41 protein-coding genes and 2 pseudogenes (2 of these 43 cut by a window edge) are annotated in these 57,671 nt (G+C 43.2%); 26 read left to right on the top strand and 17 right to left on the bottom strand.

Annotation, left to right across the window (positions count from 1 at the left end; all coding sequences use genetic code 11):
• The 16 genes and pseudogenes from NW213_RS08745 to NW213_RS08670 all read left to right on the top strand — a co-directional run.
• Positions 1–834, top strand: partial view of an aldo/keto reductase gene (locus NW213_RS08745; protein ID WP_258322510.1) — the 3' portion only. 15 nt of this gene lie to the left of the window's left edge; the window shows 834 of its 849 coding nt (coding positions 16–849); its start codon lies off the left edge, out of view; it ends in the stop codon at positions 832–834.
• Positions 835–995: 161 nt separating this feature from the next.
• The gene (locus NW213_RS08740) at positions 996–1,256 is read left to right on the top strand and encodes an alpha/beta hydrolase (protein ID WP_258322509.1); all 261 of its coding nucleotides are present in this window, start codon (positions 996–998) and stop codon (positions 1,254–1,256) included.
• 2 nt (positions 1,257–1,258) lie between these two features.
• Positions 1,259–2,203, top strand: coding sequence for an EFR1 family ferrodoxin (locus NW213_RS08735; protein ID WP_258322508.1), 945 nt, complete (start codon positions 1,259–1,261; stop codon positions 2,201–2,203).
• 21 nt (positions 2,204–2,224) lie between these two features.
• Positions 2,225–3,172 carry an aldo/keto reductase gene (locus NW213_RS08730; RefSeq protein WP_258322507.1) on the top strand — a complete coding sequence of 316 codons (948 nt, stop codon included), beginning with the start codon at positions 2,225–2,227 and terminating at the stop codon, positions 3,170–3,172.
• A gap of 105 nt (positions 3,173–3,277) precedes the next feature.
• The gene (locus NW213_RS08725) at positions 3,278–4,342 is read left to right on the top strand and encodes a carboxymuconolactone decarboxylase family protein (protein ID WP_177894722.1); all 1,065 of its coding nucleotides are present in this window, start codon (positions 3,278–3,280) and stop codon (positions 4,340–4,342) included.
• Between the two features lie 12 nt (positions 4,343–4,354).
• Positions 4,355–5,020, top strand: a complete 666-nt coding sequence (locus NW213_RS08720) for a flavodoxin (protein ID WP_177894720.1) — start codon at positions 4,355–4,357, stop codon at positions 5,018–5,020.
• Between the two features lie 21 nt (positions 5,021–5,041).
• On the top strand, positions 5,042–5,578 hold the full coding sequence (locus NW213_RS08715) for a flavodoxin (protein WP_258322506.1): 537 nt from the start codon (positions 5,042–5,044) through the stop codon (positions 5,576–5,578).
• 15 nt (positions 5,579–5,593) lie between these two features.
• The gene (locus tag NW213_RS08710) at positions 5,594–6,259 is read left to right on the top strand and encodes a flavodoxin (RefSeq protein ID WP_258322505.1); all 666 of its coding nucleotides are present in this window, start codon (positions 5,594–5,596) and stop codon (positions 6,257–6,259) included.
• 17 nt (positions 6,260–6,276) lie between these two features.
• Positions 6,277–7,275, top strand: coding sequence for an esterase family protein (locus NW213_RS08705; RefSeq protein WP_258322504.1), 999 nt, complete (start codon positions 6,277–6,279; stop codon positions 7,273–7,275).
• 23 nt (positions 7,276–7,298) lie between these two features.
• Positions 7,299–8,452 (top strand): annotated as a pseudogene (locus NW213_RS08700) (iron-containing alcohol dehydrogenase).
• Between the two features lie 31 nt (positions 8,453–8,483).
• A complete protein-coding gene (locus tag NW213_RS08695; RefSeq protein WP_258322503.1) occupies positions 8,484–9,650 on the top strand; it encodes an aldo/keto reductase in 1,167 nt (388 codons plus the stop codon).
• A gap of 21 nt (positions 9,651–9,671) precedes the next feature.
• On the top strand, positions 9,672–10,781 hold the full coding sequence (locus NW213_RS08690) for an alpha/beta hydrolase (protein WP_258322502.1): 1,110 nt from the start codon (positions 9,672–9,674) through the stop codon (positions 10,779–10,781).
• A 203-nt stretch (positions 10,782–10,984) separates the two neighbouring features.
• Complete coding sequence (locus tag NW213_RS08685; RefSeq protein WP_258322501.1) at positions 10,985–11,890, top strand: helix-turn-helix domain-containing protein; 906 nt, start codon at positions 10,985–10,987, stop codon at positions 11,888–11,890.
• Between the two features lie 7 nt (positions 11,891–11,897).
• The gene (locus NW213_RS08680; protein WP_071148866.1) at positions 11,898–12,608 is read left to right on the top strand and encodes a dihydrofolate reductase family protein; all 711 of its coding nucleotides are present in this window, start codon (positions 11,898–11,900) and stop codon (positions 12,606–12,608) included.
• A gap of 5 nt (positions 12,609–12,613) precedes the next feature.
• Positions 12,614–12,907, top strand: a pseudogene (locus NW213_RS08675) (4Fe-4S binding protein); the annotation flags it as partial.
• A 111-nt stretch (positions 12,908–13,018) separates the two neighbouring features.
• Positions 13,019–13,765 carry a copper homeostasis protein CutC gene (locus NW213_RS08670; RefSeq protein ID WP_258322500.1) on the top strand — a complete coding sequence of 249 codons (747 nt, stop codon included), beginning with the start codon at positions 13,019–13,021 and terminating at the stop codon, positions 13,763–13,765.
• On the opposite strand, the gene NW213_RS08665 is transcribed toward NW213_RS08670, so the two are convergent.
• The 3 genes from NW213_RS08665 to nagB form a co-directional block, all read right to left on the bottom strand.
• Entirely contained in the window at positions 13,752–16,382 is a 2,631-nt protein-coding gene (locus tag NW213_RS08665; protein WP_258322499.1) for a transglutaminase domain-containing protein, read from the bottom strand. The genes NW213_RS08670 and NW213_RS08665 overlap by 14 nt on opposite strands.
• 125 nt (positions 16,383–16,507) lie before the next feature.
• Positions 16,508–18,493: a glucosamine-6-phosphate deaminase gene (locus tag NW213_RS08660; RefSeq protein WP_258322498.1), complete on the bottom strand. Its 1,986-nt coding sequence runs from the start codon at positions 18,491–18,493 to the stop codon at positions 16,508–16,510.
• Between the two features lie 22 nt (positions 18,494–18,515).
• On the bottom strand, positions 18,516–19,307 hold the full coding sequence (gene nagB, locus NW213_RS08655; protein ID WP_235339523.1) for a glucosamine-6-phosphate deaminase: 792 nt from the start codon (positions 19,305–19,307) through the stop codon (positions 18,516–18,518).
• Between the two features lie 183 nt (positions 19,308–19,490).
• Between nagB and NW213_RS08650 the strand changes: the two genes are divergently transcribed.
• Positions 19,491–20,693, top strand: a complete 1,203-nt coding sequence (locus tag NW213_RS08650; protein WP_154043954.1) for an ROK family transcriptional regulator — start codon at positions 19,491–19,493, stop codon at positions 20,691–20,693.
• A gap of 70 nt (positions 20,694–20,763) precedes the next feature.
• Here the strand turns inward: NW213_RS08650 and NW213_RS08645 are convergent, their stop codons facing one another.
• From NW213_RS08645 to lysS, 4 genes are all read right to left on the bottom strand, one after another.
• The gene (locus NW213_RS08645; protein WP_154043953.1) at positions 20,764–21,495 is read right to left on the bottom strand and encodes an HAD-IA family hydrolase; all 732 of its coding nucleotides are present in this window, start codon (positions 21,493–21,495) and stop codon (positions 20,764–20,766) included.
• A gap of 84 nt (positions 21,496–21,579) precedes the next feature.
• Complete coding sequence (locus NW213_RS08640; RefSeq protein ID WP_154043952.1) at positions 21,580–22,929, bottom strand: glucose-6-phosphate isomerase; 1,350 nt, start codon at positions 22,927–22,929, stop codon at positions 21,580–21,582.
• A 10-nt stretch (positions 22,930–22,939) separates the two neighbouring features.
• The gene (locus tag NW213_RS08635) at positions 22,940–23,935 is read right to left on the bottom strand and encodes an NAD(P)H-dependent glycerol-3-phosphate dehydrogenase (protein ID WP_154043951.1); all 996 of its coding nucleotides are present in this window, start codon (positions 23,933–23,935) and stop codon (positions 22,940–22,942) included.
• A 96-nt stretch (positions 23,936–24,031) separates the two neighbouring features.
• On the bottom strand, positions 24,032–25,762 hold the full coding sequence (lysS, locus tag NW213_RS08630) for a lysine--tRNA ligase (RefSeq protein ID WP_154043950.1): 1,731 nt from the start codon (positions 25,760–25,762) through the stop codon (positions 24,032–24,034).
• Between the two features lie 245 nt (positions 25,763–26,007).
• Here lysS and NW213_RS08625 point away from each other — a divergent pair, with 245 nt between their 5' ends.
• From NW213_RS08625 to NW213_RS08600, 6 genes are all read left to right on the top strand, one after another.
• Positions 26,008–26,769: an amidohydrolase gene (locus NW213_RS08625; RefSeq protein WP_258322497.1), complete on the top strand. Its 762-nt coding sequence runs from the start codon at positions 26,008–26,010 to the stop codon at positions 26,767–26,769.
• Between the two features lie 8 nt (positions 26,770–26,777).
• Positions 26,778–28,400 (top strand): indolepyruvate ferredoxin oxidoreductase subunit alpha, encoded by a 1,623-nt coding sequence (locus tag NW213_RS08620; protein ID WP_258322496.1) that lies wholly within the window; start codon positions 26,778–26,780, stop codon positions 28,398–28,400.
• The gene (locus NW213_RS08615; RefSeq protein WP_154043947.1) at positions 28,397–28,978 is read left to right on the top strand and encodes an indolepyruvate oxidoreductase subunit beta; all 582 of its coding nucleotides are present in this window, start codon (positions 28,397–28,399) and stop codon (positions 28,976–28,978) included. Before NW213_RS08620 ends, NW213_RS08615 begins: the two co-directional genes overlap by 4 nt.
• Before the next feature lie 22 nt (positions 28,979–29,000).
• Complete coding sequence (locus NW213_RS08610; RefSeq protein WP_258322495.1) at positions 29,001–30,314, top strand: pyridoxal phosphate-dependent aminotransferase; 1,314 nt, start codon at positions 29,001–29,003, stop codon at positions 30,312–30,314.
• Between the two features lie 42 nt (positions 30,315–30,356).
• Positions 30,357–31,658: a phenylacetate--CoA ligase family protein gene (locus tag NW213_RS08605; RefSeq protein ID WP_235339517.1), complete on the top strand. Its 1,302-nt coding sequence runs from the start codon at positions 30,357–30,359 to the stop codon at positions 31,656–31,658.
• Positions 31,659–31,784: 126 nt separating this feature from the next.
• On the top strand, positions 31,785–32,201 hold the full coding sequence (locus tag NW213_RS08600) for an ACT domain-containing protein (RefSeq protein ID WP_154043944.1): 417 nt from the start codon (positions 31,785–31,787) through the stop codon (positions 32,199–32,201).
• A 73-nt stretch (positions 32,202–32,274) separates the two neighbouring features.
• Here NW213_RS08600 and NW213_RS08595 read toward each other — a convergent pair whose 3' ends face one another.
• Positions 32,275–36,213, bottom strand: coding sequence for a response regulator (locus NW213_RS08595; protein ID WP_258322494.1), 3,939 nt, complete (start codon positions 36,211–36,213; stop codon positions 32,275–32,277).
• A 308-nt stretch (positions 36,214–36,521) separates the two neighbouring features.
• Here NW213_RS08595 and NW213_RS08590 point away from each other — a divergent pair, with 308 nt between their 5' ends.
• From NW213_RS08590 to NW213_RS08580, 3 genes are all read left to right on the top strand, one after another.
• Positions 36,522–39,626 (top strand): TonB-dependent receptor, encoded by a 3,105-nt coding sequence (locus tag NW213_RS08590; RefSeq protein WP_258322493.1) that lies wholly within the window; start codon positions 36,522–36,524, stop codon positions 39,624–39,626.
• Between the two features lie 19 nt (positions 39,627–39,645).
• Positions 39,646–41,262 carry a RagB/SusD family nutrient uptake outer membrane protein gene (locus NW213_RS08585; protein ID WP_239469126.1) on the top strand — a complete coding sequence of 539 codons (1,617 nt, stop codon included), beginning with the start codon at positions 39,646–39,648 and terminating at the stop codon, positions 41,260–41,262.
• An 80-nt stretch (positions 41,263–41,342) separates the two neighbouring features.
• Positions 41,343–42,152, top strand: coding sequence for a glycoside hydrolase family 16 protein (locus NW213_RS08580; RefSeq protein WP_204392140.1), 810 nt, complete (start codon positions 41,343–41,345; stop codon positions 42,150–42,152).
• 23 nt (positions 42,153–42,175) lie between these two features.
• Here NW213_RS08580 and NW213_RS08575 read toward each other — a convergent pair whose 3' ends face one another.
• The 9 genes from NW213_RS08575 to NW213_RS08535 form a co-directional block, all read right to left on the bottom strand.
• Positions 42,176–43,423, bottom strand: a complete 1,248-nt coding sequence (locus NW213_RS08575) for a PAS domain-containing sensor histidine kinase (protein WP_258322492.1) — start codon at positions 43,421–43,423, stop codon at positions 42,176–42,178.
• Positions 43,420–44,781, bottom strand: a complete 1,362-nt coding sequence (locus NW213_RS08570) for a sigma-54 dependent transcriptional regulator (protein WP_258322491.1) — start codon at positions 44,779–44,781, stop codon at positions 43,420–43,422. The genes NW213_RS08575 and NW213_RS08570 overlap by 4 nt, the downstream gene beginning before the upstream one ends.
• Positions 44,782–44,921: 140 nt before the next feature.
• On the bottom strand, positions 44,922–47,261 hold the full coding sequence (locus NW213_RS08565) for an ABC transporter permease (protein WP_258322490.1): 2,340 nt from the start codon (positions 47,259–47,261) through the stop codon (positions 44,922–44,924).
• Positions 47,262–47,402: 141 nt separating this feature from the next.
• A complete protein-coding gene (locus tag NW213_RS08560; RefSeq protein WP_258322489.1) occupies positions 47,403–49,739 on the bottom strand; it encodes an ABC transporter permease in 2,337 nt (778 codons plus the stop codon).
• Between the two features lie 123 nt (positions 49,740–49,862).
• A complete protein-coding gene (locus NW213_RS08555) occupies positions 49,863–52,247 on the bottom strand; it encodes an ABC transporter permease (RefSeq protein ID WP_258322488.1) in 2,385 nt (794 codons plus the stop codon).
• Between the two features lie 41 nt (positions 52,248–52,288).
• A complete protein-coding gene (locus NW213_RS08550) occupies positions 52,289–54,640 on the bottom strand; it encodes an ABC transporter permease (protein ID WP_258322487.1) in 2,352 nt (783 codons plus the stop codon).
• Between the two features lie 80 nt (positions 54,641–54,720).
• Complete coding sequence (locus tag NW213_RS08545) at positions 54,721–55,401, bottom strand: ABC transporter ATP-binding protein (protein WP_154043934.1); 681 nt, start codon at positions 55,399–55,401, stop codon at positions 54,721–54,723.
• A 22-nt stretch (positions 55,402–55,423) separates the two neighbouring features.
• Positions 55,424–56,683 (bottom strand): efflux RND transporter periplasmic adaptor subunit, encoded by a 1,260-nt coding sequence (locus NW213_RS08540; protein ID WP_154043933.1) that lies wholly within the window; start codon positions 56,681–56,683, stop codon positions 55,424–55,426.
• A 17-nt stretch (positions 56,684–56,700) separates the two neighbouring features.
• Positions 56,701–57,671, bottom strand: the 3' portion of a protein-coding gene (locus NW213_RS08535) for a TolC family protein (RefSeq protein ID WP_258322486.1). 406 nt of this gene lie beyond the right edge of the window; only the last 971 of its 1,377 coding nucleotides appear in the window; the start codon falls outside the window, past its right edge; the stop codon is at positions 56,701–56,703.

The raw sequence follows: 57,671 nt of genomic DNA, 5'->3' as shown, positions 1-57,671 counted from the left end.
TTAAGTAACGGCGTGGAAATGCCGATTTTGGGTTATGGAGTTTATCAGGTATCGCCGTCGGAGTGCGAGCGGTGCGTGAGGGATGCCATCAGCGTGGGCTACCGGATGATTGACACGGCACAGGCTTACGGCAACGAGCAGAACGTAGGCAACGCTATCCGTAATTGCGGCGTACCCCGCGAAGAATTGTTCATCGTGACGAAGGTGTGGATTTCCAATGCCGGATACGAGCGGGCAAAGGCAAGCATTGACGAATCTTTGCGCAAATTGCAGACCAACTACATCGACCTGTTGCTCATTCACCAGCCTTTCAACGACTACTACGGCACGTGGCGGGCGATGGAGGAAGCGTACAAGGCGGGCAAGCTCCGCGCCATCGGCGTGTCGAACTTCTACCCCGACCGCTTCATCGACTTGGCGGAGTTCAGCGAAATACCTCCGATGGTCAATCAGGTGGAAACCCACGTGTTCAACCAGCAGGTAGAGGCGCAGCAGATTATGAAGCAATACGGCACACATATTATGGCGTGGGGACCGTTTGCCGAGGGACGCAACAACTTCTTCGGCGACGAAACGCTGATAGCCGTCGGTGCCATGTATAACAAGAGTGCGGCACAGACCGCCTTGCGCTACCTCATCCAGCGCGGCGTGATTGTCATCCCGAAGTCCGTCCGCAAGGAGCGTATGGAGCAGAACTTCGATGTGTTCGACTTCACGCTGAGTGACGAGGATATGCAGCGCATCCGCCAGTTGGACTTGGGACACAGCCTGTTCTTCTCGCACTACGACCCGCAGACGGTGAAATGGCTTTGCGATTATGGAAAGAGCAAATAAAGATGAAAAGGATATTTCAACTCATCTGTTTGCTGCTTGCCGCCAACTGTGTGGCAGCTTGCGGCAACACGGAAAATGACGCGCCCCTCGGTCCGATAGGCGAAACGCCAGCCGAGGATGACCCGGATGCAGAACACATCTACCTGTGGCCGGAAGGCAATATGCCGACCATAACGGACTATACCGTCAATAACGGCAATTATCAGGACGACCTGCGTGCCGGGAATATTCCCCCGACATTCTATACCTACGGTACGGAAGATCCTTTCTACCGCCAGTTCATCGCCAATGCTAACGCTGCCCGTGAAGCCGGTGTGCAAGTAGAAGAACACGTACTGGACGGTTGGCCGCACGGCTTCGGCGTACAGGGAGAATGGACTACATGGTTCGACAGTTTCCTAACCCAGATAATGTCGCATTGATTATGAAAACAGATAAAGACAACCCCAAAGGCATCTCCCGCCGTGACGCACTAAAACGGATGGGATTGTTCGTGGCTGGAGCAGCCGCATTGAGTATGCCCACGGCATTGACTTCTTGCGATAACGAAAAGAAGAAACGTATCATCCTCTATTTCACCACTACGGGTAACAGCCTCTACATCGCCCGGCAACTGGCAGACGAAGAGACCGAACTGCTCAGCATCCCGCAGATAGTAAAGCAGGGCCGCCACGACTTCGAGGCGGACGAAATAGTCATCGTCTATCCCATCTACGGACACATGCCGCCCAATATGGTGCGGAACTTCATCAAGCAGGCACGCATCAAGGCAGGTTATAAGTTTGCCGTCCTCACCTATGGAATGCTTGACTTCAACGCCGCTGAGCTGTGGGACGGCATCTCACAGCAGGCAGGTACGAAGTTCGACTACATCAACACCCTCGTGATGGTGGACAATTGGCTGCCCAATTTCGATATGGCGGAACAGATGAAGATGGACAAGCACATTCCCGAACAGTTGGAAAAGATAAAGGCAGACTTGGGGCAACGTATGCGGTGGGTGAAGCCTGCCACCGAAGAAGCCCGCCGCGCCCACGACGGCTTTGTCGCCTTTTCGCGCCTCGACCCGGAGGTTGGCTTCCTGATGCGGAGCGAGAAGTATTTCCAAGTGACGGATGCCTGCATCGGCTGTGGCGTATGCACCGAAGTCTGTCCGCGCGGCAACTACGAACTGACTTCCACGGGAGTAAAGACCGAGGGCGATTGCGACTTTTGTTTCGCCTGCATCCACAACTGCCCGCAGAAAGCCATACAGTTCCGGTCTTTGCCCGACGACCCGTTGCTTGCACGCGGCGAGGTGAACCCTAATGCCCGCTACCGCAACGAACACATATCGTTGTGGAGCATCAAAGAAAGTAACAGACAATAAAACAACTAAAATCAAATAAGTATGAACACATTCAAGAAAATCCTGCTGTCCGCCTTGCTTGTTTGCGGCGGCGTATGTGCAATGAACGCACAAGAGAAAACCACCACGGCGGGCGTGCCGTTGGTTACATTGAACAACGGCGTGGAGATGCCCCGCTTCGGGCTGGGCACTTTCCTGCAAGGGTCTAATGAAATCTGTCGGCAGTCTTGTCTTACGGCACTGAAGGCCGGTTACCGACACATCGACACGGCACATGCCTATAATGATGAGGAGGGTGTGGGACAAGCAGTGAAGGAAAGTGGCATCCCGCGCGAGGAAATCTGGATAACCAGCAAGCTCTGGCCCAACGAATACGGCGAAGGCAAGACCCTGAAAGCCATCGACGATATGTTGAAGCGTCTCCAGCTGGATTATATAGACCTTCTCTATGTCCATCAGCCTTTCGGCGACTTCGTGGGAGCGTGGAAAGACATGGAGAAGGCTGTAAAAATGGGCAAGGTTCGCGCCCTCGGCATCAGTAATTTCGATGCCAATGACGAGGTGTGGAATACCATTATGGACAGCGCCACCATCAAGCCTGCCGTGCTCCAGATAGAATGCCACCCCTACGCCCAACGTCTGGAGATGCGTAAGAAAGCCGCCAAGGAAGGCATACAGGTAGAATGTTGGTTCCCTTTGGGCGGCGCAATGAGCAATGGCGCACTGTTCAAAGACCCCGTCATCCGGAAGATAGCCGAGGCACATGGCAAGTCGCCGGCACAAATCATCCTGCGCTGGCACATTCAGGAAGGTTTTTCTGTAATCCCCGGAGCTACCAATCCCGACTATATCAAGGAGAACATCCAGATATTCGACTTCGCCCTCACCGATGAGGAAATGCAGCAGATGCGTTCGCTCAACAAGGAGCAACGGTTCTTCAACGCTTCGATGGAGGATGTGGAGCGTATGGTTTGGGGGACGAAACTGTAAACCGTATTAGTAAGGAATAATTGGTGCTTCTATCTGTAATCTGTGTATGGACGGGCAGCAACTTGCGCAGTAACTTTGCAACAAATAATTAAAGCAGAATATTTTATGAGAACAATTATCCTATCCATTACAATGATTATGCTAAGTTTTTACCAGTCTGCACAAGCACAGCAGGCGGACACATTAAGCATCCGTCAGCAACGTATTGTCGCCATTGCCGCTACGACGGCACAAGGCGATTTGGAGAACTTGAAAACATCCCTTGCCCGTGGACTGGACAACGGGATGACGGTAAACGAAATCAAGGAGGTGCTGGTACACGCCTACGCCTATTGCGGATTCCCCCGTAGTCTGCGTGCCTTGCAGACCTTTATGGAGGTGCTGGACGAGCGCAAGGCACAAGGCATTACCGATGCCGTAGGTCGTGAAGCGTCACCCGTAGCCGATGAGCAGGACAAGTACACCCGTGGCGCGGAACTGCTCGAAAAGTTGAGCGGTGCGCCAGCCGATGCGCCCAAGACAGGCTATGCCGCCTTTGCCCCTGTCATCGAACAATACTTGAAAGAACACCTGTTCTGCGACATCTTCGAGCGTGACCTGCTGACGTGGCAGGAACGCGAGCTTGCCACCGTGTCCATCCTTACCGCTATGGGCGAGGGTGTGGAGCCGATGTTGAAGTCCCATTCCGCAATCTGTCTGCGTCAAGGCATTACAGAAAGTCAGCTCCGTCAGATGACGGAAATTGTGAACGGACTGAAAGATGATGACCCGTTTGCTCGCGGTACGCTGATGCCCGATAATCCGAACTTTACAGACAAGGCTTGGCTGCAAGGTTATGTCTCTCCGCAGGATGGTTTCGGCTGTACGGTGTCCAACGTAACCTTCGCACCCGGATGCCGCAACAGTTGGCACAGTCATAAGGGAGGGCAGCTCTTGCTCTGCACTTCTGGCAAAGGCTATTATCAGGAGAAAGGCAAACCCATCCAACTGCTCCTGCCCGGCGATGTGGTGAAGATTGCCCCTGATGTCGTCCATTGGCACGGAGCGGCTCCCGACAGCGAATTTACGCATATAGCCATCGGCACACAGCTTGACAAAGGCGGCGTGACGTGGCTGGAGCCGGTAACAGACGACGAATACAATAGTTATAAGGAAAATAATAACCGATAAAATATAGGAACAATGAAAAAGTATTTTGTTTACCTGATGATGGCACTTGCCGCCGTCACATTCAATGCCTGCTCGGATGATGACCCGTTGCAGAAAGAACCGGAAACAGAACAGCCCGGAAACCAAGATGACAATGAAGGAACAGAAAATCCGGATGAACCGAATACGCCCGACGAACCATCGGGCGACAGTAACAACATTCTTGTGGCATACTTCAGCTGGGGCGGAACCACACAGCGGATGGCACAACAGATTGTGGCTCATACCGGAGCAGACCTGTTCCGCATAGAGCCTGTCACACCTTATCCCGAAGATTATACCGAATGTACAGAAGTGGCATTGGAAGAACGGGACAGCGATGCCCGTCCTGCCATAAGCAGCACAATTGATGAAGAAGCGTGGGCGGAATACGATACTATTTTCATCGGTTGTCCCGTATGGTGGCACACCACACCGATGATTATCTGCACTTTCGCCGAGAGTTACGATTTTGCAGGAAAGACTGTCGTTCCGTTCTGCACCTACGCATCAACCTACCGTGACGAGACATTGGCACGCATCGCAGAACTGACTTCAGGAGCCGAGGTGCATCTGGACGGATTGGGATTGACCAGCGGAAGCCTAAACAACGAATCGAATGTGGAGAATTGGCTTCGGGAGATAGGAATCATTGAATAAACATTAAAACAATAAAGTCAAATGAAAACAAAGATTATCACCCTCATCGCCTTGCTTATTGCAGGCGGATTAAATATGTACGCACAGGACAAAAAAATATTGGTCGCTTATTTCAGTTGGAGCGGCAACACACAGTATGTGGCAGAACAGATTGCCAAGCAGACGGGCGGTACGCTCTTCCGCATCGAACCCGTAAAGCCATATCCTACGGAATACACCCCTTGCACCGAGGTAGCCAAGAAAGAAAAGGAAGACAACGCCCGCCCCGCTATCAAGAACAAGGTGGAAGATTGGGACAGTTACGACACGGTGTTCATCGGCTGCCCCGTATGGTGGTGGACCGCCCCGATGATCATCAACACCTTTACCGAGAGCTATGACTTCAAGGGCAAGACGGTCATTCCGTTCTGCACCTACGCCTCGACCTACCGTGACGAAACGCTTGCCAAGATTGTGGAACTCACGCCCGACGCCAAGCATCTGAAAGGTTTCGGAGCGGTGAGCCGCAACACGAAAGGGCTTACGGAGTGGCTGAAAGAGATTAAGGTTATCAAATAGAAGGAGGACTGGCAGATGATACGGTATTTTATTCCTTTCACTTTGCTTTGCGCAACGCTGGCATTCGCCTCTTGTGGTGACAATGAAGATAACGACATAGATGTCCCTACCGAAGAAGTAGTGCCCGGAACCAATCACAATGTACTTGTTGCCTACTTCTCCGAGCCTTTGCCGGACGGTGTGGATGCCAGCACTTCCGCCAGTCGTGTGATTGTGAACGGCGACTTGTACGGCAGTGTGGAATATATGGCGATGGTCATTAGCGAAGCCACCGGTGCCGACGTTGTACGGATACAGACGGCAACGCCCTATCCGGGCAATTTCGATGATTTGGCGTCACAAGCCGACAACGAGCGGCAGAACGACATCCACCCGGCTCTTGCCACGGAGATTGAGAACTTCGATGATTACGATGTCATCTTCGTGGGCTATCCCATCTGGTGGTATCAGATGCCGATGGCGATGTATTCGTTCTTCGATGAATACGACTTTACGGGCAAGACACTCATTCCTTTCTCGTCCCACGGCGGAAGCGGATGGAGCGGCACGGTGGACGACATTGCCGGAATGGAGCCAAACGCCACGATGGTGGACGGTTACAGCATTTCGCGTAATAGCGTGGCAGGTTCGGCAGATGGCATACGTGAATGGCTCGGAAGGATAGGAATGTCAGAACAATGAAAACGTGCTGTTTATATATGGTACTGCCGCTTTTTCTCGTAGCGTTTCTTGCCGGATGTGGTACGGATGATACCTTACCGGAAACGGGCAATTCGTCCGTTCCGGGCAACTCTGGTACACCTTCATCCGAAGTGGAACTTGTCAGTGAAACGACTCCCATCCCTGACGGATACGAACAGGAAGCGGAACAGCGTGGTAACGTCATCCGCATAGACTACGACACAAAGGACTATGCGGAAGGCAGTGGCGCGGCACGGACAAACACGGCATACGTCTATCTGCCCTACGGCTATGACGGGCAGGAACGGTACAACATTATGTACCTCGTTCACGGGCATTACGGCACGGCTTCCACCTATTTCGAGACAGAAAACGGTATGCTCCGCAAACTACTTGACCAGATGATTGCCCACGGCGATATCGACCCGATGATTGTCGTCACACCTACCTACAACTACGGCCAGCCCACAGCCAATTATACGGATGCCGACCCGTATTGCCGTGCTTTGCCGCAGGAATTGGTGAACGACCTGATTCCCGTGGTAGAAAGCCGATACCGTACATACGCTGAAACCACGGATGCGGAAGGCATCGAGGCTTCCCGTGAACATCGTGCCATCGGCGGTTTCTCAATGGGTGCGGTTACGACTTGGTATGCCTTCGACGAGACACTCGATGCGTTCAAGTGGTTTATGCCCATTAGCGGTGACTGCTGGTCGTTGGGCAGGTTTGCCGGAATGAACCGCCCCGATGAAACGGCGGCTTATCTGGCAGACAAGGTACGGCAATCCGCATACGCCGGAACGGGTTTCTATATTTGGGCGGCGAGCGGAACAAGTGATTCGGCATACAGCGAGACCTTGCTGCAAATTGAAGGGATGGCACGTCTGCCGGAAGTGTTCCATACGGGCAATATGACTTTCCACGAAAAAGAAGGCGCACGGCACGAATACCGTCCGACGATGGAATACATCTACAATGCGCTTCCGTTCTTTTTCCCGAAAAATGATGAATGACATAATAAAGAAAAATAGAAAAGATGAACAGTTTTACCTATCAATATCCCGTCCGCCAGCATTTTGGCAAAGGATGTGCGGAGAGCGCCATCAAAGAAGAAATGAACCGTGTAGGCAAGAACGTGCTGCTGGCCTACGGCGGCGGATCGTTGAAACGCACGGGATTGTATGACAAGATGGTGGATTGGCTGCACGAATGCGGCAAGAATGTGACGGACTTCGGAGGCATTATGCCCAATCCGACATACGCCAAAGTACAGGAAGGCGCAAGGATTGTGCGCGAGCAGGGCATAGACTTCATCCTTGCCGTGGGCGGAGGGTCGGTCATCGACTGCTGCAAGATAGTGTCTGCACAAGCGAAACTAAATGAGGACATCTGGGAGATGCAGTACGCAAAGCATCAATATCCTACGGAGTTCGTGCCGATGGGCGCTGTCGTCACGGCATCTGGAACCGGAGCCGAGCAGAACAACGGGGCGGTCATCACCCACACCGAAAAGAAGCTGAAACAGCCGCTGGTTGGGGCTTACCACAACTTCGCCGTCTTGGACAGCGACTTGACGAAAACCCTTCCGATGGGACAAGTCATCAGCGGGCATTCGACACATTGAGCCACTGTATGGAAACCTATATGGGCAAGCCGCAGACGGACAACCTCTCTGATGAAATCAACGAGGCGGTGATGCGCAACGTCATCAAGAACCTCCGTACCCTGATAGCCGACCCGGACAACGACTTTGCCCGTGGCGAACTGATGTGGGACTCTGCCCTTGCCGAAAACAGCCTGCTGAAGTTGGGCAAGCAGACCGACTTCCAATGCCATATGCTGGAACATGCCGTGGGTGCTTACACCGACTGCAACCACGGTCGGGCATTGGCAGTCATCCATCCCTCGCTCTACCGTCACTTGCTGAATGAAGGCAAGGAGAAGCTGGCGCGTATGGCAGAACGGGTGTGGAATGTGAAAGGCGATATCGTAGAACAGACCGCCGCCCTTGGCATCGATGCGCTCGAAGCCTTCATTAAGGAAATAGGCCTACCTACCCGTTGGAGCGAGTTGGGCATTACAGACGAGAGCGTGCTTCGTGCTGCTGCCGACACCTGCCTGCTGATGCCGGGATGTTGCAAGCAGTTCACACGGGATGAATTGTTTGAGGTGTTGAAAGAGTGTAAATAATATAATGTGGAATTTATCAAATAAGAAGAAAATGAAAACAACCTGTTTATCAAAGCTTATGGCAGCATCCGCTTTGCTGCTTGGTATGCTTGTCCTGCCTTCGTGCGGAGATTCGGAAAGCAACATTGCGGAAGAACCGGGTACGGAAATCGACGGTGGAGAGAACGATACCATTGCCAGTAATTTCGACCATGAAGTGACCCAACCTGCACCGGGCGGCGACACTTCCGATGGAGGTCCGCAGGCGGTATCCCATATCACATCGGTTGCCGGAGTTCCGCTTGTCAGGCTGAACAATGGTATTATGATGCCCCGTTTCGGACTGGGAACCCAAGTGCAGAGTATGGAAGGTGCCAGCCAGCGGCAAGAGCTTAACGAGACGGTCCGTGGCATGGTCATCTCGGCACTCCAGTCGGGCTATCGTCATCTGGACGATGCTATGTTCTACTACAATGAACGTGGTGTCGGCTGGGGAATAAGGGAAAGCAGCGTTCCACGGGAGGAGATATGGCTGACCAGCAAAATATCGGGAGACCTTGCGGATGCGCAGAATGCGTTTGAGGGGATGCTCCAACGGTTGCAAGTGGATTACATAGACCTTGTGTATATTCATCACCCCGCCGGCACGTTGGAAGATATACTTGCCTGTTGGCGCATAATGGAAAAGGAGTATAAGGCAGGCCGAATACGTGCGCTCGGCATCAGCAATTTCGACAACCGTATGGAAGCGTTCAACTATATTATGCAGAATGCGGTAATCAAGCCGCAAGTGGCGCAGATTGAATGCCACCCGCTTGCCCAAAGAAAAGAAGCCAGACAACTCTATGCGGACAACTATGATATTCAAGTGGAATGCTGGTATCCGCTGAACCACAACAGAAGTGACGTTGATAATGCCACACTCCGGCAGATAGCCGCCGCACACGGGAAATCGGTCTATCAGATTATCCTCCGCTGGCACATGCAGGAAGGTCTTTGTCCTGTTCCCGGTTCGACCAACCCCGACCACATCCTTGAAAACATCAGTATCTTCGACTTTGAGCTTTCCGATGAGGAAATGGCGGCCATCCGTGCCATTGACCTTGGCGATGCGGGAAGGTCGTTCAACATTTCCTATGGCGACTGGAACTTTGGAAACTTCCAAGACTACACATACGACCACACTTATACGCCTGCTGCATCGAATGAGTCCAATTAAAAGAATAAAAATGTGATGAATATGAATAGATTTTTAACTGCTGCGTTGTGTCTTTCCTTGTTTTTTTGTGGCACGATCAACGCAATGAGTAAGGTTGAGTCAAAGGTGACAGAACCTTTTACCGTAGTTGATTTCAACACGATAAAGAGTCACAACTCCAATCCTTTCGGGTTGGCCTATCAAGGAGCCATTACCAAGAACGAGCCGGGCAAGGTGAACATTCATCGCATCACCTACGAATTGAACGGTTTGACGATGGTTGCCAATGTTTATACGCCTGCCGGTTATGACACGGCGAAAACCTATCCCGCTCTTGTCGTGGCGCATCCCAACGGAGGCTGTAAGGAGCAGGTGGCAGGTCTGTACAGCCAACGGATGGCAGAGCAGGGCTACATCTGCCTTGCCTTTGATGCAGCCTATCAGGGCGGAAGCGAGGGAGAGCCGCGCAACGTGGACAAGCCTGCCAACCGCATTGAGGACATACACCGTGCCGCCGACATCTTGGCGCAATATCCCGGAGTGGACGCAAAACGCATCGGCATACTCGGAATCTGTGGCGGAGGCGGTTATACGTTGAAAGCCGCGCAGACGGACAAACGCTTCAAGGCAGTGGCCACGCTCAGTATGTTCAACTCTGGACTGGTGCGGCGCAACGGATTTCTTGATTCGCAGATGGGCGATGTGCAGGAGCGTCTTGCCGATGCCTGTGCCGCCCGTCAGAAAGAAGCCAATGGCGAAGCACCGGAATATGTGGGTGATATGAGCGGCATTTCGCCGGAGCAGGCGAAGCAGCTCCCTTTTGACCTCTATCGTGACGGCTACAAGTATTACCTCCAAACGCACGCGCATCCCGGCTCCACTTTCCGCTATACCAAGAGCAGTTTAGTGGATTTGATGGCGTTTGATGCCAGCGAGGGGATGTACCTCATCAACCAACCACTCCTGATGATGGCGGGCAGCAATGCCGATACGTTCTATATGACTGAACAATGTTTCAGCAAAGCCACGGGGACGGACAACAAGGAACTGTATCTCATCCCCGGCGCAAGACACATCCAGACGTATTGGGTGCCGGAGCACGTGGAAAAGGCGGTAGGCAAGCTGACAGAGTTCTTTGGAAAACATCTGTAATGAACTTATCTCATCCCGGACATGAGGTAGGCTCAGGTCGGACATGAGATACCCTCAAGTCCGAGGTGAGGTAGCCAAAGGTCTGACCTTTAGTAAAGCTCTCTTGCCGCTTTCGTCGAAATTGGTGCTTCAATCCGTAATCTGTGTATGGACGCGCCACGGCGGAGGCGGTATTTTTGTATCAAGACATAAAACAAATAGTAATGAACGATATACGGACATTTACCATAGACGAGTTTAACAAACAGATGCGGCAGCCGACGTTGCACCCGGAAGTGGCCGTCATCGACCCGGCACGCTTGGAGGACGACGGCACATTATGCTTTACGGGCAACTTCTACGCCATCCGCTTTGTCCAGACACGATGCGGCGAAGCGCGTTATGGCAGAAAGTGCGCCGATTTCCAATATGGCACGCTGGTATTTACGAAGCCGGGCGACATCGTGTGCATCAGCCGGGAGGATGCCGTGGACGGAAGCATATCCGGTATTTTGTTCCACCCGGAGCTGTTCAGCACCAAAAGCCTTGTGTTCAAGAAAACCGACTATACGTTCTTCGATTACCGGGAGAACGAGTCTTTGCACCTTTCCTTGCAAGAGAAGCGCATCGTGCAAGACCGTCTGGAACATCTCCACGAGGAACTGCGGCGCGATATTGACCGCCACAGCCTACGCCTTGTATCTGCCGGGCTGGAACTGCTGTTGGACTACTGCGTTCGTTTCTATGAACGGCAATTTGCCTGCCGCACCGACATTGACGGGGAATATATGGAGAAGCTGGACAAAACGCTTTCCCAATATTTTTCATTATGCGGACAAAAGTCTGTGGAAGGCGGTATAAGTAAGGTAGAATCCGCTTTGTCCTCCCTTTCACCTGCGTACTTGAACGACTTTGTACGGGCAGAAACCGGGAAAATGCTTGCCGAATATATACGCATCAGAATGATGGAGTACATCAAAAAGCGTGTCCACAAGGAAGGCTGTCCGTTGGAACAGGTTGCCGGAGAGTTCGGCTTCTATCAGCCACGCCTGTTGGCTCTTTTATATCGGCAGGTATTCGGATGCCAACCTGAGCACTATCTATTGACCCCGGATTATAAACTAAATTGATAACGATATGTACCCGCAAATTATTTGTCACGTAATGGGTTCCGTGGATGGTCGGCTGCTGACTGACCGCTGGACGGAACCATATAATGGGAAGAGCAAAGGCGAACTGATGGGCATCTATGCCGCCATCGGTCGCCAACTAAATACCGACGTTTGGATGTTCGGCAAGAACACGTTGTGTGAAGGCTATTTCCCAAAGAAATTTCATACGCAGGACACCACGCCGTTAGCTCATCCTGCACCGTTTATTGCCGAGCGCACTTCAACCCGTCTCTTTGTGGTAGCCGACCCGGATGCGGACATTCTCTATGAATCCGCTACCGTAAGGGGCGACAGCATCGTCTGCATCCTGCCTGAAACGGCTCCTGCGTTCTATTTGGAGTATCTTCAGAAGAAAGGAATCTCCTATCTGTTTGCCGGATCAAAAGGCGATGACCTCCGCACGGCGATGCATACATTGGCGGAGACCTTTGGCGTGGAATCACTCTCGCTGCAAGGCGGAGGCATCATAGACGGTGCGTTCCTGCAAGCCGGACTGATAGACGAGTTGAGCCTTGTCATATATCCGGGCATCGACGGTTCAGCAGGCTCCACATCCATCTTCCATTATATTGGCAAAGGAAATCCCTCGCAAGGGCAGTCGCTTGAACTGCTATCTGTGAAAGAGATGGAGGACGGGGTGGTTTGGTTACGATATAAATTCCATAAAAACAGTTGAGAAGTATGTTACGCAAAATCAGACTGACGCTTGCCGTCCTGTTCTTCACCGCCGTCACGCTGTTGTTCCTCGACTTCACGGGGACGCTGCACGCTTGGTTGGGCTGGACGGCCAAAATACAGTTCCTGCCTGCGCTCTTGGCGTTGAATGTGGGAGTTGTGGTGTTCCTCGTGCTGCTGACACTTGCCTTCTGACGGGTGTACTGCTCAATCATTTGTCCATTAGGCGTGATGCAGGACATCATCGCTTGGGTGGGCAAGAAACAGAAAAAGACTGATTTTTCATTACATCCTGAGATATAGAGGAATTTTTCCAGTTTAAGTCCGGCCATTAGTTATTTTATTTAATGAAATATTGCGATTTGTTGATATTTTAATGTTACTTTGTCTGCGTTGAAAATTAATCAAGCTATGGAATATACTTTTGAAATTTGTGCCAATTCGGTGGAAAGTTGTCTTGCGGCCCAGGAAGGTGGAGCGCATCGTGTTGAACTCTGTGCCTCAATGCCTGAAGGAGGAACAACTCCTTCAATAGGGGAGGTCAGACTTGCCAGACGGTTGCTGGATATAAAACTGCACGTCATAATACGTCCGCGCGGGGGAGACTTTGTCTATTCTCCATTGGAGTTGGATATAATGGAAGAGGATATACGTGCTGTGAAAGCGGCGGGTGCTGATGGAGTGGTGTTCGGCTGTCTGACTCCTGAAGCTGAACTTGACATGCCTGCAATGACACGTTTGGTTAAGGCGTCTGAAGGAATGAATATTACATTCCATCGGGCATTCGATTATGTTCGCCATCCGGCTGAAGTTATGGAAAGCCTTATCGGGATGGGAGTGTCAAGAATACTTACTTCCGGTCAGCAACCTACAGCCGCCGAGGGAGCAGAGTTGCTTGCATCGCTTGTGAAACAGTCTGCCGGCAGGATTATTATAATGCCTGGCTGCGGAGTTAATGAAGGAAATATTCGCGAACTGGCTACTAAAACTGGTGCATCGGAATTCCATTTCTCCGCACGTGAGAATAAGGAAAGCCGGATGCTGTATCGCAATCCGGCTCTGTCTATGGGTGGAACGGTGACGGTAGATGAGTATCTCACTCCGGTGACTACCGCTGCCCGTGTAAGAAACACAATTGGTGCGCTTACAGACCGTTGATTGTTCTGATAAGCTGTTCGCCTGTTCCTATGGTGTAACCGTCAATCTGGAAGACAACACGGTTGAATGTATCGCCGATAATGAATATTGGCAGATTGCCTCCGTTTGAGAGTTTCATGTTCTGTGAAATCTCGTTTCTTATAGCATTGTTGGTGTCTATACCGTAAACAATATTTGAAGGAAGATTTGGAAAATCGGTTGGAGAGAATTTTCTGTAAGACTTTTCGTCAGGGAATAACAGTATCATTTTGCGTCCCCATTTTTCAAATTCTTCCTTTTTGATTTCTATATCTTTCAGCGCGTGGTTTGTAGGTTCCTGACCGGTACCCAATATGCCGACAACGAAATATCCTCTTCCTGTTGTAGAGAGTATGGATGTTTCTGTTTTTGTGGTGATATCGGTGTATTTCAGTTCGGAGTTGAAATTGCCGATAACTCTTATTTCTTCAGCATTGTCGCGCATGGTCAGTTCTATTTTTGTTTCTTTATCTTTTTCTACAGTGAAGAATGAAACATTACTCATGACACTTCCGTTTGCCAGACGGCTGCCGGTAGTGAGCATATAGTATCCTTCTTCAATTTTAAGACCGTTTTTCAGCAATGAACTCCATGTTGCATTTTCAGGATAGTTCAGCAGTTTGAAACTGCCTTCCTCATATTTTGATATTGTGAAGTGGGTATAATATTTCGGATCGTTCAGTCTCGGGATAGGCTTGTATGTGGCTTTCAGCGTGCCTTCCGGAGTTTTTGAAGTTTCTGATATTTCGAAGTCAACCTGATGAGTTTTGCCATTGTCTGTATAATAGATATTTCCTGTTACGGCGTCTTTCCATGCCGGTATGTTGAGGCTTCTGGCAGCTGCCACAAAGAATATTTCGCATGATTGGGAATCTACAACCCTGCATCTCCATGTTCCTATAGGTGATGTAGGAGCACCGCCTTTGTTCAGGTCATTTCTTACGGTAATGCTGTCCGAGCACCATTTTACAAGAGTTTGAGGATTTGATGTGAATTCAGATTTCAGACTTTCCGGAATTTCTTTCTGCAGGAATGAACGGTAGGGGGTGAGAAGTTCATTATCTACACGCGGACAAAGCACATATTCCGCACTGGCGTCGTTCGGAGTATTGTAGAGGTGGTCTTCAAGAACACTGCATGGTGTATCTCTCAAGTCTTTGTCGGTGATGTTCTTTAATAACTCTATCGCTTTTTTGTACATTTCGTTTTTTGAGGAATTACTCAGGAATTCCATGATTTCAGCATAATTACCTCTTGACTTGATGATGAATCCTTCTATATCTTCGTTTTTCAGACTGTTTTCTTTGGCGAACTTATCGATGCTCTCCCTGTTTGAGAATGTAGCTATATAGGCATTTCTGATGGAATCTTCATGATGTAGTCTTATATCATTCTCGTTGCGTTGTTCTTCTGTTACGGACGGTAGTTTGGTATTCTCTGCAGGAGGCACTATATCCATATTTTCACAATAGGCATCATTTACATTGTGTCCCAGAATGATTTCTACTGTCTTTTCTTTTCCGAATGATACTTTTCTAAAACCGAACTTATCACCATTAGAAACATATACCATCATGTCGCCAAGACCGGCTGATAGTGAAACCTGTCCCTGTGCATTGCTTTTCTGCTTATATACAGTGAAGAATTCTGCATAGTTGTATAGTTTGAACTCTACGTTCGCTCCTTCTACAGCATTTCCTTTGTCGTCTTTTACTGTAACGGTGACAGACGATTTGTCTGCATAATTTTCTATGATGTTTATTTCTGTATAGTTGGCAGTCTGAATCATCTTTTCTTCTTTTCCGCTGTACGATCCGAATACTTTTGTGTGCATAAGCATTCCTCTGCTTGCGGGCGAGTTGAACCATCCCAGGTTAAGTATAGGTTCCGGTTCGCATGCTCCGAGAAAACACCATTTGCCGTCCACCCATGCTTCTACCCATGCATGGTTGTCGTCTGTGTGTGCCCAACGGGGTGTATATACCTGGCGTGCCGGGATGCCTATGGCACGGAGTGCTGCGACAAGTAGTGTAGATTCTTCACCGCATCTTCCGTAGGCTGTCTTTATTGTAGCCAGTGGAGAACTTGTACGGCTGTCGGATGGAGTATAAGTGGCTTTCTCATGGCACCAGTGGTTGGTTTCGAGTACGGCATCATGCATTGACAGATTTTTTACTCTTGGCCATAATTCGTTCTGAAAATATGCTCTCGAATTGTCAAGATTTTCGTTGTTGACTCTTATGGGGAGTACAAAGTGTCTGAAGATATCTTCGGGAATACTCTTTCCCCATGATGAGGCTTCTCTTATCTTGAATGAAAGACGGATATTTTCAAGGAAGAAATCACCGGAATTGTCTGCTATGTCGCTTAGTGGCATATAGGCATAAAGAAACTGTAATGCTTCTTTTTCTTGGGCAGTCATTTCTGTATTGAATATTTCGAACAGATTTCCGTTTTTCAGTATTGTCTTTTTTTCTGCAAAGTCGTTTTCTACCTTTAATCTGTAGTCCGAATCGTTTATGAAATGTTTTTCATTGTGGCAACCTGTCAGCAGACATGCTGAAGCCAGGCTTAGCGAAAAGAATAGATGTCTTAACATAATTGTGTTTTTGTTAGTTGATTTCTGGGTAAAGATATAACATTTACAGTAATTTATTTCATAAAAACAAAAAATCCTGCAAAGAGAAAGCTTCGCAGGATTTTATATTGGAATTAATATTGTTTTTATAGAGGCTTGTACTCAACGAATGCTTCCATTGCTTCGTAACATGCCAATCCCAATCCGTCGTAAAGAGATGCAGTTCCGCGGTTACGGTCTTCACTTCTTTGCCAGAACAGACGTTCGTCGTTGCCAAGGAATGGAGCACTTTCCATCTGTGACTGGTGTTTTAGGATTGAGTTACGTTTTGCACGCAATTCTTCAGGACTCAGAGGAACAGCCATTTCGATGTTCTCTATTTCCCATTCTGCCCATGCTCCACGATACATCCATATTCTGCAGTCTTTAAGCCATTCGGCTCCGGCATTCTTTTCTTCGTCGATAGCTGCAAATACGGCATCAGTACATACCCTGTGAGTTCCATGAGGGTCGGCCAAATCGCCTGCCACATAAATCTGATGAGGTTTTACTTCTCTAAGAAGGTTAAGTACTATTTCAATGTCAGGAAGGCTGATAGGGTTCTTTTCAATCTTACCGGTTTCGTAGAATGGAAGGTCGAGGAAGTGACATCTTGACAAAGGAATATTGTTGTATGTACATGCTGTACGTGCTTCACCTCTACGGATGAGTCCTTTGATGGTAAGAATGTCTCTTGAATCCATGTCGCCTTCTTTCTTTTCGGCAAAGAACTTCTTTATTTCGGCGTACTTGTCGCTGATAGTCTGGTTCTGGTTGTCGTCGAACAACTGATTGAAACCATTGATGAAGTGCATGAATCTTACAACTTCTTCATCGCCTACGGCAATATTTCCTGAAGTCTGGTATGCTACGTGTACTTCATGTCCCTGCTGAACAAGTCGTCTCAGTGTTCCACCCATTGAAATGACATCATCGTCTGGGTGTGGAGAGAATACGATAACTCTTTTAGGGAATGGTTTTGCTCTTTCAGGACGGTAAGTGTCGTCAGCGTTAGGCTTTCCGCCCGGCCATCCTGTGATAGTGTGCTGAAGGTCGTTGAATACCTTGATGTTTACATTGTATGCAGAACCGTAAAGAGCAAGAAGTTCACTCAGACCATTGTCATTGTAATCCTTGTTGGTCAGTTTCAGGATAGGTTTGCCTAATGTCTGGCACAACCAAACAATAGCGCTTCTGATAAGCTTGTTATTCCATTCGCAGTTTGTAACCAGCCAAGGGCGTTGTATTCTTGTCAGATAAGCTGCGGCAGCAAGGTCTGTGCATACCACTGCATTTGTGTGCATCTGAAGGTATGAAGCAGGCAGTGTGTCTGTAATTTTTTCTTCTACAGTCTTGCGTATGATTTCTGCTTTGTCCTCACCCCATGCTAGCAGGAATACCTTTCTTGCGCCAAGAATGGTTTTGATACCCATTGTAATGGAGCAAGGAGGGAGATTGTCAACACCAAGATTGTGAGCCGCTTCCGAACGTGAAGTACTGTCAAGCAAAATCAGGCGTGTAGATGAACTGGCTTGTGAACCAGGTTCATTCATACCTATGATTCCTTTTCTTCCTATTCCAAGTATAGCGATATCTATACCTCCGAATGTCTGTATTCTTTGTTCGTATAGTCTGCAATGGTCGATGATGGCATCCTGTGGAATACTGCCCTCCATTGTGAAGATATTCTGTCTGTCGATGTCAACCTGAGAGATGAACTGTTTCATCAGATGGCTGAAAGTACTTCCTGCACCTTCGTTTACAGGGTAGAATTCATACAGGTTGAATAAAATTACATTTCTGAAGCTTACGCCTTCGTCTTTATGACGGCGAATCAGCTCTGTGAACAATGGGCGTAGTGATGAGCCTGTACCTAATGCTATTGTACAGAATTTTCCTTCACGCTGTCTGTCCTGTATCTTTGCTATTATTTCATCTGAAATATGCTGTGTTCCTTCGTCCATGGATTCGAAAATATTTGTTGTAATTTTTTCGAATCTTGTGATTACCGAACGTTCAACAGCATTTTCAGGCTTGTAATAGCGTGTTGATACATTGTTCATTGAGATTTGCGATGTTAGGTTTGTACGCATAAACTCTCGTTTTTTTAAGTTATTAAAGATTGTTTTTTTCTATATCCTTAAAGTATTTGTATGTACCTACTTTAAGTTCGTCTGTAGCAGCTTCGTCGCATACGATGATACCGTGCTGGTGCATCTGCAAAGCACTGATAGTCCACATCTGTGTGATACCGCCTTCTACTGCATGCTGCAATGCGCGTGCTTTGTTGTGTCCGTTACAGATAATCAATACTTCTTTTGCTGAAAGAACTGTTCCTACACCTACAGTAAGAGCTGTCTTAGGAACTTTGTTTACATCATTGTCGAAGAAACGTGAGTTTGCGATGATAGTATCTGTAGTAAGAGTCTTTACGCGTGTACGTGATGTAAGTGATGAACCCGGTTCGTTGAATGCAATGTGTCCGTCAGGACCGATACCGCCAAGGAACAAATCTATACCACCGAATTTTTCGATTTCCTTTTCGTAGTTGGCACATTCAGCTTCAAGGTCAGCTGCGTTACCGTTCAGTATATGTATATTCTCTTTACAGATGTCTATATGATTGAAGAAGTTATTGAACATGAAAGAGTGATAGCTTTCAGGGTGTGATTCAGGAAGGCCTACGTATTCGTCCATGTTGAATGTAACGACGTTCTTGAATGATACCTTACCCTGTTTGTTCAGTTCAATCAGAGCTTTGTACATTCCAAGTGGAGATGAACCTGTAGGAAGACCCAAAACGAAAGGTTTTTCTTTTGTAGGATTAGCTGCATTGATTTTTTTTGCAACATAGTTTGCAGCCCAATTAGAGATTGACTGATAATCTGGTTCGATAATTACTCTCATGATTTTTTTGGTTTTATTAGTTTATAAATTTAGTTAACTATATTCTTGTAATGAAAATATTTTGATAACTATGCAAAGATACCTATCATAAATTAGAAAGGCAAATAAAAAAAAAGATTTTTTATTGGTGTGATATTAAAAAAAACTATTATTTTTGTAGCATATACTATAAAAACTATAAATATGGGACAGAGGCTATTGGATGAAATTAAGAAAGGAACTAAGAGTGCTACGATGAAACGTCGTATTATCACTCACTTTATATACAATGGTGATGCTACAATAACCGACCTTTCTAAAGATATGGATTTAAGTATTCCTACTATTACAAAACTGATAGATGAAATGTGCGAGGACGGGTATGTAGATGATAATGGTAAGTTGGAAACAAATGGTGGGCGACATCCTAATTTATATGGTCTGAATCCCGATGCAGGCTATTTCCTTGGGGTAGAAGCAGCACAGACTTATTTGAGCTTCTGTGTGGTTAATTTTAGAGGTGAAATCGTTGATTTTAAGACCAAAATACCTTTCAAACGCGAAAATACTGTTGAATGTCTGGATAAAATGTGCGACGAAATTTTGTTGTACATAGATTCGTTACCTTACAAGAAAGAAAAATATCTCAATGTTTGTTTGGGATTGCACGGACGAGTAAATCCTGTGACAGGATGTAGCTATGGAACATTCAATTTTGCACAGACACCAATCAGCGAAATGATTACCGACAGGATTGGAATCAATGCCTGTGTTGATAATGACAGTAGGACTACTGCTTATGGTGAGTATATGTTACATTCTGTAAAATGCCCGAAGAACCTTATTTTCATTAATATAAGTTGGGGATTGGGAATGGGTATAATAATCGACGGAAAATTATACAATGGAATGTCAGGATTTGCCGGAGAGTTTGGACATAACTTCGGATATGACAATCAGCAGATATGTCATTGTGGAAAGAAGGGATGTATAGAAACGGAAGTTTCCTGCTCTGCTTTATATAGAAAATTTATCGAAAGACTTAAAAATGGAGAAAGCTCCGTAATATTGAAAGAAAAGTCTATAGAAGAAATTGAGCTTGACGATATTTTCAATGCTGTTGACAGAGAGGATGTTCTTGCTATTGAACTCGTAGAAGAGATAGGACAAAAGCTTGGTCGTCATATAGGTGGATTGATTAATATATTCAATCCCGAACAGGTTATTATCGGCGGTGATTTGTCAAGGGTAGGAGATTATCTTCTTCATCCGGTTATTTCTGCAATCAGAAAACATACTTTGAATATGATGTATCGTGATTCGGATATCGTATTGTCCGAATTGAAAGAAAAGGCAAATGCTGTTGGAGCCGCTTTATTGTCAAGAAGTAATCTTTTTGTAATATAATTAATATTGTTATCTTTGATATTTAAGGTGAAAGCTGTCAGGTATATATGACTACTTGACAGCTTTTCTTTTATAGGTTTATTTCTTTTCTAAGATTATCCCATTTTTCAGAAAGTTCCTGCATGGAACCGAACAGAAGGTTTGCGCCTTCATCTAGCAGTGCTGAGTCTGGTAACGGTCCTGTATTTACAGCTATTGTAAATATACCTGCTGCAACTCCTGCTTTTACCCCTAGTGGTGCATTTTCTACTACAACAGCTTCGTTTGGTGCAATTCCTGCTTTTTTCAATCCCATAAGATATGGCTCAGGATTTGGTTTGCCGTATTTAACGTCGAATGCAGTAACCATGAATTCTTTTTGGAATATTCCGGGGAAATGATGGTTCAGATTGTCTATCAGTGACAGTTGTCCTGATCCTGTGACCAACACGGGCTGAAGTCCGGATTCTTTGATATTACGGAGTAAAGTATAGGCTCCCGGCATAGGTTCAGCCTTTGGGAGAGTGTTGAAAATATCACTTTTGGTTTGGTATATTTTCTTTATTTCTTCTTCATCTGCGTTGCAGCCTCTTTCGCGCATGCAGACTATATTAATAGTACTTGCTCCGGTGCGTCCCTCGTGCATGTATGCTTCTTCTTCGCTAAGATTCATACCATACATAGACATGGCTTTGTTCCATGCTTTTGCATGATTCTTCATTGAATCGAACAAAACACCGTCCATATCAAACAGGACGGCTTTTAGATTTATCTTGCTATGTCCTTTTTCCTTCAAATAGTTTTGTATTGCTTGTTCAAACATTACCTGTGCTTTATATCATTTAAAGGCACGTATTACAGCGATGCCGTAGTACGTGCCTTGTTATTTCTGTAAGTTTATGAATCTTTATTTTTTCAGACGAGCCTGAATAGCTTCTGATTCTTTTTCGTAACCAGGTTTGTTGAGCAGAGCAAACATGTTTTTCTTGTATGCTTCAACTCCAGGCTGGTTGAATGGGTTTACTTCGAGGATATATCCGCTGATACCACAAGCTTTTTCGAAGAAGTAAATCAACTGTCCGATGTAGTATTCGTTCAATGCAGGAACAGATACTCTCATGTTTGGAACACCACCGTCAACGTGTGCCAACTGAGTACCAAGTTCTGCCATCTTGTTTACTTCGTCAACTCTCTTGCCTGCAAGGAAGTTAAGTCCATCAAGGTTCTGTTCATCTGTAGGAACACGCAATTCGTGGTTAGGAGTTTCTATAGATACTACTGTTTCGAAGATAGTACGTTCGCCTTCCTGAATCCACTGACCCATTGAGTGAAGGTCTGTTGAGAAGTCAACTGAACTTGGGTAGATACCTTTACCGTCCTTACCTTCAGATTCGCCGTAAAGCTGTTTCCACCATTCGTTGAAGTAATGTAGTTTTGGCTGGAAGTTAACCAAAATTTCAATCTTCTTGCCGTTGCGGTAGAGCTCGTTACGAGTTGCAGCATAAAGGGCAGCAGGGTTTTCGTACATATTTTCGTTAGCACAAACTTCTTCCATTTTGCGTGCACCTTCAACTAGCTTTTCGATGTCGATGCCTGCTACTGCGATAGGAAGCAAACCTACCGGAGTAAGAACAGAGAAACGTCCGCCTACGTTGTCAGGGATGATGAATGATTTGTAGCCTTCGTTGTCGGCTGTTACACGTGCAGCACCTTTCTTTGCGTCTGTAACGGCTACGATAACCTTGCGTGCCATTTCCTTGCCGCGCTGGTCTTCGCACTGCTTTTTAAGAAGACGGAAAGCAAGAGCAGTTTCTGTTGTAGTACCTGATTTTGATATGTTGATTACACCGAATTTCTTGTCTTTCAAGAAGCTTGTCAGTTCATAAAGATAGTCTTCGCCGATGTTGTGTCCTGCGAAAACGATAGTAGGTTCGCCTGCTTTCTTTTCTTTCAACCACTGGAAGCTGTCAGACATAGCTTCGATAACGGCACGTGCACCAAGATAGCTACCACCGATACCTGCAACAACCACTACTTCGCAGTTTTCACGAAGAACAGCTGCTGTAGCTTTGATGTCTTCGATATGTTCTTTTGTTATAGAAGATGGAAGGTGAAGCCAGCCCAGGAAGTCGTTTCCAAGTCCTGTACCTTTTTCAAGAGTTTCCATATAAGTCTTAACCAATGGCTCGTAAGAAGCCAATTTGCCTTCTGCCATGAAGCTGGCAGAATTTTCGATGTTTAATTTAATATTTTCCATATTCAAAAGTTTATCTGAATGAGTCTGTTAAAAGCTTTATTTCTATCATAGGATTTATGCGTTCGTACAATATGTTATAGACAGCATCAACTATAGGCATATTAACGTGTAAATGTTTGTTCAGTTCCTTGATACATTTTGTTCCGTAATAACCTTCGGCAATCATTTCCATTTCTATCTGTGCACTTTTCACAGAGTATCCTTTTCCTATCATCGTACCGAAAACACGGTTGCGGCTGAAATTGGAATAGCTTGTCACCAGCAAGTCGCCAAGATAGGCAGAATCGTTGGTGCATCTGTCCACTGGATGTACTGTATTCAGGAAACGGTTCATTTCTTGAATAGCGTTGGAAATTAGTACCGCCTGGAAATTGTCTCCGTATTTCAGACCGCTGCATATACCTGCTGCAATAGCATAAACGTTTTTCAATACTGAAGCATATTCAATACCAGCCACATCGGTGTTTACTGAAGTTTTAATGTAATGACCTGCCAGTTGTTGTGCAAAGATTTTTGCCTTTTCAATGTCCTTACAGCCAACGGTAAGGTAAGAAAGGCGTTCAAGTGCCACTTCCTCTGCATGGCACGGACCTGCCAATACGGCAATGTTTTCTTCAGGAACATCATATACCTTATTAAAATAGTCAGAAACAATAAGGTTCTCGTCAGGAACAATACCTTTTATGGCTGTCACTATGAATTTGTCCTTGATTTTTGTTTTCAGTTTCTTTAGATGACTTTTAAGGTAAGGTGATGGAGTAACGAAAATCAGTGTGTCTGATTCTCTTACTACCTTATTTATATCTGATGAAAAGTTGATATTCTTTACGTTGAAGCGTACACTGGTCAGATAAGCCGGATTATGCCCGAGACGTTTGAAATCTTCTATTCTGTCGTCTCTACGCATATACCAGTTTATTGATTCGGCTTGGGTAAGAATAATCTTTGCGATAGCTGTGGCCCAGCTACCTCCTCCCATAATAGCTATTTTACCAGGGAATTTCACTTTGGTAATTGTTTTATTGGTTTTTAAGTCATAAAGTCTTTAAGTTTGTAAGTCCTGAACCAAATCAGATACTTACAAACTTAAAAACCTAAATACTTATTTTATATTCTGTATCCAATTGCTGACTTCGTCAACTGTAGGATTCTTAAGCTCAAGTTTATACTTCTTGTTTACTCCGCAGATGTCCATGTGAAGTTTCTGAGGATTTACGTCCTTCATGTCGGCTACCATGTTGTATCCGGCTTTCTGGATCAGTGCTACCCATTCTTCCGGAACACCTATTTCCATGAATTTAGCAGGAGCATCCTTTGGTATCACCTTTTCAGGTCTCATCTGAGGGAAGAATAATACTTCCTGTATTGTGCTCTGACCAGTCATAAGCATAACCAGACGGTCCATACCGATACCCATACCTGATGTAGGAGGCATACCGTATTCAAGTGCACGAACGAAGTCCTTGTCGATAATCATAGCTTCGTCGTCTCCCTTTTCGCTAAGTCTCATCTGCTCTTCGAAACGTTCAAGCTGGTCGATAGGGTCGTTAAGCTCTGAGTAAGCGTTACACAATTCCTTACCGTTAACCATAAGTTCGAAACGTTCTGTCAAGTCAGGATTGCTGCGGTGACGTTTAGTAAGCGGAGACATTTCGATAGGGTAGTCAGTGATGAATGTAGGCTGTATGTAGTTGCCTTCGCAGAATTCGCCGAAGATTTCGTCGATAAGCTTGCCTTTACCCATAGTATCGTCAATTTCCATATTGAGCTTCTTGCAAACTTCACGAATCTGGTCTTCGTTCATACCTGTAAGGTCATAGCCTGTGAATTCCTTGATAGAATCAAGCATAGTCACACGCTTGAATGGAGCCTTGAAGTTGATGATATTGTCGCCCACCTTCACTTCTGTAGTACCGTTTACGTCAAGACAGATCTTTTCAATCATGTTTTCAGTAAATTTCATCATCCAGTTGTAGTCCTTGTATGCTACATAGATTTCCATACAAGTGAACTCTGGATTGTGTGTACGGTCCATACCTTCGTTACGGAAGTTCTTACCGATTTCGTAAACACCTTCGAAACCACCAACGATAAGACGTTTCAGGTATAGCTCGCTGGCGATACGCATGTACAAAGGAATGTCAAGCGCATTGTGGTGAGTGATGAACGGACGTGCAGCCGCACCACCTGCGATAGCTTGAAGAATAGGAGTTTCAACTTCGATATAGCCTTTAGAGTTGAAGTATTCGCGCATTGAATTGTAAACTTTGTTGCGCTTGAGGAATATGTCTTTCACTCCGTCGTTTACCACGAGGTCAACATAACGCTGGCGGTAACGGAGTTCAGGATCTTCGAACTTGTCGTAAGCCACTCCATCTTTATATTTTACGATAGGAAGCGGTTTGATTGATTTAGATAGAACTGTAAGTTTCTTTGCGTGGATTGAGATTTCACCCATCTGAGTGCGGAATACGAAACCTTCGATACCGACAAAGTCGCCCAAATCAAGTAAACGTTTGAAAACTACATTGTATAAATCCTTATTTTCATCAGGACAGATGTCATCGCGAGTGATATAAACCTGAATACGGCCTTTGGAATCTTGTAATTCAATGAAAGAAGCTTTACCCATTACACGGCGTGACATAATACGTCCGGCTACAGAAACCATGCGAGGTTCTGCCTCATCGTCTTTGAATTCATCTTTTATATCAGTAGAAAATGCGTTTGTTACATACTCTGCTGCAGGATACGGGTCTATGCCCATAGCTCTCATCTCATTCAGACTGTTGCGTCTGATAATTTCCTGTTCACTTAGTTCTAATACGTTCATTTCTTATATATTAACTATATTTTGGTACAAAAATAAGAAACATTTCGGAATATATTAATATATGTATGATACTTTTTGCTTAAATAACCCTATGTGTGTCTCTTTTGAAATCTTTTTTATTGTGCCAAATGTCCTCTTCTGCTATCAAAAGTATTCAAATGTTTGCAAATGTCAAATAAAATGTCGTAATTTTTTGTGAGTTATCATTAAATTGTTACCTTTGGGCTCTTCTAAATGTGAAAAGCATGAAAATAGTTATTTTACAAACGGATATTGTTTGGGCCAATCCTTCGGCCAACATCGAAAAAGCAGACGAAATTATAAACAGATATGAAGGTGTTGATATTTTCGTATTGCCTGAAATGTTTTCTACCGGTTTTTGTACTAATCCGGAAGGTATTGCGGAAAAATCCGATTCCAAAACCTTAGAGTGGATGAAACATACGGCGCAGCGCAAGAAATGTGCTATTGCCGGCAGTATAGCGTTGGAGGAAAAAGGTCAGTATTATAACAGACTCTATTTTGTACATCCAGGAGGAACAGTGGAATGGTATGACAAGAAACATTTGTTTACTTACGGTGGAGAACACAAGCACTTTACAGCCGGAACACGACGTGTTATAGTCAATTATAAGGATGTAAGGATCTTGCTGCAAATTTGTTATGACCTGCGTTTCCCTGTATGGAGTCGTAACAGGAATGATTATGATATTGCTTTCTATGTTGCAAGTTGGCCTACTCCACGTGTAGAAGCCTGGAAGATGCTTCTCAAGGCGAGAGCCATAGAAAACCAGTGTTATGTAGTGGGGGTTAACAGAGTAGGGAAAGATCCGAACTGCGATTACATAGGAGGAAGTGCCGTAATTGAACCATACGGAAAAATAATCGAAGCTTGTGAAGACGGCAAGGCTTGCGAGGCTGTTGTAGAAATAGATATGTCGGAATTGGAAGCATTCCGCAAGAAATTCCCGGTATTGAACGATGCCGATCCTTTTGAAATAGTATAACTCGAAATATGGAAAACAATAAGAAATTATTACTCTTGGGCGACCAGGCTATAGCTTTGGGAGCCATTCATGCAGGTATCTCCGGAGTATATGCTTATCCGGGTACGCCTTCTACAGAAATAACAGAATATATACAGGAACATCCTTTGGCAAAAGAACGGAAATTACACAGCAGCTGGTGTACTAACGAAAAGACCGCTATGGAAGCAGCTCTTGGAGTAAGTTATGTCGGCAAGCGTGCTTTGGTGTGTATGAAGCACGTAGGTATGAATGTATGTGCCGATGCTTTTGTCAATTCCGGTATGACAGGGACAAATGGGGGAGTTGTAGTGGTTGCAGCCGATGACCCTTCAATGCATTCGTCTCAGAATGAGCAGGATTCAAGATTTTACGGCAAGTTTGCCATGATTCCTATCCTTGAACCTTCGTCACAACAGGAAGCTTACGACATGATGCAGTATGCTTTCGAAATGTCAGAGTGCGAGGGAACTCCTGTCCTTATGAGAATTACCACACGCATGGCGCATTCGCGTGCCAATGTAGCTGTTAAAGATGAGGCTTCTGAGGTAACTTCTACAGGTAGGCCTTCTTCTCCTGCCAATTGGGTTCTTTTACCGGCAAATGCACGCCGTCGCAATAAAGAAGTGATCGGGCTTCAGCCGGTGTTGCGCCAGCTTTCTGAAGAGTCACCTTTCAATAAGGCAGAGAATATATCTTCCGAGAAGGCTGATTTGGGTATAGTAGCTTGCGGCATAGGATATAATTATGTAATGGAAAATTATCCTGACGGATGTCCTTATCCTATTGTCAAAGTATCACAATATCCTCTGCCTACAGATAAGATAATAGCTTTGGTAAACTCATGTAAGGAAATATTGGTGGTTGAAGACGGACAGCCTTTCGTGGAAGAACAGCTTCGCGGTGTATTGCCTTCACAGTATGTGGTTAAAGGACGATTGAGCGGAGCATTGCCTCGCACAGGTGAACTCAATCCTGATTATGTAAAATCCGGATTAGGTATGGATGACACAGAAGTATATCCTTCGGCTCAGAATGTAGTTCCACGTCCGCCTGCACTTTGTAATGGATGCGGACATCGTGATGTATATGACGCTCTGAATAAAGTGGCTGCCGAGTATGCCGATACAAAAATTTTCGGTGATATAGGCTGTTACACTTTAGGAGCACTTCCTCCTTTCCGTGCTTTGCACAGCTGTGTAGATATGGGTGCTTCTATCACCATGGCTAAAGGTGCAGCCGATGCAGGTCAGTTCCCTTCAATAGCCATTATCGGCGATTCTACTTTCACTCATTCCGGTATGACAGGACTTCTTGATGCTGTGAATGATAAGTCTAATATCGTTGTAGTAATTTCTGACAATCTAACCACTGCCATGACAGGCGGTCAGGATTCAGCAGGAACAAACAAGTTCGAGGCTATCTGCCTTGGTCTTGGGGTTGAGCCGGAACATGTGCGTGTAGTAGTGCCGCTGCCTAAGAACATGGACGAAATTACACGTATTATACGTGAAGAGATTGAGTATAACGGTGTATCAGTGATTATTCCACGCAGAGAATGTATGCAGACACTTAACCGTAAATTGAAACAGAAAAGAGCCGAAAAAAAATGAAAACAGATATAATTCTTTCCGGTGTGGGAGGACAAGGTATCCTCTCCATCGCAACCATAATAGGCGAGGCTGCCACACGCAGCGGACTGAATCTGAAACAGGCTGAGGTTCACGGTATGAGCCAGCGCGGTGGTGATGTTCAGTCAAACCTCCGTCTGTCTGACAAACCTATAGCTTCCGACCTTATTCCTCTTGGAGGAGCAGATATGATTATTTCTCTTGAACCGATGGAAGCTTTGCGTTATCTGCCATATCTTGCCAAGGACGGATGGATTATAACATCTTCCACTCCGTTCAAGAATATTCCGAATTATCCGGATGTTGATGCTGTAATGGCAGAGCTTAATTCTCTTCCAAATGTGGTTTCGCTTGATATTGATGCTATAGCCAAGGAAAACAATATGCCTAAATGCGGAAACGTGATTCTCTTAGGTGCGGCAGCTGCCTGTTTTAAGATTTTGGACAAGAAAACTCTTTATGACAGTATAGAACGAATTTTCGGATCCAAGGGTGAGGCTGTAGTAGAAATGAACCATCGTGCTTTTAATATAGGTTATGAGGCTGCAGCTTCCAAATGAATAATTTAAGACAAAAACTATTATGAGTAAAGTCTTCAGTAAAGAATTAGTAGAGCAGGTGGTAAAAGAGATGAAGGTTGCCGACCTACGCAATGCTACTATAGGCGATGTTCTGCTTGTGGCATCACGTCTGGAGCAGCTTACAGGCATACCTTTCATCCGTATGGACCAGGGTTCTCCGGGGCTGCCTGCCAACAAAATAGGAATTGAAGCCGAAAAGGCTGCCCTCGACAAAGGATTGGGGGCACAGTATCCCGCTGCAGCCGGAGTTCAGGAACTCAAGGATGCGGCATCTCGTTTCGTAAAGGCATTCATAAATATTGACATTTCCCCGCATGCATGTCTGCCAACTACAGGTTCTGTGGCTGCATCGTTCGGAGCATTCATAGCATGTACACAGCGCATTCCGGGAAAGGACAAGGTTCTGTTCATAGATCCAGGTTTTCCTATCCAGAAATCGCAGTTGCGTATTCTCGGTATCAAATGGAAACTTTTTGATATATATAATTATCGTGGTGAGGCTCTCCGTGCTAAACTGGAAAGCATGATGGCTGACGGAGATATAGCCGCGATAGTATATTCCAATCCGAACAATCCTGCATGGTTCTGTCTGGATGAGGATGAACTGAAGATAATAGGCGAACTTGCCACCAAGTATGATACAATAGTGATGGAAGACCAGGCATATTTCTGTATGGACTTCCGCAGTCCGTTCGGTCGTCCGTATCAGGAGCCGTACGTGCCTACAGTAGCAAGATATACCGACAATTATATCCTTATGCTTTCTGCTTCGAAAATCTTCAGTTATGCCGGTCAGCGTATCGCACTGGCATGTATTTCTGACAAGCTTTTCGACAAACAGTATCCTGCACTTGCAGAGAGATATGAGGACTCTGGAATATTCGGGCCTACATTCATTGCATCCATCATGTATATGATAACTTCCGGATGTACTGCCACAACACAGTATGCTATGGCGGAAATGCTGAATAAATCCGTTGAAGGAGTGATAGACTTCGTAGAGGATACACGTGAGTATGAACGTCGCGCACGCAGAATGAAACAGATATTTACCGACAACGGATTCAGTATTGTTTACGATTATGATGTACACCAAAAGGTTGGTGACGGTTTCTTCTTCACTTTGGGGTATCCAGGCATGACAGGAGGAGAGTTGCTCGAGGAACTTATGTATTATGGAGTCAGCAGTATTTCACTTTCCACAACAGGAAGCGATCAGCAGGGAGTACGTGCATGCACATCTCGCATGAGGGAAGAACTTTATCCTGTTCTTGAAGAACGAATGAAAGCCTTTAAGGCAGACCATCCTATATAATTACATTTGCAAATATAACATTAACGATTAAAGATAATACCCATGTTTTGGAATGAGAATAAGGAATGTATGCCTCGCGAACAGATGCGCGAGCTGCAGGGGAAAAGACTTCAGAAACTGGTGACATATGTTTATCATAATGTCCCGTTCTACAGAAAGAAAATGCAGGAGATGGACTTGTCTCCCGATGATATCCGTAGTATTGACGATATAGTGAAACTTCCTTTCACTACCAAACAGGACTTGCGTGATAACTATCCGTATGGATTGCAGGCTGCGCCCGCATCGGAGATAGTACGTGTACACGCGTCTTCAGGTACAACCGGTAATCCTACCATTGTGGGATATACACGTAAAGACCTTGCTATTTGGTCGGAAGTGATGTCACGCTGTCTTACGGCATACGGAGTTACGCGTGATGATACATTCTCGGTTAGTTACGGTTACGGACTCTTCACCGGTGGTCTGGGAGCACACTACGGGGTGGAAAATCTTGGAGCAACGGTTATACCTGCATCTACAGGTAACACAGAAAAACACATCCGTCTTATCCGCGATCTGAAGATTACCGGTATAGCATGTACACCATCGTATGCTATGTATCTGGCAGAAGTGATGGAGAAGATGGGGCTTACCAAGAATGATCTTGGTCTTCGTATCGGTGCTTTCGGTGCAGAACCGTGGACAGAAAATATGCGTAAGGAAATAGAAGAACGTCTCGGACTGAAAGGTTACAATATCTATGGTCTGAGCGAAATAATGGGACCTGGTGTATCATACGAGTGTCAGGAGCAGAATGGATCGCATATCAACGAAGACCATTTCTTCCCGGAGATAATCGACCCTAACACACTTCAGCCATTGCCTTACGGACAGCAGGGTGAACTCGTCTTTACTACGCTTACCAAAGAAGGAATGCCATTGCTCCGTTACCGTACTAAAGACCTGACATCTCTTATTGACACTCCGTGTCCGTGCGGACGTACATCAGTGCGTATGACTCCTATCATGGGACGAAGTGATGATATGCTCATTATCCGCGGTATCAATGTGTTCCCTTCACAGGTGGAAAGTGTCATCCTCGAGATGAAGGAATTCGAACCTCAGTATATGTTGATAGTTGACCGCAAAGGCAATCTTGATACTCTGGAAATACAGGTTGAAGTGCGTCGCGATTTCTTCAGCGATGATATTGGAGCAATGCTAGCCTTGAAGAAATCACTTGCCGACAAACTGAAGAGTGTACTTTCTATCAGTGCCGATGTCAAGTTGGTTGAACCTAACAGCATAGCCCGCAGTCAGGGAAAATCGAAGAGGGTGATAGATAACCGTAAGTTGGTGTAAAATAAATATGTTACAAGACTACAGTTACAAGGTGACAAGGCTCTCCATCCGGATGGCAACCTCGTCAACTTGTTAACTCGTCAACTTGTCAACTAAAGAACTCAAAAACTTAAAAACTCATTCACTATGACCATAAAGCAATTATCTGTATTCTTGGAAAACAAGACAGGAAGAATAAACGATGTAGTCCGTACATTGGGACAGAACGGCATAAACATGCATGCCTTCAGTATGGCTGAGACAACAGATTTCGGAATTCTACGCCTTATCGTATCTGATGTTGATAAGGCTGTTGAGGTTTTGCGTGCACAGAACTTTGCCGTTATGTCAACCGAAGTTATCTGCCTCAGTTGTGACAATACACCTGGTTCTCTTGCTGTAATTTTGGAGTATCTGGCAGAAGAAAAAATATTCATTGAATATATGTATGCTTTTGCTCAAAATGACAAGGCACATGTGGTGATAAAGCCTAACGACCTCAAGGCATGCCTGGCAGTGCTTGAAGCAAAAGGCTGCACAGTATTGAAGAAAGGGGATTTATAATAGAATTTATTTAAATAAGACAACTGGTCAGGTGAAAATATCAAACTCACCTGACCAGTTATTTTTTTAAGAATTATCGGTCTTGTTTTTTCATCTCTTTTTTATATGCCGTAGGCGTTTTTCCTGTATATTGCTTAAATGCCGTACTGAAATAGCTTTGCGAAGTAAATCCTACACTTACAGCGATTTCCACAAACGACATGTCGGTTTCCAGAAGTAGTTCAATGGCTTTCTCCATCCTGACCTTACTAATATAATCGTTTATTCCCATATTGGTAAGGTTTTTCAATTTGCTATATACCGAAGTGCGGCTCATTCCAAGCTCTTTGCAAATGGTGTGTACTCCCAATTCCGGATCACTCATATGATTATTGATAACTGAATTCATTTTAAGGATAAACGATTCATCTACCTGGCTGAATGTTGTAGATTCTGCTGTAGGCAGTTTCCCTGTATCTGAATATGCTTTACGTGCTATGTCTCTGTTTCTGAGCCTGTTTTTAATGACCTCCAGAAGCATATCAATATCAAACGGTTTCAGGATATAGTCGTCAGCTCCATTTTTATAACCGTTTATTCTGCTTTCGTTATCGTCCTTTGCAGTCAACAGAATTACAGGCAAATGGCTTATTGAAAAGTCCTGTTTAATTGATTTGCATAACTGATATCCGTTCATGCCTGGCATCATAACGTCACTTATTACAATATCCGGTAAATGGCTTTTTATAAGTAACAGGGCTTCTTCACCTTCGGAAGCAGTAATGACTTTTTTGAAATACTCTTTCAGTACCGATTTTAGGAAACTTCTCAAGTCGGCATTATCATCTACTATCATAACAGTATAAGACAATGTATCCATGTCAGTAAGTTTCGTCCCTTCTGATTTATCATCTCCGTTAAAGTCGAATATCAGTTCATTCATATACTGTTTAGGCTCGTAAGCCTTAGTGTCATCCTGTCTTCTTGGAAGCTCGAAAAAGAATGTTGCACCTTCATCCTCATTGTTGTATGCCCCAATCTTTCCTCCATGCATTTCAACCAGGATTTTTGAGTATGACAATCCTATTCCCGTTCCGGTCTCTTCGCCGGCTCCTTGATAAAACCGTCTGAAAAGCATGGATGGATCTGTTCCTTTAAGTCCATGTCCCTGATCGGATACTGATATTTTTACGGAATCACTTTCAACAATGTTTTCTGTAGATATAGTTATAATCCCACCACTGAAAGAATGTTTCAGAGCATTGATTAGTAGATTTGTAAGTATGCTGTCAAATTTCTGTTTGTCCACTTCTATTTCACCTGCAGAATTATCTAGCTTGAACACAACATTGGCTCCAATGGCTTTTGCTTCCTCTATGAAATCCTGACCTATGTATTTTACATATTCGTTCACATCAGTTATACTTAAATTGAGTTTTCCGTTGCCAACTTCCATTTTCCTCACGTCAAGTACCATATTTATAAGATTCTTCATGCGTTGAGTCTGCCTGTAGATACCCTTCAGAGGAAGCAATAATGGATTTTCCATATCCAGAGTTTTCAATATTCTCTGTAATGGTGCGTGTATTAACGTAAGAGGGGTTCTTAATTCATGGCTTATATTTATAAGGAAACGAATTTTATCCTCATACATTTGCTTTTCACGTTCTTTGATTATAAGATTGTGTTTTTCTGTCTTTTTTCTGACTATCAAAATGTTTATGTAAATGAATACTAATACCAAAAGCAGAATACATGACAGGAAAAACCATTTGGTCTTATACCATGGTGGAATGACCTTAAGTGTCAGAATACATTTTTCGTTTGTCTGATTACCATCTTTTGTATTGCATGATACCAATATCCGGTATTTACCTGCCGATAATGAATGCAAAGCAAGCTCTGATCTGTATGTCTCGATATTCTTTTTTATATCAGGTCCATATATTTGAAATTTATACATTTTCTTTCTGAAAATATCTTCACCGTTAGCAAATACCCTTATAATCAAGCTACCTGATTCAGACATCTTCAGTTCCGGTATTTGGCCATCGGTAGAAAAAAAAGTTTTCATGCCGTTAAGCTCTATTTCAGAAAGATTCAGAGAAAGTGCAGACGTACTCTCATAATCCAGCAGTTTGTCTATTTTTAATAATCCTCTTACTCCGCCCATAAAAATCCGTCCGTCAGAATTTACGAATTTCGAGCTAGGCATATATTCATTAGGCATCACGCCATCCGATTCTCCGTAAAATAAAAACTTCTGTTTATCGACATCCCAACAGAATAGCATGGATTCGGCTCCTACCAATACTTTATTGTTTACACATACTACAGAAGATACACGATTGAACAGTTCTGTTTTTACCCACTCGTGTGTGTGATTCTTGTTGTCGTATCTGATTAACCCTTTATCTGTTCCAACCCAAATTATCCCTGAATTGTCTATGCTTACTGATGTAATTGAAGCATCGTTTGAAACCTTGAAAATCATTTCCAATGTTTTGGTCCTGTTATCCAGTCTGTAAACATTATTTATATCGTTAATGTATGTATAGATGGAGTCATTTCCTATGGCAACCAGAGAACCGATACCAAGGTCAACATTATTTTTTTCTTTAATAGTATCAAATTTTCCGGTCTCTTCGTCATACCAATATACAAAATTCGCAAGGAACAATATAGATTTAGGAGTATTTCTGTATATGAAAACGGAATTACCGTGATTACAAAGTTCTTCGTTAGTTTTTTTATCTATAAGTATAAAAGGTTTTTTTGTTCCTGTGACTGTATCAAAAACAAAAATTCCCTCGGCAAAATTAAATATAAGGAGCTTATTCTTTCCAAAATCGCAGATAGAAGTTACTTTATCACCTATGGTAGATGGGAAATGAGAAAATTTTCCATTACTAAGATTGTACATATTTAATCCTCCGCCATTTGTACCAATCCACAGCCTGTCGTTTCCTTCCTTAAATAAATACAGTGCGGTACTGTTTGTCAGTCCGCTATTGTCGCCAGGAAGGACATCCTTATATGTTCTCATCGAAACTTCATGCATACATATGGCTCCATAGTAAATGCTGCCTATCCATACGTTCCTATAATAATCTTCATACAGGCATATTATAGAATTTGAAGGTAAAGAATAGTTGTTTTCGCTTGGTATATGTTTTAGAACTTTAAAAATACCGCTTTCTTGATTTAGTACGGAAATTCCGTCTCCATCAGAACCAAACCATATTTCGCCCTTGTGTTCAATAATACTCAGTACAATATCACTGCTTATTCCTGAATTCTTTTTTGAATAGTAATTAAGGATTCTGAGGTTCTTATCATAGCAGTGCACTCCTTGATTATACGAGGAAATCCAGATTTTCCCTTCATTGTCTTGATATGTGCATATTATATCATTTCCACATTCAGGAAAAGCAGCGTATGATTTTTTTGATTTCAAGTCAACAATTCTCATTCCGTACCATCTGTCGCTACATATTAGTGTATCAGTGCCGGAAAGAATCATATTTGATACATTATAATCATTGGGCAGGTTGAATGATATAAGATCTTTTATTTTCTTTTTATATATGTCGTAGGTATAAATGAAATTTTTTCCTCCCAATATGATTTCTCCTTTATTGACTATGGCACTTGAAGCTATCAGTGGAGATTTATCATCGTTTTCTATTATGCTGAATCCATTTATTGAGTAATCGTATATACAAATACCTTTATTGGTAAGCACCCATAAATGGCCGTTATTGTCTTGGAATATTTTATAGATATAGCTTCCTAACGGTGAGTTTTTATCCTTATTGTAATCTTTGATATTCTGGCCGTCATATCTGAACAAACCTGCTCTTGTGCCCATCCATATAAACCCATACTTGTCTTTAAAAATGCAATGAACTACCGAAGGAACATCAGACGGTAAATATATCTGGCTATATGAATAGTCAGCATATAGTTTGCTGACATGGAGCAACGAACTTAAAATAATTATTACAAATAATATTATCTGTGAGACTTTCATATTGGATTTTTGAGGTTTACTTTTACAAATGTAATAATAATACTTCAATATATAATGTCTTTTAATGTTTAATCTTAAAAGATACTTTTTCAATTCTTTATTTTCAAAAAATGCAAGAAATACTATAACAATATTGAAAATCATATATTTATGTCGATTTTTAAAAATCTAAAGTCATTTTTTAAAAGTAATGAAACTGTCTATTATATAATTTTGCAGCATGAAAAATACAAAGACTAACTTATTAATACCGTATTTTATTTTTTTTAACTCAATTTTATTGAATGGTTAACTTAAAACAAAAACCTATGAAAAAAGACATTTTTTTCAGACTGAATTCTCCATGGAGGAGATGTTTATTACAGTCAATTCCCGTAACCGTAGGTTTGCTTGTCGCAATTAATGCTTATTCAGAGACAAATCCAAACCAGAACCTTAATCTAGTATCTGTATCACAGCAGAACTTTACTATTACAGGTACTGTGGTTGACGATAAAGGTGAACCACTTATAGGTGTGAATGTACTTGAGAAAGGAACAAATAATGGAACAATTTCAGATTTAGATGGCCGTTTTTCATTGAATCTTTCATCGAAAGATGCCGTGATTGTAGTTTCGTATATTGGATATAAAACTACAGAAGTCGCAGTCAACGGAAGAACGGATATAAGCGTAAGTCTTAAAGAAGATTCCGAAACTTTGGAAGAGGTTGTCGTTGTTGGATATGGAACTCAGAAAAAAGTTAATTTGACAGGATCGGTATCTTCTGTATCCGCAAAGGATATTCAGGATGTTCCCACTTCCAATACTACATCATTGTTACAGGGACGTATGCCTGGTCTGGTTATCAGCCAGAATGGTGGTCAGGCAGGTAAGGAAGATATGGAAGTGCGTGTACGTGGTGTCGGTACATTCGGAAACAATAATCCTATGGTAATAATTGATGGGGTTGAAGGTACACTTTCACAAATGAGCGATATTCCTTCGGCAGACATTGAGAATATTTCAGTATTGAAAGATGCAGCCTCAGCAGCCATTTATGGTGTACGTGCTGCCAATGGTGTTATACTTATTACAACCAAAAGAGGTAAGGCCGGTAAAGTTTCTGTAAACTATTCAGGAAATTATACCATTCAGACTCCTATGTTGCCTAAATATATTGACAGCTATCATTGGGCCTTGATGAAAAACGATGTGGCTCCAGATACATATGATACTGTTGCTCTTCAAAAATTGAAAGACGGTTCAGATCCGGATCATTATGCAAATACAAATTGGTTGGATGAAGTTTTCAGAAATGCAGGTATGCATCAACATCATCTCTCTGTTTCTGGTGGTAATGAAAATACTCATTATATGACTTCTATTTCGTATTCAAATCAAGAAGGTATAATGAAAAAAACAGGTGCGGAAAAGTTTTCATTCCGATCTAATGTAGATAGTAAATTGGGTATTTTTGATTTTGGATTGAATGTTTCGGGCAATAAGAATAATATAGACCAGCCTGCTTCCATTGCCCCAAGTGGTGAAACCAGCGTAATGCGTTATTTGTCATGGTTCTCGCGCCCGACTGTACCTGTAATGTATTCAAACGGATATTATGGATATGTTGACGGTTCGCTAAAAAATGCTGAGTTGGTAAAGAATCCTGTGCAGTTTATGGAACAAGGCTATAGACTGGACGAGACATGGAGATTTAACGGTAAGGCTTATGCAGGAATTGATATCATTGATGGCTTGAAGTTTAAGACAAGTCTGGCATATGCTTTTTATATGAATGCTACCAAGAAATATACACCTAAGGAATTAGGTAGATATGATGCGGAAGGTAACTTGCTGAAAGCTCCTGGTCAGAACAATAGGTTGGAAGATTATTATTGGAGAGATGCAACCGTTACAAATGAGAATATTCTTACTTATGACAAGAAGTTTGGACAGCACAGTCTTAATGTATTGCTTGGTCATTCTGTTATAACTTATAAGAGTTCAACAACTACGGCAGGAATAGAAGGATTCCCTACAGAAAATATTTACGAACTTAACGGAGGTTCAAAAAATCCGTCAGCAATAGGTGAAAGTAGCGAATATAGATTGCAATCATTCTTCGGACGTGTAAACTACAGCTATGCAGACAAGTATCTTTTCGAAGTAAATGTCCGTCGTGATGGTTCTTCACGTATGCCGAAGAGTAACAGATATGCAACATTCCCGTCAGTTTCGGCAGGTTGGGTGTTTACCAATGAATCATTTATGGAAGATTATCAATGGTTGTTCGGTAAGCTTCGTTTCTCATGGGGTAAACTGGGTAATCAGGAGATAGGAAGTTACGCTTATCTCTCAAGTCTGGGAGCTTCCGGTAATTACTATTTTGACCAAGGCAAAGACCCACAGACAGGTATGGTATCTACTTCTATCGCTAACGAGAATATAAAATGGGAAACAACCAGAACAATCAATGCGGCCATAGATCTTGGTTTCTTTAATAATAGACTTCAAACTACTTTTGAATGGTTTGATAAAAAGACTTCTGACATCTTGATGCAGTTGGCTATGCCTAATATTTTCCTTGGTTCTCTTTCAGCTCCTTATCAGAATGTTGGTACTGTAAGAAACAGAGGATGGGAATGGAATGTAAACTACAATGACAGTAAAGGTGACTGGACTTGGTATGCAGGATTTAACTTGTCGCACGTGAAAAATGAAATTCTTTATATGGGTGGATTGTATGAACGTATCAGCGGACAGACTATAAACCGTGTCGGTGAACCTATCGGTGCATATTATGCTTATAAAGCTATAGGATTGTACAGGACAGAGGCCGATCTGAACAGAACAAATTCGAAAGGTGAACTGATAAAACAAAACGGTGTTGCTCCAAAACTTGGTGATATCATGTATGAGAATATTAACGATGATGATAACATTACTCCAGAAGACAGAACTATCATAGGTAATCCTTTTCCTAAATACACTTATGGTATAAATATTGGTGCAGGATGGAAGGGATTCGACATTTCAACTTTCTGGCAGGGAGTCGCTGGTATTTACCGTTATAACTGGGAAACTACAACTGATATCCGAGGTAACTTTACTGACAGATGGTTGGACAGATGGACAACAGAAACGCCTGATGGAAAAATGCCTGCACTTGGTAATACAATGAACGAGCAGTTCTCTTCATTCTGGCTTGAAAATGCAAGTTATCTGAGATTGAAAAATCTTGAATTTGGATACACATTTGGCAGTATTTCAAAACTTGGAGTCTCTAAATTACGTGTTTACTTTGCAGGAACCAATATGCTTACTTTCACAAAACTGGATAACTGGGATCCTGAAAAGGGAGCTGACGATACAAGAAATGATAATTATCCAAATGCAAAATCATTCTCATTTGGTGTGAATATAACCTTTTAAACTATAAAAACTTACTATTATGAAATTTAGATTAAATATATACAGAGGATTGTTGTTGTCTGGATTGCTTATTACAGCAACTTCTTGTTCTGACAGTTTTCTGGATTTGAATAATCCAAACCAGGTTTCGGATAATACTTTCTGGCAGTCTGAAAGTGATGCTTTAATGGGGCTAGCGGCTTGTTATGACGCTTTACAGTCTGATCATTTGTATGATGATAATGTTGACGGTGGAGGATTCGGATTCCTTATGCGTGAAACCAGTACTGATAACGGACAACATACATGGGGAGACTGGATGCAGGGCAGTACAGTGTCTAAAGGTACTTCTGCTACGACAGACGGATGTTTCTCTAACTACTGGAATGCAAACTATGAGTTGATTAAGCGCTGTAATCTCCTTCTTTCTAAAGTGGAGGGCATTCCTATGGAAGATACATCAAAAAATGCAATTAAGGCTGAAGCTATTGCTTTGAGAGCATTAGGATATTGCAACCTAATTTCTCTATACAGGGATGTTCCTTATATTACAGAACCTTTGACATTGGAAAATCCGGAAGCTCCAAAGGAACTGAAAAAGAATATAGTTGATAATATTTTGGCTGATTTGAAGACAAACAATCCTAGCCTTCCTGATAAAGGTACAGAACAGAAAGGAAGAATGTCAAAAGAAGCTGCTTATGCTATAATGGGACGTATTGCTTTATTTGATGCAAGATGGGATGATGCTATTGAAGCTTATAATAATGTTATCGGTAAAGTTTCTTTATTTAAATCAGGTGATGGCTCGGATTTCGAAGCAAACTTTAGAAATCTGTTTAAAGAAGAAAACGAAGGCTGTGATGAAGTCCTCTTGAGTGTTCATTTCACTGGTCCGGGATTAAAGGAAGGTAGTACATTTGGTGTATGTTGGAGTGCCCCGCTTAATGCTATTGAAGCATCTATGAACCTGAGTGATGATTTTTATTGTATTGACGGATTGCCTATTGAGAAGTCTCAATTATTTAAAGGTAGTAAGGAAAAGGGAGGTCATACCAGAGAGAATCCTGACTATGCAAGATACGAAAACCGTGATCCACGACTTAAAGCAACATTAATGTTGCCTGGAATGACATGGAATGGAAAAGAATATACCAATAATCTTCCGGCAAAATCAACAGCTTGCATTCTAAAATGGTTTACTCCTGAAAATACAGCAAATGAATACGATGGAAGCTTGGATTATTACATCATAAGATACGCTGAAGTATTGCTTTCTATGGCTGAGGCTAAAGTGGAAAAAGGCTTGCCTCAAGCGGAAATAACCCAGTATGTCAATGAAGTCAGAGCACGAGTTGGTATGCCTGCTGTAGAAGAAGTCGAAGGCAAAAATTTGTCACAAGATCAGTTGAGAGATATAGTCAGACACGAAAGACGAGTGGAACTTGCTTTCGAGGATTTAAGGCTTGCCGATTTGTACAGATGGGGTGAATGGAAAAATGCTGTCGAAAGAATGAAACATGACAAAGAGTTCTATGGTGATGATTTTGCTGTTTATGATTTCAGCTATAGAGGCCCGCAAGATGAAGTTTGGCCAATACCACAGGGTGAAATTGATACCAATAAGCAACTCGTACAACATGATGAATGGAAATAATATAATAAGAGTTTGAATAATAGGGTTGCTCAAAAGGCAACCCTATTTTTATTAACCTTCTTGATTTTAATATTAGAATTATGTATAAAAAAGTTTACACTCTTATATCATCTTTCTTTATATTGCTTGGTATGTCAGTTTCATCATGCGACGGCCATAATGATGGCAATATATTGTTTATGGATGATTTTTCTGGTGATTCTTCTATCCCTGATACTTCCGTATGGGAACTATGTAAACATGCAAACAATGCCTGGTCGCAACATTTCAAATACGTCAAAGGATACGAAAATGTTAAGGTGGAAGACGGTGTACTCAAACTTAAAGCTTCAAAAGAAGACGGAGTATATAAAAATGGTGGTATCAGAACAAAAAACGGCTTTCCTTGTAATACTCGTCTGGAGGTAAAAGCCAGATTGACAAAACTTGTAAAAGGTGGTTTTCCTGCTATATGGCAGATGCCGATAAATGCGCCTGTATGGCCTAGAGGTGGTGAAGTTGACCTCATGGAATGGGTACAAGGAACCCCTTATGATGTATATCAGACCGTGCATACATATTACATAAACGGTGATTATGGTTCTGCCGGTGTGACCAATCCTAATCGTCCTACAGATTTCGATGTAACCCAATATCATGTTTATGGTGCCGATAGAACAGAGAAAGCTGTAATTTTTTATATCGATGGTGTTGAAACATGGAGATATGAAAACCAAAATCTGCCTTCCGAAGAAATGCAGTTCCCGTTTTGTGACTATCTTTATGACATAATATTGAATTTTTCTCTTGGAGGAGAATTGAACGGCAACCCTACATGGCCTGGAGAAATAGATGACAATGACCTTCCTGGAGAATTATGGATTGATTGGGTTAAGGTGACAAAGATATGATAAATATATGATTTATTGATTTGTCATTTGAACTGTAACTTGAAAACTGTATTCTTCTCATTGCTGCACACCAATGATATACTTCCGTTATGGAGACGCATAATCTGGCGGGAAAGACTTAATCCTACTCCCGTTCCTTCCTGTTTTGTTGTGTAAAATGGAACGAAAATATCCTCATAATTCTCTTTGCTTATAGGATTTCCGTTGTTTGATATGTTCACAATAACGGCTTCGTTAAGGTCTATTTCGGCAGTTATATCTATGGTTGTGGCTTTGGCTTGGATAGCATTCCTTATCAGGTTTACCAGTACTTGCGAAATCTGGTCTTCGTCTGCATAAAGAAGAATGTCTTCCGATTTCTCTACGTAACTTAGTGTTGCTCCTGATGCACTGATTTGTTCACGTGTCAGTTGGGTAACCCTGTCAATAAGCTCTTGCAGATAGAAAGCTTTTTTTACAGGTGCGGAAACACGTGTCAGCGAACGGTAAGTGTCAACAAATTTTATCAGTCCGCGGGCTGATTCAGATATTGTGTCAAGGCCCAATTTGAGTTCTTCTCTGTTTACAGGCTTGTTTTCGGATGAAGTTATATCCATCGACAGTGTATGGCTCAGCGAAGCTATTGGAGTTACGGTGTTCATTATTTCATGCGTAAGCACACGGATAAGTTTGTTCCACGACATCTCTTCGTTGCGCGACATTTCGTTGCTTATGTCATTTATAACGATAATCTTAACATTCTTTCCCTGCAAAGAAGTTTCGGATGACGAAACTGAAAGTGTGGTCTGTCCTTTTTCGTTGTAGAAGGAAACACGCATTTCGTTCTTAACTTCGGAAATATTTTCAAAGCATGATTCTATTTCCTGACTCACATTTGCCAATTGGCGTATATTGCTTAGCGTAGCTACTCCAAGTATATTAAGTGCCGCCGAATTGCAGTATGAAACTTTTCCACTGAATTTCTCGTTCAGTTCCACTACCACAATACCTGTCTTTACCCTGTCCAGCATCTGACCGTAGTAACGTTCCTGTTCGTTTATTTCCAGTTTCTCCTTTTCGAATATCAGACGTATTCTGTTCAGAGTCTTGTTGAATCTGCGATACAGCACTTTCTTCTCGTCAAAACGGAAGTTGGTCTCCTTGTCTTCCAGTGCGTCAAGAATGTACGAAACCTTTCGGTGTGTCTTTCGCGCATAATACATACCGGAAATTATTGCAGAGATTAATGCTGTAGCAATAATGATTAATATGACATTTTCATACGAAATCATATATTATATTTTTTCAGTTTCGTATATAGGGTAGGGCGACTGATGTTTAAAGATTTTGCCACGTGGGTAAGATTGCCGTTATATCTTTCCATAGCGGCGCGTATGGTTCTTTCTTCCACTTCCTCCAGTGTCTCTTCTCCTGAAGCTGATGCTTGCGGTTGTATCTCATAGCTGTGTTGTCTGTCAGGCAGACAGAAGTCCGAAAGCTGAAGCTCCGTACCGTCGGTCAGGATTACTGCCTTTTCTATCGTGTTCTGCAGTTCGCGGATGTTTCCGTTCCATCTGCATGAAACCAATGCTTTTTCCGCTTCACTTGAAATGCCCGATACCTCACGATGATATTTCTCGGCATATCTCTTTATGAATATTTCTGCCAGAGGGATAATCTCGTCAGTTCTTTCTCTAAGGGGAGGAAGTTGCAGATGCATGGTGTTGATACGGTAATAGAGGTCCTCGCGGAACTCGCCGTTACGTATCATTTCCTCAAGGTTGCGGTTGGTGGCACAGATGAGGCGGATATCTACAGGTGTCGATTGCGAACTTCCCACCTTGCTTACTGTTCTGTTCTGAAGAACTCTGAGCAACTTGGCCTGTAGATTAAGAGGGATATTTCCTATTTCGTCAAGAAACAGGGTGCTGCCGTTTGCCTGTTCTATTTTTCCCACACGGTCTGTATGAGCATCCGTAAAGGCTCCTTTTACATGTCCGAACAGTTCGCTTTCGAACAGTGTTTCCGTTATCGCTCCAGCATCCACACAAACCATCGGCTTCATTCCTCTGTCCGACAGACGATGGATTTCTGCCGCAAGCACATCTTTTCCCGTACCGTTTTCTCCCGTAATAAGAATGCTTGCATCTGTTGAGGCTATTTTGTTTACGGTGCGGAATATATTTTTCATTTCCGGACTGCTACCCCAGTGCATTGTCGCAGCCTGGCTTATCGCAGGTTTTATGCTTTTCTTTTTTGTTCCTGCATCCCTGTGCTTGTAGGCGGCATCAAGCACAGAAATCAGTTTCTCGTTTTCCCACGGTTTTACAATGAAGTCGAACGCTCCGCGTTTCATTCCCTCTACCGCCAGTGATATGTCAGCATACGCGGTGAAGAGTACAACTTCAGTCGTAGGGCTTGTCTTTTTGATTTCCGAAAGCCAGTACAGTCCCTCATTTCCGGTATTGGCAGACGACTGGAAGTTCATATCCAGCAAAATCACGTCAGGCATAAATTCTCTTAACTGTGAATTTATGACGTTTGGTGATGCCACAGCCTTTACTTCCTTGAAGTATTTAGGCAGTAGCAGTTGGAGTGCTGCCCTTATTCCGCTATTATCATCTACTACTAATATTTTGGCTTTGTTCATGTTCGCTTTTATTGTTTGATGTGCAAAAATATAAGTTTTGGAGTTTCTTTTGTCCTGTTGACTGAAAAATTATCCGCAGACACATCCATTCATCACGAACAGTTGTAGCCTGCGGCTTAATTAGAGAGAGATTTTTTTATTTATTCTGTCTCCAATGATATGTTTGGAGATTCAAGTGCCAGTGAATTATATCTCATAACTACAAGTATTGCCGTAAGCACCTGTATGAACAGGAACACCAGCAGGAATATCCACCATGACACATTTACTTTCATTGCAAATCCCTGGAGATATTCGTTTATTGCTATCACCGCTACGGGTATCGAGATAATAAAACCTGCCAGGACAATAAAGAAGTACGGCTTGTTTCCCAGCCAGAGTACATCGGTGTAGTCTGCTCCGAACACTTTGCGGAGGGCAATTTCCTTTCTCTTATGCTGAATGTCGAATATTACCATAGAGAAGACGCCGACCAGTGACAATACTATTGCTATTATTGAAAAACACAGCATCGTGTTGGCGAAAGAATTCTCACGCTGATATTGTGCGGCAGCCACATTGTCGTAGAACAATACTTCGGTAGGATATTCGGGTTCCACTTTGCTGATTATCTCCTTTATGTGGGATACCGCCACAGTTCTGTCGTATCCGGAAGCAAGTCTCACAAACATATCCGACAGGTACCCGCTTTCAGCCGGTAGGGATATAAAACATACGGCGCTTTGGCTTTTGCGCATGGACGTGAAGTTTACATTGTCGCATATACCTATTGCCTCCGCTTCCATGGAAGGTATATTTCCAAGTTCCACACCGTAATTGTCCTTCATATACCGGTTTACTATAATGTCTCCTTTGCTCGTTTTAGGAAATGTTTTCCCTTCTGTCATATTTATTCCCATCACTTCAGGAAAATCAGGAGTAACATATATCAGGAAGCTCGGAATGTCTGTTCCGTTATATTCTATTCCCTCAGTGCAATAAGTGTCCTGTGCTCCAAATCTTTCGGACGTGAATGCCACATTCTCTATTTCAGGATATTTCTGAAGTTCTTCCTTTATCCATGCGCCTTTGTTCTTTACTATATCGCTTGTCAGTCCTACAATGGCTATGCGATCCTTGTCAAACTTAGGGTCGAACTGAAGCATCATCCTGTTCTGCAGATAGATTGCCGCTATGAACAGAATCAATGAGCACGAAATGGCATACTGCACGCACAGAAGGGTTTTCTTGATTTTCATTCCCGAAGAACTGAGGTTGAAGTTGCCTCTCATAGCAAGTTCTCCGGTATATGATGTGGCGAAGAATGCAGGATATATTCCCGAAAGTATTCCTCCGGACAGTGCCAGAAGCAGTGTTATGATTACAATGGAAGAATTCTTCTCAAAGCAGAACACTGTGTTTACGATTCCCATTTCCGTGACAGCAGGAGAGAGGAAAACTACTGCAATCACTGCTCCGACAAATGCTATGAGCGACAGCAGGACAGTTTCCTGAATTATCTCCATACGTATCGTACGGGTGTCCTCGCCAAGTATTATCCTGGTGTTGATGGTTTTCAGTCTTGACGGAATGAGCGAGGTATAGAAATTTGTAAAATTCAGTAGGCCTACAATGATTATGAGGAATGAGATAATGGTCAGTACATTGTATTGTGTGAGACTTCCGCTCCGGAACACACGTCCGTCCGACTTCTCTTCCTGAAAATATACGTCAACCAGCGGTGTGAGATAAATAGGGGTGAGACCACGGTATTTATCAAACTCGAACTTGCTGTTGAATTCATCTTCCACCAGAGAAACATTCTCGCTGTCGTCAAGACGGAGATAGCATACAAAGTTGCTTGCTCCGAAGTTCTGAAGGAAGAAATCCGGAATCTTCATGTATATCTCGTTCCGTATCTGTGAGTTTGCAGGCAAGTCCTCGTAAACGGCACCTACAGTCCATTTGTCGGAACGCAGAAATCCGCTACCGGACTTAATCTTCACCTGTTTACCTATGGGGGATTCGTTGCCGAAAATTTTGCGTGCCGTACTTTGCGGAATGGCAAGCTGCTCGTTCTTCGACAGTGTTGCGGGATCACCTTCTACAATCTTTATTCCGAATACCTTGAAAAAGTCTTCACTCACCACATTGGCGGTTTCTATGAATCCGCTGGAAACTCCGTCTTTCATAGTAGTGATATATACCTCGCCAAGGAAAGGACATACCACAGTTCCCGCTACGATATGGCTTGAAGAGCGTATCACCTCGTCCGAAAACCCCGGAGGAAGTATCGAGCGGAAAATGGTATTGTTGTCCGAAAGATCCACCCTGTAGATGTTCCCGGCGTCAGGATGGAATCTGTCGAATCCCTTTTCGAAGTCCAGCTGCACGGATATGAGCATAAAGGCGCTGAATGCCAGAATCAGACCGACAAGGCTCATAAGCATTGGAACGAAGTATTTCCTCAACGTATATTTTATGTTTCTCAGTGCTTGCATATTAAATTTGAGTTCTTGAGTTTTTAAGTTTTTAAGTTACGAGTTGACAAGTTGACGAGTTGACAAGGTTGCCGTCCGGATGGAGAACCTTGTTCACTTGTAACTGGAGCCTTGTCAACTTTAAAAAGAGGCTCGTCTCTTTTATTCATTTTTAAGTGACAATACCGGATTGGCATTCGATATTTTCAGGCTGCAGATTACCACAGTAGCTACTACTATTATAGCCACTATCAGGTCTGCTGCAATGAAATATAGCAATGATAGACTGACTTTCTCGGCAAACTGTTCCAGCCAGAGTCCTGCCACATAATATGCCAGTGCATCGCCTATGATAAAGGCAACAACGAGCCATTTCATTATGCCGGCCACGAAAAGCGAAAGGATTTCTGCCGTGGTGGCTCCGTTTATCTTGCGTATGGCAATCTCCTTGCTTCTTCGTTGTGCTTCATCGCGGACGTATCCCACGAGTCCTAGGAAGGCTATCGCTATGGAGAATATACTTCCGGCAAGGATGGTATTCTTCATCTTCTTGTTGTCGTCATACATACTGTTCATTACCTGTTCGTATGAGAAAACTTCCATATCCTTTTCGGTAATCACTTCACTCAGTTTGTTCTGAATTCTGTTTATTGTCTCAGGATTGATGTCCTTTACCTTTATAAGTATGTACGGCATATATTCATTATCAGCCTTGCCAGTAAAGCGTACGCTCGGACGTTTGTCCATTCTGTTCAACAGTCCGATACGGTAGTCCTCGTAAACTCCCGAAATTGTCAGAGTTCCAAGGTTCATTGCCGAAGAGTCTGAATGCTCGGTCAGATAAATACCTTTTCCTATAGGGCCGTCGTTCCAGTCTGTAAACTCTTTCATCTTTTCCACGAAGCTGCGGCTGACGGCAATCTCGTTTTCTGCGGCAGGCACACGTCCTTCAATTATTGGAATGTCAAAGAACTCGAAGAACCCTTCTGTACCGGCATATTGGTCGGCTATGTTGAAAAGTTCGCTGTCACTCCCGGGGAGATAGACATTGTTTCCCGAGCAATAGTCGAATGGAAGAGTGTATGCCCTCTCCACGTCAACCACATCTGGAATGGATGATATTACTTCAACGCTTCTCGATGCCTGTACTTTATCTACTCCTCTGACATTATAGTATAACACGTTGTCGTAATTATATCCCGGATCATCATTCAGAGCCTTGTCGTACTGAGCGGCAATGATGAAAACAAAACTCAGAAGGAACACGTTTATTATAAATTGGATGAACAGCAGACATAGTTTCCATTTCCTTTTGTTCTCCTTGTAGTTCATGAACGCCACGCTTACCGGAATCTTGTTGTAAAGATATCCCGGAAGCAAAGCCGAAACCAGAAACAACACCAGTATCACTCCGCATAGTACAATCATCGTCTCTTTTATGAAAAGAGTCTCCAGACTGACTCCAAGCAGATATTCTATTGTCTGTCTGAATCCCAATATCATCAAGAATGCCAGAAGCAGTGAGAAGAACAGATATACTGATGTCTCTTTAATCAGCATACCGTATATGTTTGTTCCTTCTGCGCCATAGCATTTGTGGATACCTATCTCCTTCGAGCGTTTCACCATTTCCGATATGGATATAAGCATATAGTTCATTAGTGATATCAGAACCAGTACAAACGAAACTACTGAAAGGATGATTATAAGATTCCTTACGTACGGTTCGGATGTATGAAGCTTATGGAACGGACTGAGTACGCACCATATCTTGTATCCGCTGTTTTTCAGTTCCTCCATAGGCAGGTTCTTGTCCATCATTTTGCGTATGGCTGGATCGATGGATTCGGGTGTAACACCTTCTTCAAGTTTTACGTATCCTTTGTACCGGTCATTTCCAAGCCAATTGTCAGTACTTTCCTTAGGATAAGTTTCCATTGAAAGCAGAATGTCGTAATACAGACTTCCGTTTTCCGGGAAATCTTCATATACTCCTCCTATAGTGAATTTTAGTTTGGGCGCCTCTTCGTTGTAAATAATTCTTCCTACTGCCTTGTCAATGCCTCCCATCTTTTCGGCAAACGAACGGCTTACCATAATGTTGAATCTCTGAGCCAGTACTTCCTTCGGGTTTCCTGCCAGTATCTTGCGGTCAAAGACATCGAAGAATGCGGTATCCGCCAGAACCAGCGTACCGGTTACAAGAGCCTTGTCTTCCGTATAGAATTTGTTGCTTTCGAAAAGGAAGGTGGTGCGTGTGGCGCTTTCCACTCCCGGTACATATTTCTTGAATCCGGGAGCTACTCCACCACTTACCTGACTGTTTTCGTCAGTTTCGCCCCTCAGTGAATACATTGCCTTGATGAGATATATTCGGTCAAGGCCTTTGTAGAAATTGTCGTATGACGACTCAAAGCATACCTTGGCTATGAGAATACATCCTATGGCAAGGCCTATTCCTAGAGACAATATTTTCAATATGTTGTTGAACTTGAGCATATTTTTTAGTTTTTAAGTTACGAGTTGACAAGTTGACGAGTTGACAAGGTCTTATCCGGATGGAGAACCTTGTTTCCTTGTAACTGGAGCCTTGTCACCTGAAAAGAAGCCTCGTCATCTCTTTTATTCATTTTTCAGTGTTTCAGCCGGATTTTCCGAAGCTGCCTTGTAACTGCACAGTGTGACAACTCCAACGGTAATTATTGCTACCATGACGAATGCCAGCAGGAATACCCACCAGTGCAACGGAGAGCGGTAGGCAAATGTGCTATAGTAATAATCCATTACAATATATCCCACAGGTGCAGCTATCAGGAAGCTTATAAGCAGTATGTAGAAGAACTTGCGGTTGAACATCTCCAGTATCTCGCGTATGCTTGCACCGTGAACTCTTCTTAGGCCGATTTCCTTTCTGCGGAACTTGGTTTCGAACATAAGCAGACCGATTATTCCCATCAGTGATATGATTACTGCAAGTATGGTGAACAGCGTTATAAGGCTGATTAGTTTCTGTTCCTTACGGTATTGTGTTCCAAGTTCCTCGTCGAAGAACTTCAGGTTTATTTCTTCGGTGTTGAAATCCGGAACTATTTTTGCAGTTACTTTTCTTACAGCTTCCTGTACTTCACTGTATGTAGCTCCCTTATTACTTCTTATATAAAGATGGGCTGGTACTCTCCATGGATTCTTTCCAAACACGTAAAAAGCAAAAGGTTCTACCTTATAATGTAAAGGCATGAACTTGAAGTCATCGCAAAAACCTGCTATGTCTGTTTCTCCTTTATGTCCATGAATTTTACTTTCGAGAGTCAGTCCAAAATCTTCTTTCGCTTTTTTGTTGAATATGAAGATACCTTTATCGCTTTTTTCGTCAGACTCCGTGAAATCGCGTCCTTCAGAAATGTTTATACCCATAAACTTCAGAAAGTTATAAGATACAGGATAACATGTGAAGTAAACTTCCTTACCGTTAAAGTCGCGTCCCCATCCCATTCTGAAAGCACTGACTAAAGGAGAATCTCCCCATGCCACTTCTTTTATGGATATGTTATTCTGAAGTTCAGACGTGAATAAATCATGGTTGTTCCAGTTTGCCGGGACCTTTACGGTATAAAGAAATTCCTTATCGAATCCCATGTCATAATTCATCATATAGTCGTACTGTATCTTTATGAAAGCGGCACACATTATGAAGATAATGGATATAGTAAACTGGAAACTTACAAGAATGTATCTGAAAGATTTTCCCTTACGTGCAGTTCCCATTGTACTTTTTATAGCCATTGCCGGAGAAAACGAGGTTATATACATTGCAGGATACATACTTGCCGAAATTGTCATTATCAAGGCCACGAATAATGTTAAAACAGCAATGTTCGCATTCTCCTCTATATTCAACGGGCAACTTATCAATTCTGCATATGTAGAATTTCCTATAACTTTTATAATAATATATGCCAATAGCAAGGATACTATTACAAGTATTGCCGATTCGACTATAAATCCGGTAACTAAAGACAATCTGGAACTTCCTAAGATTTTCTTGGTATTTACAGACCTCAACTTTACCGGTATTTGTGCCATGAAAAAGTTAAGATAGTTGATTAGGGTTATAACCAGAATAAGGATTGAAACGACGAATAGAGTTACAGTTGTTGTTTTGTTGCATTGATATGATGTAGGATTATTTGATACTATATCGTTGAACTGAAGGCCATGAAGAGGGAATAGCTTTATTGCATATTTGTCTGTATATTCTTCAGTTGATTGTTCTGAGGTATTTTCGTCTATTAATTTTTGAAATACGCTTTTAGCTATTTTGTTTATGCTGTTATTATAGTCTTCTATGCTTTCGGAACTATTGAGTTTTACATAATACTTGTATGACCATTCACTGTAGTTTTCAATGTTTTCAGTTTCAAGCATGTCACAATAAATCAAATCTATATTGCCGAACAATGAATTGATTGGCATCCCTTTATATATGGCAGTAACTGTTCTTTGCTCATTCAGCTTAGTAAAAGTATCAATCCAGATAATATCACCAGGTTTTAAATTGAATTTTTTAGCGGTCTTCTCGCTTATGGCTACAGTTTTTTCTTTGTTCATTCCATCGAATGTACCGGCTATAGCTTCAAATCCAAAAAGACTGAAAACTTTACTTGTAGCTTCTGTGATATTCATTTCTACTTTTCTCGTTTCATCGCCTTTCTTTATTTGCACAGAAGAATTCCCGTGTGGTTGGATTACCGTATAAGACTCTACTATCGATGACTGCTTTAATATGGATTCTGCAATCGGACGACTGAGATTTACGCTATATTTGCCTTCTTCGTACCAGTCCTTATGTGTCATAACGAATATACGGTCCAAGTCCTTGATTTTGCTGTTGTAGTTCCAGTCGTAATTCACCTGGACCATTATAATGTATATTGCCGCAAAGGCAACTGTCATACCTAACAGGTTAAGTATTCCTGCACCTTTGAATAGTCTGATAATGTTTCTCATTGCTTTTAAAAGTTATATAGATACTACAATCAAGTTCTTTATTATTCGCTTTTAAGATTATTCACCGGATTGTCCGATGTGGTTTTCAGGCTGATAAGCCAGACGGAACCTAACGAAATGACAACCACCAAGACAAAAGCAGTTACCGGTATCCACCACTGGAAGTGAGGATCGTATTCCACAAACTTATCTATCTGACGTATTCCAAAATAGATGAGCGGAACAGCTATAACCAGACTTATGAGCAGTGATTTCATTGAGAACTTCATCAGGTTGCATTGTTCCATCCATGAATTTGAACCGAAAACCTTACGTATGGAGATGTCGCGCTTGCGTTGTGATACGAAGTAGAGGCTCATGGCTGTAAGTCCCAGTAATGATATGATGAGTGCCGCAAATGTGAAAATGACGATAGTCTTGTTCAGACGTGTTATATTGTCGTATGTATTGAGCACTTCGTCATGATACCATTTTGAGTCGAAAGGTATTCCGCCTATTATTTCGTAAAACAGGTCATCGAGCTGTCGTTTGTACTCCTCATTCGCCGATGTGGTTTCTACCAGAACATTCCACGGTGAAACCTTTTCTACCGGAAGAATTCTCATCTGAAGAGGATGAACTTCACCCATCAATGAGCGTATCTTGAAGTCCTTGAATTGGCCGAGAATATTGCATTTATATCCATATCTGTTGATGTAATAATCAGGACCCTGACCGATTGAAAGCAAATCTTTCATGGCATTTTCGCTGACAAAATAACTTTCGTCGGTGTTCCCAAGGCCGCGGTCTTCAGTAATCTTTATGTTAAACATCTGCAAGAATGATGAATCAGCAATGAATGTCTGAAAACTCATACATTTCAGTGTGTCGGCACTGTTGAAATAGTTCATATTGTTGTTTCCTCCATCGTTTGGTGTTCCGCAAGCGAAAGAAACTCTTTTTACGAAAGGCAGTTTCAGTGCCTCGCTGCGGAACTGTCTCATCTGCTCATTGCCCGCCATGACCGGATAGTCTATTATACTGCCATATTCATAACCAAGCGGAGCATTGAGTATTCTGTATATCTGCATGCTGAAATAGAAAGAACAAGTCAGCAATGCTATAGTAAGACAGCTTTGGAATATATTCAGTCCGCGGAAATACACCAGTTTGGTCTTGCGTCGGAACGTTCCCTTTACCACATCCATAGGATTATATCCTGACAATATTGATGCCGGCACGATGCCCGAAGCGAATGCCAGAACCGCAACCAACAGTATGTATGATATTACTGTAATATATGATACGTCGCCCAGTATATCAAGTTTAACTTTAAGCAAATCCATGGCGTATGGTTCCACTGCCAGTGCAAGTATGAAGGATATAATGAAAGATGCTGCTGTAAGTATAAACGACTCAAGTATCATTCGCCAGAAAATATCTTTCCGTGAAGAGCCTAAGATACGTCTTGTCGCCATTTCCTTTGCCCTGTAGCTGGTCTGTGCCACACTCATGCTCACGTAATTGAATATAGCCATAAGCAGGACGAGTACTCCTATTATTATAAAGGTCACAACAACCTTATAATTGTACTGTTTCAAGCCTATTGAAGACTGTATGTCTGAAAAATAAAACTCACGGACAGGAATGAATTTTACAGTTTTGTATGTTCCGCCTTCGTATATCCAGTAAAATGTTTTGAGGTATGAAACTATATCGTTAGCCTTGGTGTTAAGATCTGTGTTCGGTAATAGACGGAAGAATAGATTTGCCCCACCTGAATTACTCATGTGTGTATTTTCTATTGCAGAACCATAATTATAGTATTTTATATTTTCGAATGGTAAAATTATTTCCCATTCATGAGGAATAACAGAGTTGTCCATATCCTTCATGATACCTGCAACTTTGTATTCGTTTGTTGCCATTGGCTGTATAGTCTTGAAAGTTTTGCCTATACAATCAGTGGTTCCGAACATCTTTATAGCTGCCGACTGGCTTATGACAGCATTGTCATTCGAAATCAATACATCATCAGGATTTCCATACAGAAGAGGAAAACCGAAGAAGCTGAAGAAGTTTTTCTTTGCCATACCTACATACAAAGTCATCTGTTTATCTTCAGACATTACCGGATATTCAACACATCCGGAAATGGCACACCATTCCTCAATTTCGGGATAGCGGCTTTTCAGTTTGTCTCCTAAATTGTAATGTCCAGATGCATCTTCTTCGCTTGCCATTATATACGTCCTGTCGGCATCCTTCATATCTTTATCTACAGTAAGTTGCCTGAATACCATGTTCGATATCAGCAGTATGAACATGAGCGAGATGCTCAGTCCTGCAAGATTTACCAACGTGAAAACCTTGTTTCGGCTCAGGAACTTAAAGTATGTCTTATATTCATTCATATCATCTTGAGTTTTTGAGTTTTCAAGTTTTAGAGTTTGTTCTCAACAAACTCTAAAACTTGAAACTATCAGACTTGCATTTACAATTCATTTCTTACATCACCCACAATACGTCCGTCGAAGAGGTTGATGATTCTTTGTGCTACTGAAGCGTCTTTCTGTGAGTGTGTCACCATTACTATAGTTGTGCCTTCAGAGTTCAGTTCTGTAAGCAGATCCATTACCTCCTTACCGTTCTTTGAGTCGAGGTTACCGGTAGGTTCGTCGGCAAGTACCAGCTTAGGGTTTGATACTACGGCACGGGCTATTGCCACACGCTGCTGCTGACCACCGGACAACTGCTGTGGGAAGTGGTGTGAACGGTGGCTGATGTTCATTCTTTTCAGAATCTCCGTAACACGCTGTTTGCGTTCTGCCGCACCGATGTTGAGGTATTTCAGAGGCAGTTCCACATTTTCAAACACATTCAGTTCGTCTATCAGGTTGAAGCTCTGGAACACAAAACCAAGGTTACCTTTGCGGAATTTTGTACGTTCGCGTTCTTTCAGGTTTGCCACTTCCTGTCCCAACAGTTCATAGCTGCCTCCTGTAGGATTGTCCAGCAGACCGAGGATGTTCAACAATGTTGACTTGCCGCATCCTGACGGCCCCATGATAGCTACAAATTCACCTTCGTTTATTTCGAAAGACACTTCGTTCAATGCTGTAGTTTCAATTTCTTCTGTACGGAAAACTTTGCTGAGGTTAGTTACTTTAATCATATTGTTTGAGTTTTTAAGTTTGTTAATTCAACACCAGACAGTCATTGTCACCGAAATTGTCATATCCAGATGTGATGACCTTTTCTCCCGGTTGCAGACCTTCAAGCACTTCGTAATACTGCGGGTTCTGACGACCTATACGTATTTCTCTTTTATAAGCTTTCGAACCGTCCTCGGTAATCACGTAAATCCATCGTCCGCCTGTCTTCTGGTAGAATGTGCCGCGAGGAATCATAATGGCTTCTTCCGGTTGTCCCAACTGAAGGTTCAGATAGTATGTCTGACCTGTACGGATATTCTCAGGCTGTGCTCCGCTGAATTTGAAGTCGGCTTTGAACTTTCCGTCGCGTACTTCAGGATAGACCTTGCGTATGACGGCATGGAACGATTCGTCCTGTCTTTCGAAATCGGCTTCCAGACCGGAAGTAACACGGTCGATGTAGTGTTCGTCTATCTGTGCTTCAATCTTGTAGCTGTCAAGGGTATTTATCTGTCCAACTTTGCTGCCCGACGGTACAGACTGACCGAGAACAACATCAAGCAACCCCAGTTCGCCATCTATAGGGGCAGTAATCACAAGGTTGTCTTTTCTCTTGCGTATCATCTGCATATTGATTCGCATATTGCTCAGACTTTCCTGCATCTGTTCCACCTGTACGCTGCGGTAAAGGCTGTCCTGTATGGAACGTTCCTTTACGAGTTCCAGTTTGTCCTTTGCCAACTGATAGTCTTCTTCGGCTTTCAGATAGTCCTCTTTGGCTATCAGGTCTTCGGCGTAAAGAGATTTTTGCGATTCGTATGTTCTGCGATAGCGTCTTACTTCCATTTCCAGTTGCAGCATTTCCTGATTTACGCTCAGACGTTGCTGTTCCATCGAAATCATTGTATTGCGGAGGATATTTTCCTTTTCTGCAAGGTCGGCTTCCGAGTTCAATATCTGCATATCAAGGTTTTCGTTTGTAAGACGCAGGATTTTGTCGCCGGCTTTCACGTGCGAACCTTCTTCCATGAATATCTCTTTCACTACTCCTGTTTCAAGGGGACTAAGCTGGATGGTTGTCATCGGCTGTACCTGACCTGAGATACGGATGTAGTCGTTGAATTCGCCTTTCATAACCTTGTTTATTGATAAGGTTTCCGCATTCACTCTCAGTGTGCTTACATTGTCTCTTATCAGGATGTATCCTATAAGGCACAACAGCAGTCCGCCACCCCAGTAAGGCAAGGCTTTTTTGCTGAACACCAGTGCCATTCCTTTTTTCTTTTCTATTGCTCTGTCCATGATATGTTATACTTTTTTTATTGTTCTATGTAACTTATTCCTTTATAATATTTCACTACGCTGCGTTTCAGATAATATTGCAGCAGTGCGTTCAGCTCTTCCGCCTGCGAGTTCAGGAAGGAATTTGTGATGGTCTGATAGTCGATAGGGGATACCATGCCCTGACGCATTTTCTTTTCGTGCAGCAGATAGGTAGCTTCCTGTGCCTTTGAACGTTTCATGGCAAGTACAAGCGACTTGCGGGCACCAGTCTTGTCCTGTATTGCACGCTGTACTTCGGATTTTATGTCGTGTACTGTCTGTCGGTATTGTGCTTCGGCGCGTCGGTACTCGTTTTTCTTTTTCGAAAGGTTTGAAAATTTTGAAAGTCTGTCATAGATAGGAAAGGACAGGCTCAACTGAATGTATTCGCCGGAGTTGTTTTTCCACTGCGAATTGAATGACGGTACATTGTAAGAGTCGTTTCCCGGATAGCTGTAGTAACTGGTTGACCATCCACCACTAAGCGACAGACTTGGAAGAAACTGCCATTTTGCCGTGTTCAGTGCGAATTTGGCTTTGTCCATCGTGCCTTTGGCTATGAGTGCTGATGGCTGTGAGCTGACCGCGTAATCCATTATTTCGTCCGCCCGGTCTTCTTCTTCCACCAGTGCCGAATATTTTTCGTCTATCATCGTGCGGTCTATCCTGAGTTCTTCCTCCACAGGCCACATCATTACGGATTTCAGTGTGAGCAGTGCATCCTGGCTGTTGTTGAATGATGTCTCCAGCTGATATTCCCTGTCGGCAAGGTCGGCCTCCATCTGTGCCACGTCAGGTCGGCTTTTCTGTCCCGTTTCATATTGTTTCTGCATCAGTAGCAAGCTGGCTTTCGAGTTTTCCACTTGTTTGCGGAGAACTTCAGTCATTTCGGTATGGAACAGTACATTGAAGTAGGCTTCCATAACTGCCAGACACAGTTCGTCGCGCAGCTTGTCTTCCTGTGAGA

This window comes from Bacteroides sp. ET336 (assembly GCF_024733815.1).
GTDB lineage: Bacteria > Bacteroidota > Bacteroidia > Bacteroidales > Bacteroidaceae > Phocaeicola > Phocaeicola cellulolyticus.
This window is presented reverse-complemented; position numbering and strand designations above follow the sequence as displayed.

Bases quoted from the DNA above. Each gene is read 5' to 3' on its own strand.
- NW213_RS08740 (WP_258322509.1), top strand. From the start codon at position 996: ATGCCGACCATAACGGACTATACCGTCAATAACGGCAATTATCAGGAC.
- NW213_RS08735 (WP_258322508.1), top strand. From the start codon at position 1,259: ATGAAAACAGATAAAGACAACCCCAAAGGCATCTCCCGCCGTGACGCA.
- NW213_RS08730 (WP_258322507.1), top strand. From the start codon at position 2,225: ATGAACACATTCAAGAAAATCCTGCTGTCCGCCTTGCTTGTTTGCGGC.
- NW213_RS08725 (WP_177894722.1), top strand. From the start codon at position 3,278: ATGAGAACAATTATCCTATCCATTACAATGATTATGCTAAGTTTTTAC.
- NW213_RS08720 (WP_177894720.1), top strand. From the start codon at position 4,355: ATGAAAAAGTATTTTGTTTACCTGATGATGGCACTTGCCGCCGTCACA.
- NW213_RS08715 (WP_258322506.1), top strand. From the start codon at position 5,042: ATGAAAACAAAGATTATCACCCTCATCGCCTTGCTTATTGCAGGCGGA.
- NW213_RS08710 (WP_258322505.1), top strand. From the start codon at position 5,594: ATGATACGGTATTTTATTCCTTTCACTTTGCTTTGCGCAACGCTGGCA.
- NW213_RS08705 (WP_258322504.1), top strand. From the start codon at position 6,277: ATGGTACTGCCGCTTTTTCTCGTAGCGTTTCTTGCCGGATGTGGTACG.
- NW213_RS08695 (WP_258322503.1), top strand. From the start codon at position 8,484: ATGAAAACAACCTGTTTATCAAAGCTTATGGCAGCATCCGCTTTGCTG.
- NW213_RS08690 (WP_258322502.1), top strand. From the start codon at position 9,672: ATGAATAGATTTTTAACTGCTGCGTTGTGTCTTTCCTTGTTTTTTTGT.
- NW213_RS08685 (WP_258322501.1), top strand. From the start codon at position 10,985: ATGAACGATATACGGACATTTACCATAGACGAGTTTAACAAACAGATG.
- NW213_RS08680 (WP_071148866.1), top strand. From the start codon at position 11,898: ATGTACCCGCAAATTATTTGTCACGTAATGGGTTCCGTGGATGGTCGG.
- NW213_RS08670 (WP_258322500.1), top strand. From the start codon at position 13,019: ATGGAATATACTTTTGAAATTTGTGCCAATTCGGTGGAAAGTTGTCTT.
- NW213_RS08665 (WP_258322499.1), bottom strand. From the start codon at position 16,382: ATGTTAAGACATCTATTCTTTTCGCTAAGCCTGGCTTCAGCATGTCTG.
- NW213_RS08660 (WP_258322498.1), bottom strand. From the start codon at position 18,493: ATGCGTACAAACCTAACATCGCAAATCTCAATGAACAATGTATCAACA.
- nagB (WP_235339523.1), bottom strand. From the start codon at position 19,307: ATGAGAGTAATTATCGAACCAGATTATCAGTCAATCTCTAATTGGGCT.
- NW213_RS08650 (WP_154043954.1), top strand. From the start codon at position 19,491: ATGGGACAGAGGCTATTGGATGAAATTAAGAAAGGAACTAAGAGTGCT.
- NW213_RS08645 (WP_154043953.1), bottom strand. From the start codon at position 21,495: ATGTTTGAACAAGCAATACAAAACTATTTGAAGGAAAAAGGACATAGC.
- NW213_RS08640 (WP_154043952.1), bottom strand. From the start codon at position 22,929: ATGGAAAATATTAAATTAAACATCGAAAATTCTGCCAGCTTCATGGCA.
- lysS (WP_154043950.1), bottom strand. From the start codon at position 25,762: ATGAACGTATTAGAACTAAGTGAACAGGAAATTATCAGACGCAACAGT.
- NW213_RS08625 (WP_258322497.1), top strand. From the start codon at position 26,008: ATGAAAATAGTTATTTTACAAACGGATATTGTTTGGGCCAATCCTTCG.
- NW213_RS08620 (WP_258322496.1), top strand. From the start codon at position 26,778: ATGGAAAACAATAAGAAATTATTACTCTTGGGCGACCAGGCTATAGCT.
- NW213_RS08615 (WP_154043947.1), top strand. From the start codon at position 28,397: ATGAAAACAGATATAATTCTTTCCGGTGTGGGAGGACAAGGTATCCTC.
- NW213_RS08610 (WP_258322495.1), top strand. From the start codon at position 29,001: ATGAGTAAAGTCTTCAGTAAAGAATTAGTAGAGCAGGTGGTAAAAGAG.
- NW213_RS08605 (WP_235339517.1), top strand. From the start codon at position 30,357: ATGTTTTGGAATGAGAATAAGGAATGTATGCCTCGCGAACAGATGCGC.
- NW213_RS08600 (WP_154043944.1), top strand. From the start codon at position 31,785: ATGACCATAAAGCAATTATCTGTATTCTTGGAAAACAAGACAGGAAGA.
- NW213_RS08595 (WP_258322494.1), bottom strand. From the start codon at position 36,213: ATGAAAGTCTCACAGATAATATTATTTGTAATAATTATTTTAAGTTCG.
- NW213_RS08590 (WP_258322493.1), top strand. From the start codon at position 36,522: ATGAAAAAAGACATTTTTTTCAGACTGAATTCTCCATGGAGGAGATGT.
- NW213_RS08585 (WP_239469126.1), top strand. From the start codon at position 39,646: ATGAAATTTAGATTAAATATATACAGAGGATTGTTGTTGTCTGGATTG.
- NW213_RS08580 (WP_204392140.1), top strand. From the start codon at position 41,343: ATGTATAAAAAAGTTTACACTCTTATATCATCTTTCTTTATATTGCTT.
- NW213_RS08575 (WP_258322492.1), bottom strand. From the start codon at position 43,423: ATGATTTCGTATGAAAATGTCATATTAATCATTATTGCTACAGCATTA.
- NW213_RS08570 (WP_258322491.1), bottom strand. From the start codon at position 44,781: ATGAACAAAGCCAAAATATTAGTAGTAGATGATAATAGCGGAATAAGG.
- NW213_RS08565 (WP_258322490.1), bottom strand. From the start codon at position 47,261: ATGCAAGCACTGAGAAACATAAAATATACGTTGAGGAAATACTTCGTT.
- NW213_RS08560 (WP_258322489.1), bottom strand. From the start codon at position 49,739: ATGCTCAAGTTCAACAACATATTGAAAATATTGTCTCTAGGAATAGGC.
- NW213_RS08555 (WP_258322488.1), bottom strand. From the start codon at position 52,247: ATGAGAAACATTATCAGACTATTCAAAGGTGCAGGAATACTTAACCTG.
- NW213_RS08550 (WP_258322487.1), bottom strand. From the start codon at position 54,640: ATGAATGAATATAAGACATACTTTAAGTTCCTGAGCCGAAACAAGGTT.
- NW213_RS08545 (WP_154043934.1), bottom strand. From the start codon at position 55,401: ATGATTAAAGTAACTAACCTCAGCAAAGTTTTCCGTACAGAAGAAATT.
- NW213_RS08540 (WP_154043933.1), bottom strand. From the start codon at position 56,683: ATGGACAGAGCAATAGAAAAGAAAAAAGGAATGGCACTGGTGTTCAGC.